This window comes from Xanthomonas sp. GW, assembly GCF_014236815.1.
GTDB lineage: Bacteria > Pseudomonadota > Gammaproteobacteria > Xanthomonadales > Xanthomonadaceae > Xanthomonas_A.
On record NZ_CP051189.1, the window covers coordinates 5,057,597 to 5,115,267 of the forward strand.

At 67.9% G+C, this 57,671-nt stretch carries 31 protein-coding genes (2 of these 31 running past the window's edge); 9 read left to right on the plus strand and 22 right to left on the minus strand.

Going from position 1 to position 57,671, the window contains the following annotated elements; all coding sequences use genetic code 11:
- The 3 genes from HEP73_RS21805 to HEP73_RS21815 form a co-directional block, all read right to left on the minus strand.
- Window positions 1-826 carry the start of a tetratricopeptide repeat-containing sulfotransferase family protein gene (locus HEP73_RS21805; RefSeq protein ID WP_185821537.1) on the minus strand. 1,043 nt of this gene lie to the left of the window's left edge, so 826 of the gene's 1,869 nt are visible here — the first part of the coding sequence; its start codon is at window positions 824-826; its stop codon lies beyond the left edge, outside the window.
- A 195-nt stretch (window positions 827-1,021) separates the two neighbouring features.
- Entirely contained in the window at window positions 1,022-4,459 is a 3,438-nt protein-coding gene (locus HEP73_RS21810; protein WP_185821538.1) for a hybrid sensor histidine kinase/response regulator, read from the minus strand.
- A gap of 45 nt (window positions 4,460-4,504) precedes the next feature.
- On the minus strand, window positions 4,505-5,911 hold the full coding sequence (locus tag HEP73_RS21815; protein ID WP_185821539.1) for a sensor histidine kinase: 1,407 nt from the start codon (window positions 5,909-5,911) through the stop codon (window positions 4,505-4,507).
- 154 nt (window positions 5,912-6,065) lie between these two features.
- Here HEP73_RS21815 and HEP73_RS21820 point away from each other — a divergent pair, with 154 nt between their 5' ends.
- On the plus strand, window positions 6,066-7,967 hold the full coding sequence (locus tag HEP73_RS21820) for a diguanylate cyclase (RefSeq protein ID WP_185821540.1): 1,902 nt from the start codon (window positions 6,066-6,068) through the stop codon (window positions 7,965-7,967).
- Window positions 7,968-8,119: 152 nt separating this feature from the next.
- A complete protein-coding gene (locus HEP73_RS21825) occupies window positions 8,120-10,546 on the plus strand; it encodes an AAA family ATPase (protein WP_185821541.1) in 2,427 nt (808 codons plus the stop codon).
- Between the two features lie 113 nt (window positions 10,547-10,659).
- Here the strand turns inward: HEP73_RS21825 and HEP73_RS21830 are convergent, their stop codons facing one another.
- Complete coding sequence (locus tag HEP73_RS21830; protein ID WP_185821542.1) at window positions 10,660-13,059, minus strand: GH36-type glycosyl hydrolase domain-containing protein; 2,400 nt, start codon at window positions 13,057-13,059, stop codon at window positions 10,660-10,662.
- On the minus strand, window positions 13,056-14,435 hold the full coding sequence (locus tag HEP73_RS21835) for an MFS transporter (RefSeq protein ID WP_185821543.1): 1,380 nt from the start codon (window positions 14,433-14,435) through the stop codon (window positions 13,056-13,058). Before HEP73_RS21835 ends, HEP73_RS21830 begins: the two co-directional genes overlap by 4 nt.
- 150 nt (window positions 14,436-14,585) lie before the next feature.
- On the opposite strand from HEP73_RS21835, the gene HEP73_RS21840 reads away from it, so the two are divergent.
- A complete protein-coding gene (locus HEP73_RS21840; RefSeq protein ID WP_185821544.1) occupies window positions 14,586-15,140 on the plus strand; it encodes a gluconokinase in 555 nt (184 codons plus the stop codon).
- A 189-nt stretch (window positions 15,141-15,329) separates the two neighbouring features.
- Here the strand turns inward: HEP73_RS21840 and HEP73_RS21845 are convergent, their stop codons facing one another.
- The 7 genes from HEP73_RS21845 to HEP73_RS21875 form a co-directional block, all read right to left on the minus strand.
- On the minus strand, window positions 15,330-15,491 hold the full coding sequence (locus HEP73_RS21845; protein WP_185821545.1) for a hypothetical protein: 162 nt from the start codon (window positions 15,489-15,491) through the stop codon (window positions 15,330-15,332).
- Entirely contained in the window at window positions 15,466-15,699 is a 234-nt protein-coding gene (locus HEP73_RS21850; protein ID WP_185821546.1) for a DUF378 domain-containing protein, read from the minus strand. Before HEP73_RS21850 ends, HEP73_RS21845 begins: the two co-directional genes overlap by 26 nt.
- A 677-nt stretch (window positions 15,700-16,376) precedes the next feature.
- Complete coding sequence (locus HEP73_RS21855; protein WP_185821547.1) at window positions 16,377-16,997, minus strand: DNA-3-methyladenine glycosylase; 621 nt, start codon at window positions 16,995-16,997, stop codon at window positions 16,377-16,379.
- Between the two features lie 236 nt (window positions 16,998-17,233).
- A complete protein-coding gene (locus HEP73_RS21860) occupies window positions 17,234-19,381 on the minus strand; it encodes a S46 family peptidase (protein WP_185821548.1) in 2,148 nt (715 codons plus the stop codon).
- 133 nt (window positions 19,382-19,514) lie between these two features.
- Window positions 19,515-23,516 (minus strand): hypothetical protein, encoded by a 4,002-nt coding sequence (locus HEP73_RS21865; protein WP_185821549.1) that lies wholly within the window; start codon window positions 23,514-23,516, stop codon window positions 19,515-19,517.
- Window positions 23,517-23,746: 230 nt separating this feature from the next.
- Window positions 23,747-27,586: a translocation/assembly module TamB domain-containing protein gene (locus tag HEP73_RS21870; RefSeq protein WP_185821550.1), complete on the minus strand. Its 3,840-nt coding sequence runs from the start codon at window positions 27,584-27,586 to the stop codon at window positions 23,747-23,749.
- Window positions 27,583-29,364: an autotransporter assembly complex protein TamA gene (locus HEP73_RS21875; protein ID WP_185821551.1), complete on the minus strand. Its 1,782-nt coding sequence runs from the start codon at window positions 29,362-29,364 to the stop codon at window positions 27,583-27,585. Before HEP73_RS21875 ends, HEP73_RS21870 begins: the two co-directional genes overlap by 4 nt.
- Window positions 29,365-29,776: 412 nt before the next feature.
- Between HEP73_RS21875 and HEP73_RS21880 the strand changes: the two genes are divergently transcribed.
- The 3 genes from HEP73_RS21880 to HEP73_RS21890 are packed head-to-tail and all read left to right on the plus strand — an operon-like array spanning window position 29,777 to window position 31,023.
- Entirely contained in the window at window positions 29,777-30,319 is a 543-nt protein-coding gene (locus HEP73_RS21880) for a GNAT family N-acetyltransferase (RefSeq protein WP_185821552.1), read from the plus strand.
- Window positions 30,320-30,322: 3 nt separating this feature from the next.
- The gene (locus tag HEP73_RS21885; RefSeq protein ID WP_185821553.1) at window positions 30,323-30,865 is read left to right on the plus strand and encodes a DinB family protein; all 543 of its coding nucleotides are present in this window, start codon (window positions 30,323-30,325) and stop codon (window positions 30,863-30,865) included.
- Window positions 30,862-31,023: a hypothetical protein gene (locus tag HEP73_RS21890; RefSeq protein ID WP_185821554.1), complete on the plus strand. Its 162-nt coding sequence runs from the start codon at window positions 30,862-30,864 to the stop codon at window positions 31,021-31,023. Before HEP73_RS21885 ends, HEP73_RS21890 begins: the two co-directional genes overlap by 4 nt.
- A gap of 49 nt (window positions 31,024-31,072) precedes the next feature.
- Here HEP73_RS21890 and HEP73_RS21895 read toward each other — a convergent pair whose 3' ends face one another.
- Window positions 31,073-31,726: a YceH family protein gene (locus HEP73_RS21895; protein WP_185821555.1), complete on the minus strand. Its 654-nt coding sequence runs from the start codon at window positions 31,724-31,726 to the stop codon at window positions 31,073-31,075.
- A 245-nt stretch (window positions 31,727-31,971) separates the two neighbouring features.
- On the opposite strand from HEP73_RS21895, the gene HEP73_RS21900 reads away from it, so the two are divergent.
- Window positions 31,972-33,060 carry an alginate lyase family protein gene (locus HEP73_RS21900; RefSeq protein WP_255423602.1) on the plus strand — a complete coding sequence of 363 codons (1,089 nt, stop codon included), beginning with the start codon at window positions 31,972-31,974 and terminating at the stop codon, window positions 33,058-33,060.
- Between the two features lie 122 nt (window positions 33,061-33,182).
- On the opposite strand, the gene HEP73_RS21905 is transcribed toward HEP73_RS21900, so the two are convergent.
- The 5 genes from HEP73_RS21905 to HEP73_RS21925 all read right to left on the minus strand — a co-directional run bounded on the left by HEP73_RS21905 (window position 33,183) and on the right by HEP73_RS21925 (window position 49,584).
- A complete protein-coding gene (locus HEP73_RS21905; protein WP_185821556.1) occupies window positions 33,183-33,773 on the minus strand; it encodes a hypothetical protein in 591 nt (196 codons plus the stop codon).
- Complete coding sequence (locus tag HEP73_RS21910; protein ID WP_255423603.1) at window positions 33,743-34,564, minus strand: transposase; 822 nt, start codon at window positions 34,562-34,564, stop codon at window positions 33,743-33,745. The genes HEP73_RS21905 and HEP73_RS21910 overlap by 31 nt, the downstream gene beginning before the upstream one ends.
- 302 nt (window positions 34,565-34,866) lie before the next feature.
- On the minus strand, window positions 34,867-35,271 hold the full coding sequence (locus tag HEP73_RS21915; RefSeq protein ID WP_185821557.1) for a hypothetical protein: 405 nt from the start codon (window positions 35,269-35,271) through the stop codon (window positions 34,867-34,869).
- Complete coding sequence (locus HEP73_RS21920; RefSeq protein WP_255423604.1) at window positions 35,268-47,831, minus strand: hemagglutinin repeat-containing protein; 12,564 nt, start codon at window positions 47,829-47,831, stop codon at window positions 35,268-35,270. Before HEP73_RS21920 ends, HEP73_RS21915 begins: the two co-directional genes overlap by 4 nt.
- A 73-nt stretch (window positions 47,832-47,904) precedes the next feature.
- On the minus strand, window positions 47,905-49,584 hold the full coding sequence (locus tag HEP73_RS21925; RefSeq protein WP_185821558.1) for a ShlB/FhaC/HecB family hemolysin secretion/activation protein: 1,680 nt from the start codon (window positions 49,582-49,584) through the stop codon (window positions 47,905-47,907).
- Window positions 49,585-49,990: 406 nt separating this feature from the next.
- Here HEP73_RS21925 and HEP73_RS21930 point away from each other — a divergent pair, with 406 nt between their 5' ends.
- The gene (locus tag HEP73_RS21930; protein WP_185821559.1) at window positions 49,991-50,887 is read left to right on the plus strand and encodes a 5'-nucleotidase, lipoprotein e(P4) family; all 897 of its coding nucleotides are present in this window, start codon (window positions 49,991-49,993) and stop codon (window positions 50,885-50,887) included.
- Window positions 50,884-51,618, plus strand: a complete 735-nt coding sequence (pyrF, locus tag HEP73_RS21935) for an orotidine-5'-phosphate decarboxylase (protein WP_185821560.1) — start codon at window positions 50,884-50,886, stop codon at window positions 51,616-51,618. The genes HEP73_RS21930 and pyrF overlap by 4 nt, the downstream gene beginning before the upstream one ends.
- 202 nt (window positions 51,619-51,820) lie before the next feature.
- Here the strand turns inward: pyrF and HEP73_RS21940 are convergent, their stop codons facing one another.
- From HEP73_RS21940 to HEP73_RS21955, 4 genes are all read right to left on the minus strand, one after another.
- On the minus strand, window positions 51,821-53,338 hold the full coding sequence (locus tag HEP73_RS21940; RefSeq protein WP_185821561.1) for a tryptophan halogenase family protein: 1,518 nt from the start codon (window positions 53,336-53,338) through the stop codon (window positions 51,821-51,823).
- 119 nt (window positions 53,339-53,457) lie between these two features.
- The gene (locus tag HEP73_RS21945; protein ID WP_185821562.1) at window positions 53,458-56,484 is read right to left on the minus strand and encodes a TonB-dependent receptor; all 3,027 of its coding nucleotides are present in this window, start codon (window positions 56,482-56,484) and stop codon (window positions 53,458-53,460) included.
- Window positions 56,485-56,576: 92 nt separating this feature from the next.
- A complete protein-coding gene (locus HEP73_RS21950) occupies window positions 56,577-57,641 on the minus strand; it encodes a LacI family DNA-binding transcriptional regulator (protein ID WP_185821563.1) in 1,065 nt (354 codons plus the stop codon).
- On the minus strand, window positions 57,638-57,671 hold the end of the coding sequence (locus HEP73_RS21955) for a galactose-binding domain-containing protein (protein WP_185821564.1). 3,032 nt of this gene lie beyond the right edge of the window; the window shows 34 of its 3,066 coding nt (coding positions 3,033-3,066); the start codon falls outside the window, past its right edge — the gene reads right to left on this strand; its stop codon occupies window positions 57,638-57,640. Before HEP73_RS21955 ends, HEP73_RS21950 begins: the two co-directional genes overlap by 4 nt.

Consider the following 57,671-nt stretch of genomic DNA (forward strand, 5'->3'; position numbering starts at 1 on the left):
GCAGCAGCCGGTACGCGGCGTCCCATTGCCCGTCGCGCATCGCCAGCACTGCCAGCGCATTGATCGCATCGTGGCGCGCGTCCATATTCTCGATCCGCTCCGGCGCCGGCAACTGTGCGGCCGCCTGCCGCGCCTCCTCGAGCTGGTTGACGCGCTCGAGCACCAGCACCAGGCGCGACCAGGCGCGTTCCGGTTGCGGCATCGGTCCGGAGGCGCAGGCGCGCAGCATCTCGCAGGCCGCGTCGGTCTGGCCGGCCTGCGACAGCAGCCAGGCCAGTTCCAGCGTGGTCTCCGGATCCAGTGCGGGCCACTGCGGCCAGTGCGCGATCAACGCCTCCACGCGTTGGAAGTCGCCGCATTCGTGGCAGGCCATCGCGGCGTGGACGCTCAGTGGCGCCGATTCCGGCGCCAACGCATGCGCGTCCAGCAGATGCTCGCGGGCGGCGCCGTAGTCGCCGCCGTCCATCGCCAGCAGGCCCAGATTGTGATGCAGCATCGGATCGTCCGGCGTCAGCGCGAGCGCCCGCGCATACGCCTGCCGCGCCTCGGCGAAATCGCGCGCCTCGCGCAAGGCGGTGCCCAGGTTGTTCCAGTGCGCCACATCCTGCGGCTGGCGCTCGGCCAGGGCGCGATACAACGCAGCCGCCTGCGCCGGATGGCCCTGCATCTGCAGGCTCATCGCCAGCAGGCTGCTGGCCAGCGCATCGCCGGGCGCATGTTGCAGGTAGCGGCGCGCGCCTTGCTCCAGCGCCTGCGCCTGTCCGGCTTCCAATGCCGCCAGCAAGGCGGGCAGCGACGGGATCGCGGAATCGTCCGGTGGGGTCATGCGCTGGCGGTCCACGCAGGGCAGGCGGAAAGGGCTGCCACCATAGCCGGGCCGGATCGCGGGTCGCAACGCACGCCGTGCCGGTCGCGGACAAACGATGCACACACTGCGGATACGCGGATGCGCCGCACGGTCAGCGCAGCGCCGGACCCGGCACAGGCATGCGCAGCACTCGCGCGATCGCGCCAACCGGCGCTAATCGCTCTTGATCGGATCGTGATACGCGGTGAGGAAGGCGCGCAGCGAGGCCGGTTTGACCGGCTTGGTCAGCAGCCGGTAGCCACGTTCGCGCGCCTGCAGTTTCAGTTCGTCGCGTCCGTCGGCGGTGAGCAGCGCGCCGGCGACCGGGCCGACCATCGCCTCGCGCAGCGCGTCCAGCGTGTCCAGCCCGTCCAGGCGGTCGTGCAGGTGGTAGTCCACCAGCATCACGTTGGGCGCGCGCGCCGCCAGCAGCAGCGCTTCGTCCACGGTGCTGGCGCAGATCACCTCCACCTGCCAGCGGCCGAGCAGCGCGCGCATGCCGTCGAGGATTTCCTGATCGTTGTCCACGCACAGCACGCGCAGCCCAGCCAGCGAGTCGCTGCTGGCGGCGCTGCGCTGGCGTTGCTGCTTCTGCGGCACCGGCGCCACCCGCGGCACGGCGATCGAGAACATGCTGCCGTGGCCGACCGCGCTGCGCGCATCCAGGTCGTGGCCGAGCAGGCGCGAGATGCGCTGGCAGATCGACAGGCCCAGACCCAATCCCTGCTCGCCCCAGTCGAACGGCTGCTGGTAGCGCTGGAACTCCTCGAAGATCTGCTGCATGTGGTGCTTGGGAATGCCCGGGCCGGTGTCCCACACCTGCAGCTCCAGCGCCGCGCCGCGGCCGCGCATGCCCAGCACGATGCGGCCCTGGCGGGTGTAGCGCAGCGCATTGGCGAGGAAGTTCTGCAGCACGCGGCGCAGCAGGCGGCGGTCGCTGCGCACCCAGATCGGCCGCGCGTACACCTGCATGCGCAGGCCGCGGCCGGCGGCGACCGGGGTGTACTGCGCGGCCAGTTCGCGCAGCAGCACGCTGGCGTCGAAATCCTCGAGCGTCGGACGCATGCCGCCGGCGTCCAGCCGCGACACGTCGAGCAGGCCGTCGAGCAACTCCTCGGCCGCGCGCAGCGAGGCGTCCACGCGCTCGGCCAGGTGCCGCTGCTCCTCGTTCTGGTGCGCTTCGCGTAGCGCGGAGGCGAACAGCCGCGCCGCGTTGAGCGGCTGCAGCACGTCGTGGCTGATCGCGGCCAGGAAGCGGGTCTTGGACTGCTGCGCCAATTCGGCCTCGCGCGAGCGCTCGGCCACGCGCTGCTCCAGCGTCTCGTTGGCTTCCAGCAGCGCCTGCTCGGCGCGCTTGTAGTCGGTGATGTCGTTGTAGCTGGTCACGTAGCCGCCGCCGGGCAGCGGCTGGCCGCGCATCTCGATCACCTTGCCGTCGCTGCGGGTGCGCTCGAACACGTGCGAGGTGCCGGCGCGCAGATGCGCGATGCGGCGGCCGATCTGGTCCTCGATGCGGCCCTCGCCCAGTTCGCCGCGCTCGGCGTTGTAGCGGATCAGGTCGGCGACCGGGCGGCCGACATAGAGCATGCCGTCGGGATAGCCGAACATCTGCTGGTAGCGCCGGTTCCACGCGGTCAGGCGCATCGCCGGATCGACCACGCTGACCCCGGCGCTGATGTTCTCCAGCGTGGTGGACAGGATCTCGCGGTTGAAGCGCAGTTCCTGTCCGGCCTCGTCGAGCACCGCCACCACTTCGCCCAGGTCCATGCCCGAACCGCGCAGCAGGCTGGTCAGCACCAACCGCGCCGAGGCCGCGCCGATCGAGGCGGCGAGCAGGCGTTCGGTGAACTGCACCCAGACGCGGTCGGCCACCGCGTTGGGCTGCGGCTCGCGGCCGAGTAGTTGCGCCTGTTCGGCGAAGGCGCGGCGGGCGTGACGCTCGCCGACCATGCGTTCGGCCAGCGCCTGCAGGTCGACCACCTGCACCTGCCCGAGCCAGACGCCGGCCACCGCCGGCCGCTGCGAATACGGCTCCAGGAACGGCGCCGCACGCAGCCGCTCGTCCAGGCCTGGGCGCCAGCGCGCCGACACCAGCATCATCGTGCCGACGTTGAGCAGCAGCGACCAGAACGTGCCGTGCGCCAGCGGATCCCAGCCGCTCATGCCGAACAGCTGCTGCGGGCGCAGCCAGGAAATACCGAACGGCCCATCGTGCAGCCATCCCGGCGCCAGCCAGCCGGCCTGGGTCATCGCCGGCAACAACAAGGTGTAGATCCAGGTACCGAAGCCCAGCAGCATGCCGGTTTCCACGCCCCTGCGGCTAGCGCCGCGCCAGTACAGCCCGCCGATCACGCCCGGCGCGAACTGCGCCACCGCGGCGAAGGCCATCAGCCCGTACGAGGCCAGCGAGCTGTCGTTGCTGCTGCTGCGGTAGTAGCCGTAGGCGATCAGCGCCAGCAGCAGGATCGCCAGGCGGCGGATCCACAACACCCGCGAGGCGACGTCGGCGCCGGCCGCCTGGTGCCCGCGCCGGCGCAGCAGCACCGGCATCACCAGGTCGTTGCTGATCATCGTCGCCAGCGCGATGCTGGAGACGATGACCATGCCGGTGGCGGCGGAGAACCCGCCCACGTAGGCGACCAGCGCCAGCGCGGTGCGGCCCTCGGCCAGCGGCAGCGCCAGCACGATGCTGTCGTGCGCCACCTCGCCGGAGTGGCCGAACAGGGCGATGCCGGCCGCGGCGATCGGCACCACCATCGCCGAGATCACCACCAGGTACAGCCCGAACAGCCAGCGCGCCTTGCGGATGTCGCCGATGTCGCTGCACTCCACCACCGCCACGTGGAACTGGCGCGGCAGGCACACGACGGCCAGGAAGCTGAGCAGGGTCTGCGAGATGAAGCCGACCGGCGGGGTGTTCTGGAACAGGGTCTGCGCCGACTGCAGCACGCGGCCGTCGCGGCCGCTCAGCCACACGTAGGCGAACACGCCGACCGCGACCATCGCCAGCAGCTTGACCACCGATTCCAGCGCGATCGCCAGCATCATGCCGTGGTGGTGTTCGGTAGCATCCACCTGGCGGGTGCCGAACAGGGTCGCGAACAGCGCCATCAGCAGCGCCACGTACAACGCCGGATCGGCATAGAACGGCGCCCCGGCGCTGGACTGGCCGCTGAGCACCTGCAGGCTCATCGCCACCGCCTTGTACTGCAGCGCCAGGTACGGCACCACGCCGATCAGCGCGATCACCGCCACCAATGCCGCCAGCCGCCGCGAGCGGCCGTAGCGCGAGGAAATGAAGTCGGCGATGGACACCGTGTTCTCGCTGCGCGCGATCAGCGCCAGCCGTTCGATGATGCGCCAGCCGAACAGCAGCAGCAGCAACGGCCCCAGGTAGATCGGCAGGTAGCCGGCGCCGTTGCGCACCGCGCTGCCGACCGCGCCGTAGAACGTCCACGACGAGCAGTACACCGCCAGCGCCAGGCTGTACACCGCCGGGCGCAGCCACGGCCGCTCCGGGTACAGCGGCCGCCGGTCGCCCCACCACGCCACCGTGAACAGCAGCGCCGCGTAGCCGACCGACACCAGCAGCAGGATCCAGCTAGAAACCAAGGGCGAGGTCCCCGGTGCGTTCGCCGCAGTCTAGCGCGGCGCCGCTCACGAGGCCGCCGCCGCGCCGGCGTGCAGCGGCAGCCGCAGGCGGAACACGCTGCCCTGCCCGGGCGCGCTCTCGACCAGCAACGCGCCGCCGGCCGCGGCGATCAGGTTGGCGCTGACCGCCAGCCCCAGGCCGGTGCCTTGGCCGCTGGGCTTGGTGGTGAAGAACGGCTCCAGGCAGCGCGCACGCACGTCCTCGCTCATGCCGTGGCCGCTGTCGCGCACCGCGATCTCCAGCGTGGCATCGGGCCGCGGCGCCAGGGTCAGCTCGAACTGCCCGCCCTCGGGCATCGCCTGCTGCGCGTTGGCGGCGAGATTGAGCAGGATCAGTTCCAGCTGCGCGCGGTCGAAGCGCACCGGGCACGGCGCCTCGTGCAGCTGCAGATGTACCTGCACGCCCAGGCCGAACAACTGGTCGAACATCGGGCGCATGCCGGCGATCGTCTCGGCCGGTTCGAACACTTCCAGCCGCGTCGCTTCGTGGCGGCTGAAATCCAGCAGCTTGCGGGTCACCGCCGCCGCGCGCCGCGCCGCCGCATCGGCGCCCTGCAGGGCGGCCTTGAGCTGCTGCGGATCGTCGCTGCGCCGCGCGCGCGCGGCATAGCCCATGATCAGGCTGAGCAGATGATTGAAATCGTGCGCCACGCCGCTGGCCAGGCGGCCGACGCTCTCCATCTTCTGCGCATGCACCAGCTGGTCGCGCGAACGCTCCTTTTCCTGCATCTCCAACTGCAGCCGGTCGCGCGAGCGGGCCAGATCGTTGCCGCGCTTGCGCGCCAGGTCCAGGCTCTCGCGCAGCGCCGCCACCGACTGGTCCAGCACCACCGCGGCGATGACGAAGCCGGCGATGCCGAGCATCGCGCTCTCCACTAGCCGCGGCATCAGCGTGGGCATGAAGAACGAGCGGGTCGCGTCGCGCCAGGCACCCAGCGCCACCACCAGCACCAGCCACGCCACCGCGCCCCACAGTGCGCGCCGGCTCAACAGCAGCCCGCCGATCAGCACCGGCAGCAGTTGGCTCAACTGCCCGCGCAGCTGCGCTTCCAGCCCCCATCGCACATAGCCCACGCTCAGCAGCGCCAGGCTCACCACCACGAACATCCGCGCCGCCCACAGGAACGCGCCGCGCCGCAGCAGCACGAAGCAGGCCCACATCGCCAGCGTGTTGGCCGCCGCCAGCCACAACGCGACCGGGTCCATGGCCGCGCCGATCCGCCCCCAGGCGAGCAGCATCGCCATCGGCTGGTACAGGCCGACGAACGCCAGCACCAACTGCAGCATCGCCGCGTTGCGCCGATCGACCTGATCGGTGACCGGAACGTCGCGCCACCAATGGCGCAGGCGCGCCAGGACGCCAGCGGCGCGCGGCGTGGGCGAGAGGGAAGCGGAGGCGGGACGGAGCGTCATGTACGGACCGGCAGGAAGCGCACCGACGGGCGGATGCGGACTGCGGCTATATTAGCGACCTCCGTTCCCCCGCTGGCTGCTGACGCAGCGCCGAAAACCATGGCGCGGCGTGCATGGCGGGCCGATCCATCGTTCGACCGCTGGATACCTTTCGATGATGTCGTGTCGCTTCAAGCGCTTTGGCCGATTGCTGCTCCTGACCGCCGCGAGCTTGCCGGTCGTGCCGGTGCTGGCGCAGACCATCCCCGGTGGCGATCCCTACGAGGGACCGCTGCAGCGCTGCCGCGCGGACCTGGGGCAGCAGCCGCAGGCGTCGCTGCGCGTGGCCAGCGACCTGCTGGCCAAGCCGGAGCTACCGCTGCCGGTGCGGGTGATGGCCACGGGCTGCCTGGCGACCGCGCAACAGTTGGTGGGCGACAGCGCGAAGGCGACCGCGTCCACCGAACGCCTGCTGGCCCTGCTGCAGACCCCGGGGCTGCCGCCGATCGTGCACAACAACGAGCGCCTGCAGGCGGCGATGCTGCTGCAGCAGTTGGGTCAGTTGCCGCGTGCGATCGCGCTGATGGAGCAGATCCAGGCCGACGCGGTGGCCGCCGGCGATCTCGCCATGCAGATCAACGCGCTGATATCGATCGCGCTGATGCGCGGCGCTCTGGACGACCCCGAGGGCGCACTGACCTACTTCCAGCAGGCGAACGCGCTGTCGGAGCGGCTGCAGCGGCCGCCGGCGACGGGCGATATGGTGCTGCACTACAACTATGCCTATACGCTGCTGGTGCTCAAGCGCTACGACGAGGCCGATCGCGCGTTCGAGCGTGCCACGCAGACGGGCACCCAGCTGGGCAATCAGGACGTGTTGCTGAACCGCATCGTCAGCCATCGTGGCGAGATCCAGCGCGCCAGCGGCCACCTCGAACGCGCCGAGCCGCTGGTGCAGCAGGCACTGCAATGGCAGCAGACGCATGGCGATCGACAGGGTGCCGTGGTCAGCCTGCATCGCCTGGCGCGGCTGCGCCTGGAGCAACGGCGCAATGCCGACGCGCTGGCCTACGCCGAACAGGCGCAGGCATTGGCCGTGCGCGGCAACTACATGGTCGAAATTCGCGACGGCCTGGATGTGCTGGGCGAGGTCCATGCCACGCTGGGCGATAGCGCCGCGGCCGCGCGCGACGCGCAGCAGGCGCATGCGATGGACCGCGCCAAGGCGCGCGGCGAAACCTACGCTGCGCTGGCCAATCTGCAGGCCGCCGCAGCGCAGACGCCACGCAGCGTCGATGCGCGCGTGGCGCGCGCCGACAACACCGGCACCGTCGCGATCGGCCTGGCCCTGGCAGTGACCCTCGGTGCGGTGCTGGTGGTCCTGTACCGGCGCCGCCAGCGCCATGCGCTCGACCTCGGCCAGCGCGACCCGCTGACCGGGCTGTTGAACCGGCCGGAGGCCGAGCGCCGCATGCAGGCGCTGTTCGCCGTTGCGCCGGAGCAGGCCGGCGACGCCGACAACCGCTGCGCGCTGCTGCTGGTCGACGTGGACGGGTTCAAGGCCTTGAACGCGCGCTACGGCCACGCCGCCGGCGACCGCGCGCTGCTGGCGCTGGCCACCTGCCTGCGCGAAAGCTGCGACGCCGACGACCTGGTCGCGCGCTGGGGCAGCGAGGAATTCCTGGTGGTACGCGCGGACACGTCGTCGGCCGCGGCCTTCGCGCTGGCCGCGCATCTGCGCGGCACGGCGGAACGCCTGCGCGTGGACGCCGGCCAGGGCGAGCTGCTGCCGTTGACGGTGTCGGTCGGCGTGGCGCCGTTCCCGCTGTTCCATCGCCCCGATGCGCGCTTGCAGGACAGCGTGGCGCTGGCCGAACGCGCGGTGCAGGCGGCCGGGCATGCCGGAGGCAACGCCTGGGCCGGGTTGTGGGGCGTGCAGGGCGATGCGGCGACCACGCCGCAGCAGGTCCTGCAGGATCCGCTGCAGGCGCGTGCGCAAGGCTGGGTCCTGCTGGACGGCAGCGATCCGTTGCTGTGGACGCGCGCGTTCGATGCGCCGGCACCGCGGCGCGCGTGAGCGCGTGCGGATGCGGCGCGGTGCCGTGGGTTTGCGGCCGCCGTACCCTCACCCCAACCCCTCTCCCGAGGGGAGAGGGGCTATGTTCCGGCAGTGCCGCGCGTGCGGCAGGCTAAGATTCGCGCAGTGAACGCCCGCGCCCGCCCAGACCGATGACGTCCATCCCAACCGAGTCGCGGGCGGGCTATCTGCAGCAGCAACGGCTGCGGCTGCAGACGCAGTTGCAGCAGGCACAGGTGCGGCAGGCCGCTGCCGAGGCCGAGGTGGCGCGGCATCTGCCGGCGGTGGAACAGGCCGTGGCCACGATCCGCCGCGACTTCGTCGCGCAGGCCGCGCAGGCCGCGAGCGCGGTGCTGCGCCGCGAACGCCGCCGCGCGTGGTGGCCGGCGCTGCTGTTGCGCCCGCTGCTGCCGGACTGGCGCTGGCGGCTGGCGCTGCTCGTCTTCCTGCTGCTGGCGCTGCCGTGGATGAGCGCGCACTGGCTTGGCGACGCGCGCGGCTATCTGGACTGGTGGCGCCAGCTGGGCCTGCAGCGCGACACGCTGGACCTGCTGCAGCGCGTGCTGCCGTCGCTGCTGACGTATGCGCTGCTGGTGATCGGCGGTGCGCAACTGCTGGCCCGGCACGTCAGCCATAACGAACGCGCGCTGCTGAGCGGTTTCGCGCAACGGCCGCTGGCGCTGCTGCAGTTCGCCAGCGACAGCCGCCACGACGCCGCCTTTCCGTACCGCGTCACCCGCGCGCCATGGCCGCTGCGCGAGCTGCAGGGCCGCTGGCAGATCGCCGCGGCGCACGGCGACCTGTTCGGCGCGCGCATGCTGGCGCTGCACGATGGCGCCGAGCCGGAACCGCAGGTGCAGGCACTGCTGGTGCTGCCGGACGCGTCCCACCCCGCGGCGCTGATCCCGATCGCCGACGCACTGGACGCCGAGGCGCAGGCGCAGTTGCACGACCTGGCGCTGGCCGTGGCGACCAGCGCGGCGGCCGAGTCGCAGCCGATCGCCGAACTGCACCGGCACGTGGACGCGTGGATGGAAGCGCGCAGCCAGCAGCGCATGCTGCAACAGCGGCTGCAGAGCATGGACGCCATCCACCGCCATTGGGCCGACGTGGCGCTGCCCGACAACACCCTGGACCAGATCCTGAAGCTGGTGGACCTGTTCGTGTCCGGGCGCACGCCGGCACCGAAGGGCATGCTGCTGCACGGCCCGCCGGGCACCGGCAAGACCCTGATCGCGCGCAAGCTGGCGCGCCATGCCGGTTGCCATTTCGAAGCGCTGGGCGTGGCCGACCTGAAGGCCGCGCACGTCGGCCATACAGGCCCCAAGGTGCAGGCGATCTGGCAGCGCTGCCGCGCCAAGGCGCCGGCGATCCTGTTCATCGACGAATGCGAGAGCGTGTTCGCGCGCCGCGGCGGCGTGGACAGCGACAGCTTCGGCGCCGAGCTGGTGCAGACCTTCCTCGCCGAATGGGACGGCTTCCACGAAGCGCGCGGCCAGGTGCTGGTGATCGGCGCGACCAACCGCCCGGAACTGCTCGACGATGCGGTGATGTCGCGCTTCACCGCCAGCATCGGCATCGGCCTGCCCGATGCCGCCGCGCGCGCGCGCATCCTCGGCGGCGAACTGGAACGCGCCGGTTTCGCGCTGGCGCTGGACCCGCGCGTGGTCGCCGACAGCAGCGGCCTGTCCGGCCGCGACCTGCACACGCTGGTGGCGCGGGTCGCCGCCGAGTGCATGGACGGCGAACTCGACGGCGAGGCGCTGCTGGCGCAATTGCGCTTGCTGCGCGGCAAGGGTTCCACGCGGGTGACGCCGCTGGACTGGAACGACATCGTGCTGCCGGCGCCGGTGATCGAGGAATTCGTCGGCCTGGGCAAGGAACTGCGCAATGCCGAGACGCTGGCCACGCTCGGCGTGCCGGTGCCGCGCGGGATCCTGATGTACGGCCCGCCCGGCACCGGCAAGACCCAGCTCGCGCGAATCCTGGCCAGCCAGTCGGGCCTGGCCTTCATCGCCCTGACCGGCGCCGACCTCAAGGCCGCCTACCTGGGCCAGTCGGGCCAGCGCGTGCAGGCCGCGTTCGAGCGCGCGCGCGCGCAGGCGCCGTGCATCGTGTTCGTCGACGAGATCGACATCGTCGCCCCGGCGCGCGGGGCCGACGGCGACGATGCGCTGACCCGCGAGATCGTCGGCCAGCTGCTGCAGGAACTGGACGGCGTCGCCAGCCAGGCCGGGCAGGTATTCCTGCTGGCCGCCAGCAACCATGCCGCGGCGATCGACCCGGCGCTGCTGTCGCGGCTGGACCGGCAGATCGAGATCGGCCTGCCCGACCGCGCCGCACGCGGCGCGATCGTCGCGCGCCTGCTGCACGGCAAGCCGCTGGCGTTCGACGCGGCAGAAGCGGGTGAATGGTTGGCCGAACGCAGCGAAGGCCGCTCCGGCCGCGACCTGCAGACCTGGATCAGCCGCGCCATGCGCCGCGCCGCGCGCCGCGCGCTGCTGGAAAGCGACAATGCGGCGAACACCCGGCTGCAATGGGACGATCTGATCGAAACGGCGGATGCGGTGCGCGCATAGAGGCTGCTGGTCGCGGCTGAAGCCGCTCCTACAGGAGCGGCCATGCAGCCGGCCAGGTGCACTGTAGGAGCGGCTTCAGCCGCGACCAGACACCATCCGCAGCCCGATCGCCCTCACCCCTCCGGCAACATCACCTCGACCCGATAACGGCGGCCGCGCTCGATGCCCTCGATCCGCGCCACGTCCAACACCTGCCCGTCCACGCTGACCTGCGGCGCAACACAGCCCGCATCGCGCTGCATGCGCACTTCGAACACCGCCCCGCGAAACTGGCGCTGCACCGTTGCCTGCTTCCAGTGCGACGGCAACTGCGGGCGCACGCACAGCGCCTCGCCCTCGCCTTTCAGCCCGAACAAACCCTCGATCAAACAGCGGTACAGCCACGCCGCGGTGCCGGTGTTGAACAGCTGACTGGAACGGCCAGCGGTGCGCGGCAGCTCGCGCCAGGCGCCACGGTAATAGTTCGGCACGAACACCGGCAGCTGGCCGCGCTGCAGGTAGTCGGCCATGTCCGGCCCCGGGATCATCGCGCGCAGCACCCGCCAGGCGCGGTCGGGCTCGCCGATCGCGTACAGCGCATGCAGGTAGAACGCGGCGGCGTGGTTGTAGACCGACCCGTTCTCCGCCGAACCCGGATGCTTCTGCGTCAGCCGGCCCACATCCTCGCGCATCGCGGTATACGGCGGCGCCAGCATGGTCGGCCCGTACGGCGTGTCCAGCTGCGCATCGACCGCCTGCAGCAGGCGTGCGCGCCGATCCGCATCGGCGGTGCCGGCGAGCAGCGCCCAGCTCTGCGGATTGAGATAGATACGGCCTTCCGCATCGTCCTTGATGCCGAAACGCACGCCGTCGTCGGTGATGCCGCGTGCGTACCAGTCGCCGTCCCACAATTCGCGATTGACTGCGGCGTTGACTTCCGCCGCACCGGCGCGCCATGCGGCCGCCTGCGCATGGCGGCCATGGCGTTCGCAGAGCGTCGCCCACAGCTGCAGCGCGTAGGCGGTGGCCACCGACAGCCAGCCGGACACGCCGCGGCCGCGGTAGCCGACCATGTTCATCGGGTCGCACCAATCGCCCTGCGCGATGTAGCTCAGCCCGCGCGCATCGCGGGCGCCGAGCAGCCAGCGCATCGCCGCATCCAGCCGCTCGGCGACGCTGGCGCCATGCCCGTCGGTACCGACCACGGTCTCGTCGAGCAACGCCGCATCGCCGGTCTCGTCCAGATACGCCGACAGAAACACCGGCAACCACACGCAATGGTCGGTGTGCGGCACCTGGTTGATGTATTTGAGCTCCGCGCCTTCGATCAGCAGGATGCCGTCCGGCATCGCGCCGCTGGCTTCCTGCTGCGACAGCGCATGCAGCAGCGCCGCGCGCGCGGTCTGCGGGCGCAGGAAGCTCATGCCCATGTGGTCCTGCAGGAAGTTGCGGGTCTGCGGATCGGTGGTCAGGCGATTGACGTCGCCGTGGTAGAACACCTGCCGCGGCAGCCAATGGTTGACCAGGTTGTCCAGGCACGGATCGGGCGTGGCGATGTGCAGGCAGCCGGCCGCCTCGGCCAGATAATCGCGGTACGCGTCGGCCGCTTCGGCGAAGCCGGCCGCGGACAGATAGCGCTGCCGCAACGCCGCGATCTCGGCATCGTCGCGTGCCGGGCCGAACAGGAAGCGCAGCGTGTGCTCCTGCTGCGGCTGCAGCGTCAGGCAGTATTGCAAGGCCGCGGTCGGCGTTTCGTAGCGCGCATCGTTGCCGCCCAGCCGCGGCTGCAGCACCGCGCTCGGCGCGTGCAGGCCGCCCTCGCCCTCGAACGCCGATTGCCGCGCATCCCAGGCATCGGGCAGCTGCTCGTGCAGCAGGAAGGTGCAGTCCTTGAAGTCGCGGTTGCGGAAATAGTCCTCGACCTTCTGATACGGGGTGACGCTGCGGCACACGATGCCGCCCAGGTCGGCACGATACTCGCCACTCTGGTGCATCCACGACATGTAGCCGACCGGGAAATACGCATACAGCGCGATCCGCCGCGCGCGCCCATCCAGATTACGCACCTGGCACTGCCACAGCTCGACCGTGTCCTCGACCGGCAACTGCAGGCGTACCTCCACCTCGATCTCGGCGTAACGCACGCACCAGACGATGTCGCGCTTGCCGACCGAGAAGCGGAACGCCTGCGGCGTCGCCCGCACCGGCTCGTACGGCACCGAATAGACCGCGCCGCTGTCCTCGTCCTTCAGATAGAAGAAGCGCCCCGGATGATGCGCGTAGTACGGCTGCTCCGGCTGCATGAAGGTCCTGGCCTCCAGGTTCGGCGCATGCGCGTACTTGGCCGGCTCCGGCTGCATGAATTGCGCGGTGGCGTAGCCGCGGCAGGTGGCCTGGATCATCATCCGCCGGTTCCACAGGAAACCGCCGGCATTGGGCAGGGCCGTCGGGCTATGCAGCTCGTAGCGTTCGCCGTCGGCGCTGGGCGCCAGCACATCGGTTACCTCGCGGGTTGCGTCATTGCCAACGCTCATGCGCTTGCTTCCTCCGCGGCGCGCTTGCGTGCGGCCAGTTCCTGTTGAATGCGTAACAGCGCCGCATCGTCGAGCGGGTAGAACCGCATCGTCCACGCCGCCAGGAACGCGACCGCACCGGGGATCACCGTCAGCAGCAGCACGATGCCCAGCTGCGAGGCATCGCTCTGCGCCTGGTTGGCCACATAGCCCATGCCCGCCAGCATCCACGCGATGCAGGCCGAGGCCAGCGCGCCGCCGAGCTTCTGCGAGAACGTCGCCGCCGAGAACGTCATCGCGGTGGCGCGGCGCCCGGTCTTCCATTCGGTGTAGTCGGCCGTGTCGGCGTACATCGAGAACGCCAGCGGCGATTTCGGCCCTAGCGCCAGGCCGATCAGCAGGTTGATCGCGAACAGCGCCCAGATCGCATCGCGCGGGATGAAGAACATCGCGCAGCTGAGCACGCCGACCACGGCCATCAGCAACATCATCAGCCGGCGCTTGTCGAACAGCCGGGTCAGCAGCGGCGTGGCTGCCGCGCCGACCGCCAGCGCTATCGAATAGCTGCCCAGGAACCAGCCTGTCAGGTCGGGGCGGCCGACGTAGTACTTGAAGTAGTACACGCCGGCGCCGGCGCGCATGACAATGGTGATCATGATGATCAGGGCCAGCGCGAACAGCACCCGCCATGGCGGATTGCGCAGCAGATCGGCGATGTCCTGCAGCACCGGCGTGCGCGGCTGCGGTAGCGGCTGCACGCGCTCGCGCGTGGTCGCGAACACGATCGCGAACAGCGCCGCCGCGGCGATCCCATAGACCAGCATGGTGCGTTGCCAACCCTGCGCATCGTCGCCGTTGCCGAACCAGCGCACCATGTCCAGCGTGGCGTAGTTGACCAGCGTGGTGCCGGCGAAGGCGGCGATGAAGCGGAAGCTGATCAGCGTGGTGCGCTGCTGGCTGTCGGCGGTGATCACCCCCGACAGCGCCGAATACGGGATGCTGATCACCGTGTACATCAGCATCATCGCGCCGAAGGTGGCGTAGGCCCAGACCAGCCGCCCGCCCTGGCCCAGGTCCGGCGTGGTGTAGGCCAGCACCCCGCTGGCGGCCATCGGCAACGCGGCGAACAGCAGATACGGCCGGAACTTGCCCCAACGCGAGCGGGTGCGATCGGCGATCGCGCCCATCAGCGGATCGGTGACCGCATCGACCACCTTGGTCAGCAGGATCATCGTGCCCACCGCCGCCGCCGGCAGGCCCATGGTGTCGGTGTAGAAGATCAGCAGGAACGCCGAGATGTTGGCCCAGTAGAAATTGAAGCCCATGTCGCCGACGCCATAGCCGACCTTCTCGGTCCAGCGCAGCGGGGCATCGGCGCGTTGCGGCGGTGTGGGCATCGGCGATCCTGTCGGGTGGTCATGCGATGATGGAACGGCGCAAGGCGCGCTGCGCCGATCGTGGCGTGCCGACGCTACACCACGCTGCGCGCGTCGCCAACGCCGGCGCACGCATCATGCCAAACCCCCAGCAAGGTATAACCGCTCGTGATGGACGCGACATCCCAGAATTCCTTGCCGCAGCGCAGCGAAGCCATCGTCGTGATGGGCATTTCCGGCAGCGGCAAGACCAGCGTCGCGCAGGCGCTGGCCACGCACTACGGCCTCGCGTTCCTGGACGCGGACGATTTCCATAGCGCCGAGGCCAAGGCGCAGATGGCGCGCGGCGTGCCGCTCACCGATACGCAGCGTGCACCTTGGGTTGCGGCACTGGCGCTGCGCCTGCGCGAGTCGATCGACGCCGGCCGCAGCGTGGTGCTGGCCTTCTCCGGGCTGCGCCGCGCGCACCGACAGCAGCTGCGCGACAGCGGCGTGCCGATGCGTTTCGTGTTTCTGCATGCGGCCGCGCACGTGATCGCCGAGCGCCTGGCGCGGCGCAGCGGCCACTTCATGCCGCCCGGTCTGTTGCAGAGCCAGATCGACGCGCTGGAACTGCCGCTGGAGGAGCCGGACGTGCTCTCGGTGGACGTGGACGCGCCGTTCGATGCGGTGGTGGCGGATGCCATCGCACAGCTGGATGCCGCGCCCGACGTTGCGCTTGGGTAGCTGTCTAGTGGACATGGCTCATGGACAGGATCCAAGCGTGTGGGGTGACGCCAGATTCCGACACCTCCGCCCTCCCGATGTCCTAGGAATGGCTGCGGCGGCGATGACGGCACTCCACAAGTGCATTCTTCCTGGAACACCTGTCGCCACAAGCTTTCTTCGCGAAGCGATTGTCTGGAGTTGCCACCTTCAACGTTTTTCGCCAGTGGCACGGTGATGACGCAGGATCGGCCGGATCAGACGCTGCCACCAGCTGAACGCGTTAGGTCGTGACGCCTTCGCGGCGGCGCCGGTGCGGTCTTCGGCATCGGCGTCGCGCCGCTCGTCAGTGGTGGCGGGCGTGTTCGCCATGGCGGACCGGCGTGTGCTGGTTGGTGAACAACGGCACGAGCTGCCACAGGGCCGACAGACCGACCAGCGTGTACACGATCCGCGACAGCGTCGCGTCCTGCCCGCCGAACAGCGCAGCGACCAGATCGAACTGGAACAGCCCGACCAGGCCCCAGTTCAGGCCGCCGACGATCAGCAGCACGAGGGTAACGACATTGAGCACTTTCATGGTGGCATCTCGCGACGTGGGAGGAGCCTGCATCGTGCGATGCGCTGCATGGCGTGCGCGCGAATGCGATGTATACAGCGCCTGAAATCGATGCTCATGCTCAGTGCACTTTGCTGACTGCACACACGCAGCACCGCCGTGTCAGCCGGATCTGTTTAGGCGTGAGATGGCCGATCGCGTACGTTTTCCGGTGATCCTGCAACGCAGCCATGGACGCTCCCAACCCAGGCGCGCTTGCATCGATCCACATAGAGCTTTGCAGGAGAGCTTCAACCCGACGCCTGCGAATACGGCGCCTACCCTGCTCCCGTTTGTCGCGGCCGAAGCCGCGCCGTCTTGCGTACAACGTGCCGGGTGCACTGTGGGAGCGACTTCAGTCCCGACACCTTGCGGTTACGGCAACATCATCGCTGGCGTTCGTCACAGCCGTATCTCCTCCTGCAAGTGCTTGCAGGCAACTCGCTGGGTGCACTGTGGGAGCGACTTCAGTCCCGACGCCTTGCGGTTACGGCAACATCATCGCTGGCGTTCGTCACGGCCGAATCTCCTCCTGCAAGGGCTTACAGGCAATTCGCTGGGTGCACTGTGGGAGGGACTTCAGTCCCGACGCCTTGGGGTTAGGGCAGCATTATCACTGCGTTCGTCGCGGCCGCTCCTATCAGGAAACAGCAATCGCCTCATCGGCCCCGCGCATGGCCCCTGCGCTTCGCTCCCGGCAGCGCAGGCCCCGACACGTTCGGATCGCCAGGCACGTACCAGCGCCACAACGCCTCCGTGGCCTTGCTGATGCCGATGCGCGGCGTGGCCACCGGATCGGCCGGCGGCGGCGTGCCATCCTCGCCCAGCCACAGGCGCGAGCTGGACTGGGTCAGATCCAGGCCATTGTCCGCACCCGAAGCACCCAGCGCCTTGGCCAGCCGGCCGGGGCCACGGGTGAGATCGGCAATGCGTCCCACCCCGCGTGCCAGCTGCATCGCCTCGATTCCTGCGACCGGCGCCAGCGCACGGATCAGCACTGCATGGCCGGGCGCGCCGCCGCACACCGCGTTGAGCGCCCAGTGCATGCCGTAGATGAAGTAGACATACAGATGGCCGGGCGGCCCGAACATCACCTGCGTGCGCGGGGTCATGCCGCGGAACGAATGCGCCGCCGGATCCTCGGCGCCGCAATAGGCCTCGACCTCGACGATACGGCCGCAGCGGCCGTCGTCGGTGACCAGCAACTTGTTCAACAACTCTGGCGCCACCAGGCGCGAGTCGCGGGCGTAGAACGTGCGCGGTAGCGGTGTTGGCAACATCGCCACAGCCTAGTGGGACGCCCGCGAAGAACCCTGCGACGCGTGCAGATCAGCATGCGTGCCGAAACACGCGGATCGTAATGCGCGCACCACGGAACCGTCTGGTCGGCGACGGACCACCGCGCATGGCGCCGCACCCGAGTGCATGCCGCTCCATCCGAATGCCACGCGCCGCACTCCGCCCGTCGGCATCGATGCGGAGCACCAAGCCCGATACCTTACGGGCACGGCATTGCTCATTCCGCAGGCAACCGCAGTTCCTGCAGCAGCTGCGGCGCCGGATACACCTTGGCCAGCAGCCAGCGCAGATAGCGCATGTCCACATGGATCGCCCGCTTGTAGCGCGGGTCGTACCACCAACTGGCGCTGACCGCCTCCCAGTTGCTGTCGAAGTTCAACCCGATCAGCTCGCCGCGCGCGTTGAGCACCGGCGATCCGGAATTGCCGCCGGTCGTATCCAGGTTGGTCAGGAAATTCACCGGCTGCGTCTTCAGCTGCGCATCGGCGGTGCTGCCGAAGTCGCCCTTGGCGATCGCAGCCAACAGCGGCTTGGGCGCGTCGAACGGTTCCTGCCCGGTATTCTTCTCGACGATGCCGGCCACCGTGGTCACCGGCGCGAAACTCACCGCATCGCGCGGCGCCAGCGGCTCGACCCGGCCATAGCTGATCCGCAGCGTGCTGTTGGCATCCGGATACACCGCCCGCCCCTGCTGCTTGCGCCAGGCGAACAGCGCACGCATGTAGGCCGGACGCAGGCGCAACTGCTCGCCCTCGCGCGTCTTGCGCTCGTCTTCCAGGCGCAGCTGCGCCGGCACCAGTGCCGCGGCCAACGTCGTCAGCGGATCGGCCGCCACCGGCTTGGCGGCGCGCGCGGCGGCGAAGCGCGACAGGCGCTCGGCTTCCTCGCCCAGCCTGGTCCCGGCATAGAGCTTGTCCAAGGCCCGCTGCAACTGCGCCGGCGTGCGCCCGAACGCCGCATCGAATTCCGCTACGCGCTGCGCATCCGGCAACTGCTGGTAGCGGGTCAGCAGCGCGCCCAACAGCGCCTTTTCCACCGCAGGCGAGTAGCGCCGCTGCACCTGTTTCAGTGTGCCCTCGATCAGCGCCTGGTCGCGCTGTTGATAGCCGGTTTCGCGCTGATCGTCGGATTTGGCCCACTCCAACCGCAGCCGCTCCAGCGTCAACGCCGAACGCAACAGCTGGGTCTGGGTACCGATCAAGGTCAGCAGCAGATCGCGCTCGCGCAGCGTCGACGCCTCGGCCAGCAGCGACTGCAGCGCGGCGATGTCGCGCGCATCGTCGCCATGCGTGGCAGCGAGCATGCCGCGTTCGTCCTCGCCGCGCAGCCGTACCGCATCGCTGCGCTGCATCCCTTCCAACTCACCGGCCGCACGCTTGCGATTGTTTTTCAGCGACTGCAGCTGCGCCGCATAGCGTGTGCGTGCCTCCGCATCGGATCTGCCCGCCGCCTCGATCACCGCGATCATCTGGTCGAACACCGCCACCCGCTGCGGCAACGCCCCGTTCACCTGCTCGTCGAACTCCGCCGCGGTGCGATGCCGGTAGGTGATACCCGGATACCCGGCCAGCATCGCGTAGTCCCCGGCCTTCGGTCCCTGCGTGGCGATCTGCAGGTGCGCCGGCGGCTGGTACGGCACGTTGTCGGCGCTGTAGTCGGCCGGCTTGCCGTCCTTGCCGACGTAGGCGCGCAGCAAGGTGAAATCGCCGCTGTGCCGCGGCCACATGAAATTGTCGATCTCGTCGCCGTAGTTGCCGATCGCCCGCGGCGGCGCATACACCAGGCGCACATCGCGCAACTCAAGCTGGCGGATCCGGTAAAAGTCGGTGCCGTAGTACATGTTGGCGATGCTGCAGCGCACCCCGCCTTCGCGCTCGCAATCGGCGACGATGCGCTTGCTCGCCGCGTCCACGGCATCGAAATACGCGCGCCCGGTCTTGCCCTTGGCCGGTCCCAGCACGGCGTCGGTGACCTTGTCGAAACCCACCGTCACCAGCACCCGGAAATCCGGATTGGCCGCGCGCTCGTCGCCACGATCCTTGGCGATGAAGCCATGCTCGATCAGGTTCTCCTTGGCCGAGGTGTTGTACTGGATCACCCCATAGGCCACATGGTGGTTGGTCAGCAACAAGCCCTCGTCGGACACGAACGCCCCGGTCCCGCCCCCGACCTTCACCACCGCACTCAACGGCGGCTGCGTCACTGCCGCCAGATCGCGCGGGTCCCCACGAAAGCCAGCGTCGCGCAACGGCTTGGCCAGCTCCGGCAACTGCGACGGCATCCACATGCCTTCGTCGGCATGGGCGGTCGCGGTGAGGGCGAGGCCCAGGGTGAGCGAGGCGGCGAGAGTGCTGGGTGCTGGCATGCAGTTGATTCGCTACAAGTCGAGTCCCAACCTTAGCCGGCCACTGCGCGTGTAGCAATCTGCGCACACCCTTGCCGCGCCAGCACCGGACCTGAAGCAGAGCCCGGTCCGGAACTGTCGACCCCGCACAAGGTCAGCTCGCCGACTCGGGCACCTGGCCGGCCGATTCCGCGGTGGCGCGAGCCTTGGCCCATGCCGCCTCGGCTGCGGCAAGCGTGTCGAAATGCTTGAACGACACATCGCCCTTGTAGCTTCGCGGACCCTTGCGAATCGCCAGGATGGCGGCATCGCGGTCCAGGCGCAGGGTGGTCAGGTTGCGTGCGTTGCCGAGCTGCAGGCGCTCGATCCGCGCGTCGCCACGTTGCCCATGCCAGAGCAGGGCGGCGTCGGCGATATCGCGCGCGAGGGCATCCAGCAGGGTGTCCACCAGCGCTTGACGCAGCGCATCGCCTGCCGAGATGTCGTCCAGGTCTTCGCCTTCATCGATGTCGGCCGGCACTATCTGCCGGGACACCTCATCGGTATCGCCCAACAACCACTGCGGCGCGCCCTGCGCGTCGACCACAAGCGGCTGCCGTGAGGCCACCGGCGTGGCGGCCAGCACTTCGGCCGGTGACAGCAACCGCATGCCCTGCTCGGAATAGCGCCAGCCGATCGAGGCATGCTGTTGCCACAGCGCCACCAGCGCATCGGGCAGGGGATGCGCGCGGGCTTGCGCCAGAGCCGCGATGTCCGCCTGCGCAGCAGGGCCATCGCAACGCGACTCCAGCGCGGCGCCGGCCGGCTGCAGCGCATGGGCGGCCAGATAACCGGCCAGGCCTTCCAGCGTCTGCGCCACGGCCTGGGCAAGCGTGTCGGCTTGCTGGTGGCGCAGGTACTCCAATCCATCCAGCAACGACAGGTCCTGCGGTCGCTTGTCGACGTCCAGGTATTCGATGCTGCAGGTGTAACCGCCGGCGCGGCGCGCGTCCACTTCCAGCGCGTCCATCGCCGCAATGGCGTGCGCGCCCACCAGGCAAGTGTCGCTGGGGTCGTCCCATGCGTTGTAGCGCAGGCGCAGCGAGTGGAGATTTTTCCGGCGCGGATCGGCCAGGGAGCGAGCGATTGCGCCATGGCCCGGCCGATACCAGGGGTCGCTGGCCACGAACCCCTGCGGCGGGTGGGCAGCGATGCTGTCCAGCAGGCCCGCCGCATCGTCCGCCGTAGCGCAGCGGATGGCGATGCGCACCTGGCCGAGGCCCACCTTGCCGTGTACCGCACTGATCGCCGCGCCGAGGCGGGTCCAGTCGTACAGCGCCTCGCCGCGCCACAAGGTCAGTCGCGCGGAAACATCCACGGCGTCGTGGAAGACGTCCGACCCGATGGCCTGCTCCGCGTGCGCCTCGAACGGCGGCGTGGCCAGGCCGTAGCCATCGAAGTAGTGCACGCCCCCGCGCACGTCCTGGAACAGCGTGGCGCCGGTGTCGGGATGGCTGAACCACAGGAAGGCCGCGTCGGCCCCGGCCAGCTCGCCCAGTGCCTTCAGGGCAAGCCCGGTGACGGGTACGCCTTTGCCGCGTGCTTTCTGCAGCCGTGACAGCAACGCAGTCTGTTGTTGCTCTCCCTTGCCATCCAGCGCATTGCGCAACTTGGCCTGCAAATCGCTGTCGGCGAACGGATCGAACACGGTAGTGGTGTGCGCTCCCACCTGATAGGCGGTGGCGTCGATCGCACTCGCGGCCGGATAGAGGGTGCGCACCTGCGCGTATTTCTTCAGCGACAGGGCCGCAACGCAGCCCTTCAGCAGCACATATTTGTGCAGTCCGCGCTCGGCCGCGTCCTCCGGCAGCGGCCAGGCCAGCACCAGCTCGGCGACGTCCAGCGTTTCGCTGTGGCGGCTTTCCCAGCCATGACTTGCGCAGTAGAGGGCCGCCGCGGCGCTGGACGGCTGCTCGCGCAGGCGCTGCAGGATCTGGGCATGCAATGTCGGCGTCCAGCACTTGTGCACTGCAAAACACAGGCCACGCGGGAAGCCCTTCTCGTCCCACAGGCGCGAGAACAGGTAGGCGGTGTTGCCTGGTGCCTGTGGGCCCATGTAGCCCAGACTCCCGTACAGCGTATCGAGCACTTCCTTGTGCGCATGTTCGCCACGCTGCATCGCGGCGGACGCGTCTTCCAGCGCGATGCGGATCGTGTCGGCCATGTCCGCCGACGTCATTGCTTCCAGCACGCGCTTCGCCGGGTAGTCGTCGCTGCCATCCGGCGCGAGCGCCGCCGCGCGGGCCTGCACGCGGGCCAAGGCCCAGTGGAACAGACGCTGGCGCTGGACCGTGTCCAGCACCTCCCGCAGGCGCTTGATGGCCTCGCCGACCCGATCGGTCAGCACGTTTTTCACCGGTGCGTCCTGCAACAGCGTCATCAGCGGCTCGAACAGGCGCGCGTCGCCCCAGAACCACTGCAGGCCCGCAAGGATGGCGTCGACCCGTTCATCGGCGTCCAATTCGGCGAGATAGTCGCCGGCCGGCGGCTCGCCGATCATCGCTACCAGCATGGGGACCAGCGCGTCGCCGGCATCGGTGACGCTGCGGCACAGTTCCGGCAACAGGGACGTCTGCAGTGCGCCGCTCAGCTGCGGCAGGGCGCGCTGCACCAGCGCGAGCCGCGTCGGCAGCGTGCTGTCGAGCAGATGGCGGATCGCCCATCGCCGCTCATCATCGTCGTCCGCCAGGTCCGGACGGCGCGCCAGCCGCATCGCCATCGCATCGCGCGTGGCCGGTGCGGCCTGGGCGACGCCCTCGGCGAAGCTGGGAGCATCCCAGATGGTGAGCAGGTCCTCGGCCAGGCGACGGTTCTGGGCCAGCGCCTCGGCACTGAGCGACGGTTCCTCGTCGCCAAGCAACCGTTGCGCGTGCTCGGCCAGGTCCAGCACGCGCAGCATCAGGTCGTCCCATGCCAGCAGCGGCTGTACGACGGCCAGCAGGGCATGACCGTCGCCGATGGCCTGGTGAATCGGGTTCAGGAGGATGGTGATGACCTGCCAATCCACGGTCGTTGACGCGGCGAGCAACCGCGTGGCGGTGTCCGCAGCCGCGCCCGCATCCTGGCCCAGGCGCAGTTGCATGCGCGCACGCAGGGCCCATGTCGCCGGCGCATCGATGTCGCTGATGCGATCCAGCGCCTGCAGGGTGGTGGCCGGGTCCAGCGCGTCGGGATCGTGTTCCAGCGCGCTGTCGATATGATCCAGAACCATCACGCCGACGGACTTGGGCGATACCGCAAGCGCCCGCAGCCGCTGCGCAACCGGCGCCTTGGTGTCGATCTGCGCCCAGACCAGCATGCGTGCGCGGCGGTGGCGGAAATCCGGAACGACCGGCAGGTCCGCGTCGTCGGCCATCGCCCCGAAGGTGTCCACGAACGCGCGCAGCAATGGCGTCTCCACCCCGGCGACCTGCTCCAGCACCTGCGCAAGCCGTGCATCCTGGCCGAGCAGGCGCGTGTGCAGCAGCCAGTAGATGGCCAGATGCACATCCCCGCGCATCGCAGGCAGCGCCGTGTCGAATTCGCGCTGTTCGTCTTCCTTGGTGGGGAAGGTGCTCAGATAGTGGTTGAACGCCTCGGCACCCAGCGCATCCGGGCCCTGCAAGGGATGGCCCTGCTCGTCGCAGGCTGGCTGCGAGAGCGCCTGCATCAGCCATTGGTAGCGCGTAAGCAGATTGGCGCTGACGAAGTCCTGTGGGGAGGGCGTCCATGCGTACTCATGCAACAACTCCGCCTCCGCATCCTCCCTGTCGTCGCCCACCTCCCAATCGTCGAGCTCGTCCAACTCCAGTTCTTTTTCCCACATCCGCGCACGGAAGGCCCGGTAATCGGCCAGGCTGGCGAAACGCGGCTCCACCTGCCGGGTCTCGTGGTCCTGCCACCACACCTGGCCGCCTCCCCGCAGGTCCAGCAGGGTGTAGTTGTCGCCCGCGTCGTCCAGCACGACGAAGCCGGAAAGCGTCTTGTCGATGCCGCCGAAGTACCGCGGATTGTTGCCCAGATGCGCCCGGACCAGATCGGGGACATCCAGCGCGGCGAAATCGGAGGTGATCGCCGCAACGATCTGCTCGGTAAGCGGGAGCGCATAGAAGCGCGAATAGGAAGAAATCAAGTCCACGGTGTCATCCATGTCTACGTAGGAAAGGTGCAGCAAGGCCCGGCACTTCCATCCAGGCCTGCAGATCGAGTGTCGTGCCCAAGGCCCGCTACCGGCCGGCGAGTTTACAAGATGTCATCGTGGTAGCGCGCTGGAGAACTTTGTGTCCGCAGGCAGCAGCTGGCGCAACGATCTGCTTCGGCGACATCGTCGCGTGAGCAAGAAGGCTTTCAGAGATGAAAGACGAAAGCCTACTTCTCCTTCCGCCAATTGAGCGACCCACGATTCTCCACCGTGCTCGATTCCACCTCCGCGTCGAAACCACGGCCGAGCAGGTATTTCAAGGTCAAGACCGAACCGCTGCCAACCAACGACACGCCGTAGCTGACATAGAGCTTCGGCGACAGATATTTGCCGAAGCCGACCACCGAGCCGCCGAGGGTGCGCGATTGGCTGACGCCGGCGTCGTCGAAACCGAGCTTGGCGCCGAGTTGCGAGGCGAGGATGCCGCTACCCGCCGACAACGCGCTGGCCGCGGCGGTTACCTGGTCGGCTTCGTCGCTGCTGGCGTTGCTGAGGCTGCGGCCGAGTACCAGGTACGACATCGCTTCGGATTGCGACATCGACGGGTCCGACCACACGTCGGCGCGCGGGGCGGTGGCGCGGCCGGTGACGTCGATGCCGGCGATGACGTCGCCGACCTTGCGTTGCGCGCGCATGTTGATGCGCGGGTCGGAGACGATGTTGTTGCTCCAGGTCAACTGGCCACGGGTGATGGTCAGGTCCTGGCCGTAGGCCTTGTACTGGCCGCTGACGTCCAGGCCGCCGGTGGCGGTCATCTCGCGGCCCTGGCGCGAGCGTACCTGCATGGCGCCGGTCAGTGCGCCCTTCAGGCCGAAGCCGGCCATCTTGACCTGGTCGCCGAGCACCACGCGCAGGTCCATTTCCAGCGGCGAACTCGGCGCTTCTTCCGGGTCGGCCGGGTCCAGCACCACTACGTCTTCGGACACCGAGGTGCCGCGGTCCAGCCGCTCAAGGTCGATGTCCGCCGACGGCACGGTGACTTGGCCGTTCAATTTCATGGTCTTGTTGGCGATGCCGAACTGCATGTCCGGATTGGCCACCGCGCGCAGTTCGGCGGTATTGGACACCAGCACATTGGTGCCGCGGATATTCAACTGCAACGGCGTGGTGTCGCCGTACCAGGACAGGCCGCCGTCGACGTTGAGCGTGCCTTCGCCGGATTTGACCGAAGCGACGATGCGCGCCGAGCCGTCCGGCTGCGCGTCGAAGCGGCCCTTGCCTTCGCTCAGGGTCAGGCCCAGCGCCGGCAGTTCGCCGGTGAAGTCGCTGAGCGTGGCGTTGCCGCCCATCGACGGCTGCGAGCGCGTGCCGCGCAGGCTGACGTGGCCTTCGACCAGGCCCTTGGGCCGGACCAGGTCGGGCGAAAACAGCTCCATCCAGTACAGCCGCGACATGTTCATGTAGATCTCGCCGGTGAGCGGCGCGTACGCATCCCAGCCGGTATCGACGGTGGCGTCGATGAAGCCGTCGCCCTTGAAGCCGACGCCGAGCTTGGAGTGGATGTGCTGGGCGGTGAAGTCGGTGACGAAACTGAACTGGTCGTAGCGCACCAGTTCGCCGCGTGCGTTGTCGCCCAGGCGCAAGCCGCCTTCCGGCGAGGCCAGCCGCAGCGATCCCTGCCAGGCGTTGCCGGCCGGCTTGAAACTGCCGTCGAGGGTGAGTTCGCCGCGCAGGTACATCTTGCGGCCGCTGTTGGGCGGCAGCCACGGTTGCACCAGCGACAGCGGCAGCGCGTCGCCGCGCACGGTCAGGCCCTGCTTGGGCCAGTTCGCGGCCAAGCACAACGCGCCGCCGCCGCTCGCGCCGAGGCAGGTATCGGAAAGCGTAAAGGCGCTGCCGGCGATGGCGAACGTGGCCGGTTGCCGCAGTTGCCACGGCTCGCCCTTGGCCGGTGCCACCCGCAGCGTGTTCAAGCCGCCCTGCCAGCGCGCGCCGTCGCGGCGCAACTGGCCGGCGAAAGCAAGTGCGCCCATATCGTTGTGGGTGTCGGCATCGAGCTGCAGGTTCTCCACCGCGCCGCGCGCATCCACGCGCAATGTCTCCAGCACCACGCCGGCGCTGATCGCGCTGCCGCGCAGCGCCAGTTCGCCGCCGCTGCCACGCCACGGCAGGCGCCCGCGCAGGCTGACGCTGTCGGCGCCGTAGCTGTCCCACTTCAGGCCGTTGCCGGTGAGGTCGGCGGTGAGGTCGGGCGCGTCGCGGCGGCCCTTGACCTGCACGCTGCCGCGCAGGCTGCCGGTGGCACCGGGCAGCAGGTCGGCCAGTTGCAGCGGCTGCAGTTGCGCATCGATGTCCAGCTGGTCGCCGACCTTGCCCTGCGCCTGCACGCGGCTGTCGCCCAGCGCCAGTTGCAGCTTGCCTTCGCCCTGCTCGCCCTGCAGCGCGAACTTGCCGTTGGCGTCGAGCGGGCGGCTGCGCAGCTTGCCGTTCAAGTGCGGCACGTCGAGGCTGGCCTGGTAGCCGGCGGCGCTGCCATCGGCATGCGCCGGCAATTGCTTGCCCTTGGACGCGAACTGGCCGGACAGGTTGCCGTCCCAGCCCGGTGCGAAATAGCCGGGATCGAAGCCGGCGAGCTGGCCGCTCAGGTCCCAGCTCAGTTCCGGCGCCCACGCCACCGCGCCGCCGAGATCGAGCGTGCCTGTCGGCATCGCCGCCTGCAGCTGCACGATCTGCGCCTGCCGGTCGTCGCCGCGCACATCCAGCTGCAGCCCCGCGCTGTCCTTGCCGCGCGCGATGGTGGCTTCGCCGTAGGTGGCCCACTGCTTCAGCGTGCCGGCCAGGCCAAAGTTCGCTTCGACCACTTGGATCGGCACCGCCGGTGCGTCCGGCGTGGACGGGTCCGGCGTGGTGGCGAACTTCAGCCCACTGGCGTTGACCGAGAAACGGAAGGTCGCGTTGTCCGGATCGCGGAAATCGGCGGTGCCGCGCAGCCGCGCCTGGCCGTCGAAGGCGCGCAGTTGCAGCGGCGCGACGGTGAGCACCTGGTTGTCCAGGCGCACGTTGGACGGGTCCAGCGTCAGCTTCTGCGCGCCGTAGGCGAGTTGGCCTTGCAGCTTGGCGTCGCCGCCCTTGCCCGACGCACTCAGGTCGAACGCGATCGGTTCGCTGGCGGGGGCCGCGGCGTCGCCGGGCGGCACGAACAGCGACGGGTCCAGCGCCTTGCTGCTGGCGGCGAACTGCCAGGTGGGATCGGTGCGGCCGATGAACACCAGCGTGGTACGCAGCGGCGCCGGCGCATTGCCGGCGATCGCCACTTCCATCTTGTCCAGATTGCCGCGCGCGACCAGGCCCAGCCGCGCCGGGGTGCGCCCGCGCGCGGCCGGCAACACCGCGCTGGCGGTGAGGTTGGCCTTGTAGTCCTGCGCCGGCACGTAATCGCCATCGACGCGGAAATCGCCGCGGTCGCTGCTCACCACCAGCTGCCTGGCGCGGAATTCGCCATTGGCCACTTCGATGCCGCCACGCAGCGTGTGGATGTCGATCATCGGCTGCTGCGCCTGGGTGATGCGCAGTCCGTCGATCAGGATGCGATCGGCCTGCAGCGCCAGCGGCACTTCGATCTGCGGCAGCGACTGCGGCCAGCTCGGCAGTTCGAACGGTTCGTCGCTCTTGGCAAGGTTGAGCGTGGCGTTCTTCAGCTGCAGCGTGTCGAGCTGCAGCTTACGCCCGAGCAACGGGCGGATGTCCGGATCCAGGTAGGCGCGCTCGGCGGTGAAGTGGATCTGGTCGTAGCGAAAATCCAGGTTGTACAGGGTCAACGGGCCGGCCAACGGACCCTCGGCGCGCTCCCAGGTCAGCGAGGAACCGGCCGGCAGCCGCGCCACGATCTGCGCCAGCAGCACGTCGCGTCCGGCCACCGTTTGCAGTAACCAGTAAAGCGCCAGCAAGGCCAGCAGGCCGAGCCCGGCGATGGTCAGCGCCGAGCCCCACCAGAAGCGCTTGCGCCGGTAGAAGCGCGGGCGACGCGGCGGCGGCGGTGCAGGCGTGGCGGGGCCGGTCGCGCTCACAGGTTGGCTCCGATGTTGAGATAGAGCTGGAACTGCGAGTCGGGATCGTTCAGGCCATGCGCGATGTCCACCCGCACCGGCCCCACCGGCGAGCGCCAGCGCACGCCGAAGCCGACGCCGGTGTGCCAGTCGGGGGTATCGTCGAAGGCGCTGCCGCTGTCGACGAACACCGCGCCGCCCCACGGCCCGCCCTTGAAGTAATGCTCGTATTCGGCGCTGCCGGTGAGCACGTGCTTGGCGCCGAGCGCGAAGCGGTCAGGCTTGGCGGTACGCGGGCCGACCTCGCGGAATGCGTAGCCGCGAATGCTGTTGTCGCCGCCGGCGAAGAAACGCAGGCTCGGCGGCATCGCCACCAGCGCGTTGGTCCAGGTACTGCCGGCTTCGCCGCGCAGGAGCAGGCGGCTGTTGTCGCCCAGTCCCTGGAACCAGCTCAGGCGCATGTGCGCCTGGGTGAAGCTGGCGTCCGAGCCCAGCCCTTCGGCGCCGGCGCGCAGGCTGAGGTTGCCGCTGAAGCCCTTGCGCGGGAATGCCTTGTCGTCCACGCCCACGTAGTCGGCTTCGATCTGCGGATAGACCAGCGTGGAGTACTGATACAGCGCGTTGTCGAACACCTCGTCGGTGGCGTAGCGCCAGCGCTCGCGCAGCGCATTGAGCGAGGCGATCGCGGTCCAGTGCTCGTTGATCTCGCCGCTGCGGCTGCCGGTGAGCTTGAGGTTGCGCAGGTCGATGTAGTCGGTCTGCTCGTCGTAGGCGCGCATCGAGGCGGTGTACCAGCCGTCGAGCCAGCGGAACGCCGGCACCCGGTAGCTGGTGATCAGGCTCTTGCGCTTCTGCGCATAGTCCAACTGGGTGCTGAGCTTGTGCCCGCGCGCGTTGACGTAGCGGCGGTCCACGCCCAGGCGCACGCCGGCGCCGCTCTCGCTGCCGTAGCTGATGCCGCTGGTGTAGATGCTGCGCTTGGCGCGGGTCAGGTTCACGTCGACCGGCACATTGCCGTCGGCGTCGGCCTCTTCGGGCTTGGGCTGGATGTCGACGGTGCTGAAATAGTCGAGCTTGACCAGCGACTCGCGCAGCCGGTCCAGCTTGCCTTCGTGGTAGTAACTGCCTTCGTCCCAGTACACCAGCGGATCGAACAGGTCCTGATTGAAATAGTCCTGGTGGAAGCGGATCGCGCCCATGTTGTAGCGGCGGCCGCTGTCCCAGCTCAGGTCGATGTCGGCGGCATGGTCGGCGCGGGTCACCTCGACCCGGCGCTGGGTGAAGTCGGCATCGAAGTAGCCGCGCTCGGCCAGGCGCCGGGTGATGGCGACCTTGCTGGTCTCGTAGGTGGTGTGGTCGAAGACCTCGTCGGCCTTGGGATGGAACTTCTGCAGGTCCTCGCCCAGGTAGCTGTCGTCCTCGGCCGGCCCGGTGATGCCCACATGGAAGTTGCGCACCCGCACCGGCTCGCCCTTGTCCACGTGCAGGGTGACGATCAGCTTGTCGTCGTTGCGCGGCGCATCGACGGTGATGGTCGGGGTGTAGTAGCCGAACGGCTCCAGCGCCTGCCGGGTCTGCCGCTCGGCCTGGCTCAGCAGGTATTCCAGGCGCGATTCGCCCTGGACCTTGCCGATGGTCTGGTACAGCGACAGCGAGACTTCGATGTTCTCGATCATCGCCGCGTCGTCGTCCTTGTCCAGGCCTTGTATCTGGACTTTTTCAATCGTGCCGCGCGCCTGGACGAGGCCGGCCAGCGACAGCAAGGACAAGAGCAGGGCGAGGCGGGGGATGGATCGCATGGGCGCCAGAATACCGACACACCGTGTGAAGCTGTTAACTAGGCGTTTGCTTGCATCTGCCGGCAAGGTCGCGTAAGCGGCTGGCGGGGCGTTGTTGCCGTGGTCTTGTGTGGCGTCGGCAACCACGTGGGTGGTGCGTTCCGCGCCACTGCAGTGTGGTCTGGGACACGCGCCTGGGCCGCGTGCGCTGCCGGATGCCATTCCTGCCCGGCGCTGGTAGGGCCGCACTTGCCGCTGCCTACGCATCGGCGGCGCTTGGCAGTGCGCCATGGGGCCGACGGGCAGCAGACGACGTCTTCCTTCGCGCGGCGAAGCCGTACAAGCGCCGCGTGTCCCGCGCCCCTCCGCAGCTTGCCAATCCGCACACGCCGCGCCACGCTGGCGCGATCCGCCATCCGTGCAAGGACGTGCAGTGTCCACCGTGATCGAAACCGCGCGCCTTCGCCTGCGCTTGCTGGAGCCGGACCGCGACGCCGCCGCGATGCTGGCGTTGCTCAACGACCCCGGCTTCCTGGCCCATATCGGCGACCGCGGCGTGCGCGACGAAGCCCAAGCGCGCCGCTACCTCGCCGACGGCGCGGTGCTCAGCTACGCCCAGAACGGCTTTGGCCTGTATGCCGCGGAACGCCGCGACGACGGCGCCTGGCTCGGCGTGGCCGGCCTGGTGTTGCGCCCCACCCTACCCTGCCCGGACCTGGGCTATGCCCTGTTGCGGTCTTACGAAGGCCATGGCTACGCCAGCGAAGCCGCTCGCGCTGTGCTGGCGTACGCGCAACACACCCTGGCGCTGCCGCGCCTGTGCGCAATCGTGGCACCGGACAACGCGCGCTCGACGCGGCTGCTGGAGGCGCTGGGCTTCGCCTCGCAGGGCCGCATGCGGATCGCCGCGGATGCGCACGAGGTCGAGCTGTACGCACGCGACCTGTCTGCCTCGAACGAACGACCGGAGGCTTGAACCGTGGATACCCTGGAATCGCTGCAGTTGCTGGCGCGCTACAACCAATGGATGAACGAGCGCCTGTATGCGGCCGCAGCGACCCTGCCGGAACAGGCCATCGCACAGCCGCGTGGTGCTTTCTTCGGCTCGCTGCTGGGCACGCTCAACCACCTGGTGGTGGCCGATACGATCTGGCTGCAGCGTTTCGCCAAGCATCCGGCGCAGTACCCGGCACTGACCGCGATCGCCGCCGCTCCGATTCCCGTGGCGCTGGACGCAGTACAGGCAACGACCCTGGCTGCGCTATCGACCCAGCGCCAGGTGCTGGACGCCACCATCGCCACCTGGATGGCGCAGGTAAGCGCCGCGGACCTGGACATCACGCTGCACTACCGCAACACCCGCGGCGACGCCCATCGCCGGCGCTTCGGCGATGTGTTGCTGCACTTCTTCAATCACCAGACCCACCATCGCGGCCAGACCACCACCTTGCTCAGCCAGGCCGGCGCGGAGGTGGGCGTGACCGATCTGCTGATGTTGATTCCGCAGATGGAGATCGAATGAGGATCGATGCAGCCGGTGGCGTGACAGCCGTACGCGTCAGCGGCAGTGGAGACTGCAAGATCCGAGCGTCCGGCGTCACCGAACGAATGGAAGAAACCACTCGCGGCATCGCCTTCGGCGAGTCGCTGAACGCGACCATGATGCCGAAGACACGCTAGCGACGCGCGCGAGCGCATTGCCGCGACAGCCTCCTGCGTGAAAACGTCGCTATGCCGTACCGCTCTGCGCCTGCAATGCGGCGACGATCTCGCGCAGCTCCGCCACCTCGGCCTCCAATGCCTGCATCCGCGTCTCCAGTTCGTCGTTGCCGGACGCCGCGGGGCGCGCCTTGAAAGTCGCCGCCAACGCTTCGGCATCGATAGGCCCACCGAGCAGATGCATGTAGCGATCCTCGCGCTGGCCGCTGGCGCGCGGCAGCTGCACCGCCAACTGGCGCTGCGCCAGGCGCTCCAGCTGGTGCCGCACGTCCTCGGCATCGGCGAACCGCGCCATGCGCTCGGCCCGTGCCAGCAGCTCGTTCGCCGTCTGCGGGCCGCGCAGCAACAGCAGCCCGATCAGGATCACCTGCTGCTGGGTAAGATCCAACGCCGCCGCCAGCCGATGCTCGTAGCGCACCGCGCGCGAAGAGAACTGCTGCCGCGCAATTCCCCGCCCTTCCAACTGGCGCAGCGCATGCTGCACATCGCCCGGACTCAGCGACATCACCGGCTCGCGCGAGGTCTTCTGGTTGGCGGCCACCACCGTCGCATTGACCGTGAGCGGATACGCATCCGGCGTGGTGGCTTCTTTTTCGATCAGGCAGCCCAGCGCGCGGGCTTCGACGGCGGAGAGAACAAGGGGTTGTGACGCATCGGTCGTCATCGTGGAAAGCCAGCAGCAGGGGTGGCTAGGATAGCCCGGCATGTGGCATCAGCTGGGATTTCCCTCTCACCCTGCCATGCAGGCAGCGCATGCAACACCATCTTGTCGCCAGGTTGCGGCGCATTGCCTGGTAGATGCAGCGATGGTCGCTGCCTCCCACCCTCTTGCCTGAAGCCACGCCCGGTTCATGCCGCGCGGCATAGATTCGTCCACCTCGTGAATCGCCGCGCCCGCACGGAGTGCCCATGTCTTTCGCCAGGCTTCGAGCAAACCTCGCCATCGCCGTCCTTGCCCTGTCCACATGCGCTCCAGCTTCTGCCATGCAGCGACTTTGGCCGACCGAGCAGCAATGGCGCCAGTTCGGAACCGGCAGCGACGCGGCTACCGCGCAACTGCGCCTGGCTGACGCGGCGCTGCACGACACCGCGCACCCTATCGCCGTGCTGAGCACCGCCGGCCGACTGAAAGGCGACCCCGTCAAGGCAAGCACCGAAGCGAGCCTGGGCGACATGCGCAAGATCCAGGCGCTGGCCGTGGCCTATGCCCTGACCGGCGAGGAGCGCTATGCGACGAAAGTCGGCGACTATCTCGGCCGATGGGCCGCAGTGAACCAGCCGACCGGTCAACCCATCGACGAGACCGGCCTTGAGCCGGCGATCTTTGCCTACCGCATCGTCAGGAAGTCACTGCCGACCGGCAACCGCCATGACGTCGACGACTGGCTGCGGCGCATTGCGCGCGCCGAGATCGCGTCGCGCGATATCAAGCGCAAGACCGCCACCAACAACTGGCATAGCCATCGCCTGAAGACCGTCGGCCTGATCGGCATCGCGCTGGACGACGACACATTGATCGCCTATGCCAGGGATGGATTCAAGCAACAGATCGGCGACAACCTGCGACCGGACGGCCAGAGCATCGACTTCATCGAGCGCGATGCGCTGTCCTACCATGTCTATGACCTGCGCCCCCTGGTGACGCTCGCCTTGGCGTTCTCCGAGCGTGGCGACGACCTGTATCAATGGCAGGCGCGCAATGGCGCCTCGCTCGCGCACAGCGTGCAATGGCTGCTGCCCTACCTCCGCGGCGACAAAACGCATGCCGAATTCGTCGGCAGCGACGTCGCCTTCGACAAGGCCCGCTCGCGCAACGGCGAAGCGGGCCATGTGGTCGGCAGCGCCTATGCGCCTCGCGACGCACTACCGTTGCTGTCGCTGACGGCCGCCTACGATCCTGACAGCGCCCGTCTGGTCACCCAGCTCGGTAGCAGCGCGGCGGACCTGCGCCTGGCCTTGAGCTTGCTGCCGGCGCGCCCGCTGCCCAGTGCCATGTAGGGAGGCTGGTCGATCGCGGTGCTATTAGGAGTGCGGAAACGGAGGTCGGAGCCTGAGGTTTCCCGGAAACCAATGCCGGCGTTCGCGCAGGGCCAGTTGGCACACCCGGCAGCAGAGCAGCCCTATTCGTCGCTACATTCCTGCGCGTCTTTGGATTCGACCGGAGCCAGCGCTACGCCGTCGCTGGTTTCGCTGATCCTGGAGATGGTGAGATGGCAGTACTGGCGCGAGAGATCCAGGGCGACCTCGTAGTCTTGGCCTTTTTCGGGGACGAAGGACACGCCGAAATCCTTGCAGCCGAGCGAAATGCCGCTTGGCCCCGTGGTTTCATAATACGAGGCGTGGATGGCGATGGGCTCGCCTGCGGTGATGGCGTATTCGCGATAGAACGCCTTGGCCAGGATGCCGTTGCGCTGTTTGAGGTTGGTGACATTGGGGGTGACCGGCATTCCCAGGGAAATGTTCTTCTTGCTGCCGAAAGCCCCGCCGAAGCCGCTGCTGGAGGGCGTTTCGCTTTCAGCATCACCGCCATAGCACATGGTGTTGCGATAGAACTCCAGGCCAATCGCGGCCTGCCCGAAAAAGCGGATCCGCGCCTGGTTGTCAGGGTTGACCCGTGCCTGTTCGTCCTCGTCGTCGTCGGTTGTGGCCGCCGCTGGACAAGCCGCAGCGAAAAGTGCGGTCAGCAGAAAAAGCTTGGGTAGGAGTTCCATTCTTGCCTCGTCGTGACTTGAGGTAGCGATAGCGGCTGCTGGCGGAGATTCTGAAGCTGTTTGATCGTCGGCAAAAGCGGGGGGCAGAGTGCACTTCCCTCTCCTGTCAGTCTGACCTTCGGCGGCCTTCCCATTCGTGCAGCGGGTCCGGCACGATGGCCAGGCTGGTACTCAATGACAGCACGAAAGCGGTTGTTGCCCAGCGCATGTTGGCGCTGTAGATTGAGACGGATGGCAGCTGTCTCGTCAGGTTTAATTGCATCCAGAACGAAGCGGCGATAATGATCTGCCCGTTCGCCGGTTGGGGCAATTGCTAGATAGCTCCTATGTGGTTGCGCCAGCGAGTTGGCCTGGCCGAGTCCGTTGCAGGAATGGCTCGACCACGGATAGTCCGCCGGATCGGCCGCCATGCCGGCGCGCACCGGGTTGAGTTCGATGTAGCGGTAGCAGCGGAGCAAATAGACTTCATCCTGCACGGTGCACGATTTGTAGCGGCCTTTCCACAAGGTGCCGGTGCGACGGTATTGACTGTTGATATAGCGCACATAGCAGCGGCCGAGCGACTGCATCGGCGTTGGCATCGTTCCGGCTTGCTGGCTGGTGAGCAGCAAGTGCACATGGTTGGTCATCGACACATAGGCATGCACGGCAATTCTGAGCTTGAGCGAAAGTTCGTGCAGATCCTGCAGGTAGGGTGTCCGGTCGATGTCGGTAAAGAAGCATGGCTGCCGGCCATTTCCCCGCTGCACGATATGCTGGGCGACGCCGGGGAGATCCAGTGGGGGGAGCATATGCGATTCTTCGCTCTGCGGAAGGAGCAGCGTCGTTTATCCAAACGAGCCGTCCCAACGGGTAAGCGCATGAGCTTGGGCCGGGAAAGCGCGCTCTGACCCCGGTTTCGGGCAGCTTACACAACGCGAGGTGCCTCGCCCTGAGGTCACTGACCCCAGCCCCCCGCTGGCATCAGCCCCCCACCGGCTACGCGAATCCACCATGACCACCGATAAGTGAACCTGACTCCGGCACCCCCGTGAACGCGGGGGCGGCGCATCCTGCGGATGCGCAGCAGCGCAGTCACATTTCCAAAAATTACTTATGGCCTGCAAGCATCTGCATTTACATGCGATTTGCAAAAATTACTATTGATTCTCAAACCTAGATCGCGCTTAGGGATGATCGCACCAGGCTGGCAAGCTGGAATGTTTTCGTATCCTTTACAGAAGTCAAAACCTTCGTCCCCATACGTAAATCCACTGTGTTGCATGCAACGAAACATGATGGCTATCTCGTTTTCCGATGGGTATTTATCAGAACCCCTCCCACTAATTGAAGATAGATTTGGATAGCCACACTCAAGCATAGCTTTTTGTACTTCGGCCCGTGACTTGCCCGTTGCCGACCACATCTCGTCTTGATCGCGATTTGGCTGAAAAGGAACAAACCCAAAACACCCTGCAATAAGTGCAGTCATAAAAATCAGTGCATGCTTATATTTCATTTAATCCCATCTATTATTTTATTGACAGGGTAAGACGTCGGCCTATTCGTTTCATTACCATTCCAAAGTTGACTGCATCTTGAATCCGACCCAGAACCATAACAATTATGCGATGTACCTTGTCCCCCCAGCGCTCGCTTGACTTCAGAAATCCAACTGCTTCCTTCAGGAATGGTTCCACCTGTTGCTGGATTTCCGCCGATCAAGCGGCCAACAGGATCAGCTATATGATTTTGCAAAGTCAATACCATCGCTTGCGGATCAAACTGCATATCGCGATTCTGCAAACCGCTCAATACCCCATCTGCCTTTTCAGCATTATAGGCCGGACCAAAAAAGGAAATTGTGGTATTGCTCAACACGCCGGATGAACCAGTTATTTTTGCAATTGACTCCATCGCATTACCTACCGTCATTGAACCTCGGCTGTGCCCGTCAAGATGAAGGCCCGTCGTACCGTATTGCAGCATGACGCCTTCGAGTTCCCTTGTGGAATTAGTCAACCCCCAGAAGTCTCCCTCCAGATATTTTTGATAGCCCGCAATTAATAGCTCAGACAAGCTGTTGTCAGCTTGAGGAAAGTGGATGTAGTACTGCGGACCGTCAGAAATATTGTGTTGATTCGCATATTTTTCCGCCGGCACATCGTTACCGTACGTACCATTGAATATCCCATTGAGTGCAACGTGCACTTTGCCGTCGGTCCCAGGTTGCAGATTTTTTATTTCTTCCTCTGTCAACTCGCGACCGTGAACAAATTGTTCTTTTCCATCTTTATCAACCACTTTGATCAGCTTGCCATCTTCATCAGTGACAACCTCAAGAAACTTGTGCTCCTTGAGGAACATATCCTTGTAAGCTTCATCCGTGTACTTCACTGCTTGGTCGTAAGCTAGCTGTTTAGCCTGCTGCTCAAACTCAACTTGCTCTTGTAACTTATCCCTGTTTATTTCATTGACGCCATTTCCGCTGAGCACTGATGCTTTTCGTTCCAGAGCAAGAAGCGCCGAACTTTCGTTATTCCGTATTTCCACAGCACCGGCAGCGATATCACTGAGCGTGTCACTCTTGTGACTCTCGCTATCGTCTCCACTGCCTAGTGCATTGCTTGCAATACCCTTCGCGGCAGCATACTTGCTACCACTGAACATGCCCGTATCTACCGCCAAGTTCATCCCGGAAGCACTAGCTTTGGCGCTGTTCTGCAAGTTTTCAACAGTCAAGCTATCGGTTGACAGACTATTCAAACTTGCATCGGCCGTACTGGCGATGGCCCCACCGATCAGGTGCGTATTGCCGCCCACGGTGATATCGAACCCACCATCGCCGGCCTGGATCCCGCTCTGCTCCTTGACGCTGGTGTAGCTGCTGTTGACCTTCTGCTGGCTGTAGCTGCCGCCGCTGCCCGAGCCGGTGGCGAGCGTCACGCTCGCCTGCTGTTGCTTGCTCTTGTATTCGTTCTCGTCCTGTTCGCTCTGGATCAGCAGGTTACCGCCGACGTTTGCCAGGACCTTATCACCAACTGCTTGAGCGCCCTTGATCGTGGTGTCGTTGCCGCTGGCCAGGGTCAGTGTGCCGTTGGCGGTGACCACGCTCTCGGTATGCAGGTCGCTGTTGCCCTTGGCGCTGCCCTTGCCGGCCGAGACGGTCAGGTAATAGCCCGTCGTTGCACCGACGCTGACGCCGATCTCGCCGCCAGCGTTCTTGTTCTCCGACTTCGTCGTGTTGTTTTCCTGCTGGCTCAGCAGGTTGAGGTTGTTGGCCGCCGCCAGCGCGACATTCTCGCCACTGATCTTGCTGCCGATCACGTTGAGATCGCCGCCAGTGGCCGCGATGGTGACATTGCCGTCGCTGAGGATGCGGCTGCCGCCTGTGGTCTCCTCGTGCGTGGTGGTCTTGCTCGAGGAACTGCTGGCGCCGATGCCGATGCGCAGGCTTACGCCTGTGGCATTGGCTGCTCCCTGAGCACCATCTGCCGAAGCTGCACCGGTTTTCGTTGTATTTCCAGCAACTGCTTCGCCGTTGTAACCCTTTAGGCCGTTGCTGGCTGAACCGGCGGCGTCGCTGATCGAGTAACCCGCTTTGACTGCGTACAGCGCCTTGAGCCGATCATCTTCGACCTCGGAGCCGCGCTCGACCGCGCTATACGCGGTTTGTACCGCATCGACCAAACCACCGGTCAAGCCCAGCGAGATGCCCGCACTCTGCTGCTTGGAGGTCTGCACCGTGTCCACGCGGTTCTCGGCCGCGGCAATGGTCACTTCCTTGCCGACGATCGCCGTGCCGGTCTTGCTCAGCACGTCGCTGCCGGTGATCGACACCGCGTTGCCGGCCGTCATCGTCACCGATCCATCGGTGCTGCCGACCAGGCTGCCGCTGTTGGTGATTTCCGTGGCGTCGAGCGTGTCGGTCTTCTTACTGGCGCCCAGCGTCACACTGAAGCCGCCGCCGCTGTACAAGCCGGTCTTCTTGACCTTTTTGTCGTGCTCTTCGCTGTGCTCGTTCTGTGCGGTCTCCAGCGTCAGGTCGTTGCCGGCGGCAAGCACCACGTCGCCGGTACCGGCGACCTGCGCGCCTTGCGACAGCAGGTTGTTGCCGGCGGCGATCTGCACGCTGTCGCCGCTGAGCGTGGTGACCACCGCCGTGCTGTCGTGCCACTCGTCGTGCGTGGTGGTGGTCTTGCTGGACAAGAAGCCGCTTTTCTTCTTCTGCATGTCCTGTTCGGCGTCGTGCTGCTCCTGCGCGGCGAGCAGGTTGACGTCGTTGCCGGCGGCCACGGACACGCTGCCGGTGTCGGTGTAGACCTTGGCCGCGGTGAGGTTTACGTCATGGCCGGCCTGCAGGGCGATGTCGCTGCCGGCGCTGAACTCGGTGCCGTGGACGGTCTCATCGGTGGTGCTGGTGGTCTGCTTGAAGCGCTTGCGCGTCTCCAGCGTGTCGCTGCTGTCCACCGTCGTCAGCGTGGTGCTGTTGATGTCGTTGCCGGCGACCACGGCCAGGCCCTTGCCCGCGTCGAGCTTGGCCGCGACCAGGTTGACGTCGTTGCCGGCGCTGAGGATCAGGTTGCCGCCGGCGGTCAGTGCCTGCTGATCGATATCCTGGGTGGTGGTCGTGGTGGTGACCTTGGTCTTGCCTTGGCCGGTGTGGTCGGTCGTGGTGGTGCTCTGGCCCAATACCGAGGACACGTTGAGATCGTGACCGGCCGCCGCGATCAGGTCGCCGCCGGCCTTCACTTCCGCCTGACGTATGGTGATGTCGTTGCCGGCAGCCAGTTGCAGATCTCTGCCAACGCTCAGACTGGTGGCATCGCCACCGCGGGTGAGGCCAGCGTCATCGCGGAGGTCGGTGGGCTTCAGCACCAGGTTGTTACCGGCCTGCAATGCGGCGCTGTTGCCCGCCTGCGCGGTTGTACCAGTGATGATCAGATCGCGGCCGGCAAGCATCTGCAGGTTATTGTCGGCACTGATGGTCGAGGCGATTCCGCGGCCGATGGTGTCGTCGCGAGTGTTGCTGAGCAGGTCGTTGCCCGCGCTCAGCAACACGTCGTGGCCGACGATCTGGCCGCCGAGGTTGAGCAGGTCCTGCTTCGCCTGCAATGCCACCGTGCCAGTACCGGCGATGCGGCCCTGATTCAACAGGTTGCCAGCAGTGGCGCTGACGTTGGCGCCGCTGATCGAACCGCTGTTGCTCAGGCCGGCGGTGGCGTTGAGTGAGACGTCTCCGTTGTCGCTGGCGATCAAAGCACCGTCGCTGCGCAGGGTCAGCGCGGTGCTGGACGACAGGTACACCACCGGCACCAGCACCTTCTGGCCCTGGTACTCCTGTTCGACCATCCACACGATATCGTGGGTCAGCGCGGCGACCTGTTCGGCGGTCAATGCAACGCCGACATCCAGGTGCAGCGCGCCGGCCTCGGCCACGGCGCCGTCCAGCAGCGCGCGGTACTGCGCCACGCCGTCGTCGTAGTTACCCAGGTAGCGGCGGCCGGTCAGCTGGGTGATCTGGTCCAGCACCAGGCGCTGTTCGTAGAAGCCGTCGCCCAGGCGGGTCTGGGTCCATTCGGGGTCCACGCCGAGCTTGTCGAGCAGGTAATCGCTGCTGATGAAGTTGTCGTAGTTGACGAAGCGTGGATCGGTCTCGATCAGGTAGCGCCGGCCCGGGCCGGCGCTGCGATTCGCGTTGATGCCGCCCAGGCCGTTGGCGGCGCGGCCCAGCGCGTTGACGCTGGCGCCGTTGGCACCGACCAGGCGATACAGACCGCCGATGGGCAACGTGATGTTGCCGAGCGGGGCGCCGATACCACCAACCACTTGCTGCACATTGCCGGTGCCGGGGTCGATCTGTTGGCGTTGGGTGGTGCTGCCCGCGTTGGACAGACTGGCCTGCATCGTCTGCGGCTGCACGTTGGCGGCAGACGCATCGGTACTTTTAACCAGCGAGCCCTGGCCTTCATCGATGCGGATCGGGCCGATGCTGGCACTGACGATGCGGTTACTGACCGTTGCACCGCCTGCGGCCGAGCTGGTCTGTGCCTGCACGGCTTTATTGCCGACGCCGTTGGCGCTCTGCGCGTTGCGGCGGTTCAGTGCCGTGCCTTGCCTAGCGTTGAACGCGGCGCCGCCGATGCTGCGGCCGTCGCTGCCGACGGCACCGTTGCTGATCGTGGCGCCATTGATCGACACGCCCTGGCCGCCGGTCATGTTGGCGGCGAGGGCGGTGTAGCTGTTGTCTAGAATGCCGGAGTTGATTTCATTTTCTTGAATCTGATATGTGCAGCCATCTCCTCGGATTCCTCGTGCACAGTCTCCATCTTCCAATACAGCCACTGTCTCGATGTCGGTATATTTCGTTTTCTGACTCAGCGCGAGCGCGTTGTTCTTCACGATTTCCTGTTTGTTGATAAGGGAATCGCTCAGGCCATTTGTGCCATAGCTGTTGACCGCAAGCAGACCGGCGGCAGCAATCGTGGATGCATAGTTATCCACGCTTCCGGAAATCGATATATTTCCACTAGCTACTATGCGTCCTTCGGCGCTAGCGGAAATAAGTTGGTCGCGACTGATTACATCGTATGTCCTGGTTGCACCGAGCCTGACTTCTGAACCAACATTTTTTCCATTCTGCTCAGGCATCGGATCGCCGACGTACAGAACTTCGCTGGGCGTGTTCTTGTTGATTTCCTCACGTTCAGCGTCAGAGAGTGGATTGGTCCTTGCTTCGACTTTGCGACGTCGATTGTTCACGTCACTGGCCGCAATCAAAATGCTGCCATCGGCCTCGATGCTGCCGGACAGGTTGTTGACCACGCCGGTACGCGCGGTGAGCGTGCCACCGCCGTCGCGCGCGCCGCCGATGGCGATGTTGCCGAGGCTGAAGATCCTGGCGTCGCGGTTGAGCAGCTGGTCGCGGACCAGCAGGGTCATGCCGTTGGTGGCGCCGATCAGCGCCGAACCGTAGGCGGCGTTGTCGGTGGCGCCGCCCAGGTCGGCGCCGTTGACCAGGGTGCCGGTGTCCACCAGCACGTTGGCGCCGACCAGGCTGCCGGTGTTGTAGACGCTGCCGGCCTTGAGCTGCAGATTGTTGCTGGCGGAAATGTCGCCGGCGTTGTCGATGGTCCCGCCGGCATTCAACTGGGTATTGCCTGCCTGCATCGTCGCGCCGGCGACGTTGCTGATGTTGTTGGCGGTCACGCTCAGGCTGCGCCCGGCCTTCAGCGCGGAGGCGTTGGTCATGTTGCCACCAACGCTGAGGCGGAAATCGCCATTGCTGGTGATGTCGGCGCCGGCGCGGTGGGTGTAGTCGCTGCGCACGGTCAGGTCGAGCAGGTTCTGCGCGAGGATGTTGCCGCTGCCGTCGAAGCCGACGGTATCGATGACCACGTCGCCGGCCCCGCCGACGCTGCTGCCGGCGCCGATGCGCCCGCCGCTGTTGCTCAGGCTCTGCAGGCTCAGGCGCACCGCCTGCTCGGCCTTGATGGTGCCGCCGCGGTTGTCGAGCGTGGCGCCGGCGCGCTGCAGCTGGAACGTATTGCCTGCGTAGACGTTGCCGCGCTGGTTGTCGAGCGCGTTGGTGTTGGCGACAAGATTGCCGCCGGCGACCAGCTGGCCGTCGCTGTTGACCACGCTGGCGGCGTTGAGCACGACGCTGCCGCGTCCGCCCAGGCTGCCGCCGGCATTGCGCAGTTCGCCGCCGGTGGTGAGCTGGGTCAGGCCGCTGCCGTTGTTGGCGATGCTGCCCTGGCTGTTGTCGATGCGGCCGCCGGACAGGGTCATTGCGTTGCCGCTGTCGAGCTGGCCGCCGCTGTTGAGCAGCGCGCCGGTAACCGCGACGTTGAGGTCGCGGCCGCCGCCGATGCGCCCGCTTTGGTGGTTGTCGAGCTGGCCGCGCGCGGTCAGCGCCAGGTCGCGTCCGGCCTGCACGGTACCGGCGCTGTTGCTGAGGTTTTCGGCGCCGACGCTGGCGTCGTTGCTGGCGCCGAGCAGGCCGCCATCGTTGTTGAGCGTGTGCGCGATCTCGGTCCGCAGATCGCCGCCGCTGCCGCCGTTGGCGACCGCCTGCAGCGTGCCGCTGCGGTTGTCGAGGCTGTCGGCGCGTACGGTCAGGGTGCCGCCGGAGGCCTGCAGCACGCCGCTGCGGTTGTCGAGCGCGCCGCCGAGCTGGGTGTTCAAGCCGCGTGCCGACACGCTGCCGCCGACATTGCTCAGGCTGGCCGCGGTCAACGTGGCGTCGCCGGCGGCGGCGATCGCGCCGTTCTGGTTGTCGATGCCGGCATTGGCGCCGAGTTGCAGCTGGCCCTGGGTCAGGATGCGGCCGCCGGCATTGGCGACGGCGCCGCCGATGCTCAGTGTGGCGGTGCCGGTGCCGGCGTGTTCGATGCGCCCCTGGGCATTGTTCAGCGACGCGGCGCTGAGGTTGAGATCCTGGCCGTTCGTGGCCAGCTTGCCGTTGCCGTTGTCGAACGCGCCGGTGATGGCGATGCGGGTCTGCCCGCTGCCGCTCTGCACCAGGGTGCCGCCGGTGTTGCTCAATGACGCTGCGCCCAGATCCAGGCGCGCGGCCTGCAGTTGACCGCCGACGCCGTTGAGCGTGCCGTTGTCGAGGCTGCCGCCGGCGCGCACGGTCAGCAGGCCGCCGGCGAGCAGGTCGGCGCCGCGGTGATCGAGGCCGTTGCTCGCGGTCAGGCTGGCATCGCCGCCGACCCGGGTGGTGCTACCGGCCAGGCTGAGTTGGGTGGCCTGCGCGGTGAGGTTGCCGGCGGCGATCAGCTTGCCGCTGGCGCTCAGGGTGCGGTCGGCATGCAGGTCCAGCGTGCCGCTGCTGCCGAGGCTGCCGTCGCTGCGCACGCCGGCCGCGGCGACGCCGCCGATGGCGATGTCGCCGCCGCGCAGGCTCAGGTTGCCGCTGGACAGGGTCTGCCCGGCGTTGTCGATGCGTTGCGCCTGCAAGGCGACGTCGCTGCCGTTGACGGTGCCGCGCTGGAGCAGTGCGGCATCGCTGCCGAGCGTGACCTGGTTCGCCGACAGCGTGCCGGCCACGGTCAGGTCGCCGTGCGACTGCAGTTGCAGCGTGGTCGCGGCGCTGAGCGCGCCGGTCTGCGACAGCGCGCCGCCGGCTTGCGCACTGAACGCACCGGCCGCCGCCAGCGTGCCGCCCAGCGCGAGATCGCCATGGCTGACCAGCGCCACGTCGCCGCTTTCGCTACCGAGCTGGCCGCTGCTGGCGACGCTGGCCGCTTCCACGCGCAGCGCGTTGCCGGCGATCAGATCGCCGCGGTTGTCGACGGCGCCGCTAGCGGTCAGGCCCAGGCGCTGCAGGCCGTAGCTCTGCCCGGTCTGCTGCAGCGAGCCGACATCCAACTGCAGGCGCTGGCGCGCGCGCAGCGCACCGGCGTTGGTCAGCGTGCCGCTTACGGTCAGGCTCGCATCGCCCTGCGCGGCGAGCAGGCTATTGGCGGCGGTGTCGACGCTGGCCGCGGTCAGCGTCAGGTCGGTGCCGGCCACGACCTGGCCGGCGTTGCTCAGCGCGCCACCGGCATTCAAGTTCAGCGTCGTCGCCGACTGGGCGATGCCGGCGAGCGCGAGATCGCCGCTGCTGGTCAGCGCCAGTGTGGTGCCGGCGTCCAGCGTGCCCTGGCTGTCGATGCGTGCGCCGGTCAGCGTGATCGCGCCGGCGCTGTGCAGCACGGCCTGGCTGCCGGTGCTCAATGTGGCGCCCGCGCTCAGCGACGCGCCCTGACCGGCGTTGGCTTGCCCATCCACGTGCAGGTCGCGCTGCGCCTGGACCTGCAGCGACTGCGTGGCGGTGACCTGGCCAGTCATCGCGATATCGCGCCCGGCGTGCAGGTCCAGCGCCTGTGCGCTGAGGGTGCCCGACTGCAGCAGATCGCCTTGCGCTTGCGCCTTCAGCTGCGTGGCCGCGGCGACGATTCCGCCCAGACGCAAATCGCCCTGGCTGGTCAGCGCGACCTGGCCTGTCTCGCTGCCGAGCTGGCCGCTGCTGGCGATGCTGGCCGCATCCACCTGCAGATCATGTTTGGCGATCAGTTCGCCCTGGTTGTCCACCGCGCCGCTGGCGCGCAACGTCAGGCGATCGCCCGCGTAGGCCTGGCCGCTGTGTTGCAGCGTGCCGACGTCCAGGGTCATGGCCTGGCCGGCCTGCAGGCTGCCGGCGTTGCTGACCGTACCAGGCGTGGCGAGTTGCAGCGCGCCTTGCGCGGCGAGCGTGCCGCTAGCGGCGTTGTCGATGCTTTGCGCGGCGACGCTCAGGTCGCGACCCGCCACGACCTGGCCGGTATTGCTCAGCGCTGCACCGGCATCGAGCGCGATGTCGCGCTTGGCATGTGCCACGCCGGCGACTGCCAGCGCACCGTCGCTGCGCAAGGTCAGGTCGGTGGCGGCATCGAGCGTGCCGCGGCTGTCGATGGCACCGCCTTGCAGGGTCACGGCAGCCGCGCCTTGCAGCACCGCGGCCGTACCGGTGGCGATGCTGGCGCCGCTCAGGCGCAGATCGCCGCCGGCCAATGCCTGGCCATCGACGCGCAGCGCGCGCTGCGCCTGCAGCTCCAACGCGGCGGCGGTCTGTACGCCGCCGGCGACGCTCAGGTCGCGCCCGGCGGCGAGCGTGGCCGACTGCGCCTTGAGCGCGCCGTCCACCTGCAGATCGCCCAGCGCGCTGACGCTCAGCGCCTGCGCGGCGATCACGCTGCCGCCCAATTGCATGTCGCCCTGGCTGTTCAGCGTCACCTGGCCGGTCTCGCTGCCGAGCTGGCCGCTGTTGCTGAGGCTGCCGGCATCGATGCGCAGGTCGCCGCCAGCGATCAGCGTGCCGCGGTTGTCCAGCGCGCCGGCGCTGTGCAGATCCAGCGCCTGGCCCGCGTATAGCTCGCCGCTGTGCTGGAAGTCACTGGCCTGCAGCAGAAGGGACTTCTGGCCGCGCAGGCGGCCGGCGTTGTCGAGCAGGCCGGCGACGCGCAGGTCGAGCATGTCCGCCGCAGCCAACGTGCCGGTGGCACGGTTGAGCGCATTGGCAGCGCTCAGCTGCAGATCGCGACCGGCGACGACCTGGGCGCTGTTGTCCAAGCCAGCGCCGGCTTCCAGCAGCACGTCGCCACCGCCTTGGGCGATGCCGGCCAGGGTCAGCTTGCCCTTGCTGCGCAGGCTCAGATCGGTGCCGGCATCGAGTGCGCCGCGGCTGTCGATCGTGCCGGCGTCCACCTGCAGCGCCGTGGCGGTCTGCACCACGGCGTCCTGGCCGAGCGTGACGCTGGTGCCGCGCATGCCAATATCACTGCCGGCGATGGCTTGGCCGTCCACGTTCAACGCGCGCTGCGCCTGCAATTGCAGCGTCGTCGCGCTGCGCAGGGTGCCGGCCACGGTCAGGTCGCGGCCAGCCTGCAGCTGCGCCGATTGCGCCTGCACGCTGCCACGCTGGTACACGTCGCCGAGTGCGGCGGCGCGCAACGTACCGGCCGCGACCACGACGCCGTCCAGGCTCAGGTCGCCGCGGCTGTCGAGCGCGAGTTCACCGCGCTGGCTGCCGAGCTGGCCGCTGCTGGCGATGCCGCCGGCGGCGATGCGCACGTCGCCGCCGCCGATCAGGTCGCCGCGGTTGTCCACCGCGTCGCTCGCGGCGAGGTCGAGGCTTGCGCCGCCGTAGGCCTTGCCGGTCTCGGTCTGGGCGAAGCTGCCGGCGCTCAGGCGCAGCGCGCCATCGGCATGCAGGTTGCCGTCGTTGCGCAGCGCGGCGACGCTGGCGATGGTGGCATCGCCGCTCGCCGACAGTGCCGCGCCGCTGGTGTTGTCCAGGCTGCCGGCGGCCACCGCCAGGTTGCCGCCGGCGACCACCTGCGCCTGGTTCTGCAGCGTTGTGGCGCTGTCCAGCGCGACGTCGCCGCGCGCCTGTAGCGTGCCGGCCAGGCGCATCGCGTTGGCGCTGCGCAGGGACAACGTGGTGCCCGCATCGAGCACGCCGGACTGGTCGATGTCCGCGCCCTGCAGGCGCAGCGCGCCGCCGGACTGGATCTGCCCGGCCTGCAGCAGCGTGCCTTGCGCACGCAGATCGGCGTCGCCGCCCGCGGCGATCGTGGCGGCACTGCGCAGTTGCCCGACGGCACTCAGCTGCAGTGCGCCATCGGTTTTCAGCGTGCCGTCCAGCAGCGCATCGCCGCCGGCCTGCAGCTGCGCGCTGGCCGCGCTGAGCGTGCCGGACTGGTGCAGGTCGCCCGCGGCCTGCGCGGTCAGCGCACCCTTCGCCGCCACCGCGCCGTCGAGCGCCAGATCGCCACGGCTATACAGGCTGGTAGCGCCGCGTTGGCTGCCGAGTTCGCCGCTGCTGGCGAACTGCGCCGCGTCCACGCGCAACGCATCGCCGGCGACCAGGCTGCCGCGGCTGCGGGTGGCGCCGCTGCTGGCGATGTCCGCATTGCGGCCGGCATAGCTGCTGCCGTCGTTGGCGAAGGCCGCCGCATCGATCCGCAGGTCGCGCCCGGCGTACACAGTGCCGGCGTTGTCCAGCGTACCGGCGGTCGCCAGGGCGACGTCGCCGCTGGCGGACAGCACGCCGCTGGCGCTGTTGCCGATCGCCGCCGCGGCGATGTCCACGCGGCCGCCGGCGCTGAGCTGGCCGGCGTTGTCGAGGCGGCCACCGGCCTGCAACGCGGCGTCCTGCCAGGACTGGACCAACCCGGACAAGCGCATGTCGCCATCGCTGCGCAAGCCCAGGCCGGCACCGGCGTCGAGCGTGCCGGCGGCGTCGATCCGCGCCGCCTGCGCGCTCATCGCGCCGCCGCTCTGCAGTGTCCCGGCGCTCTGCAGCCAGCTGCCGCCGGCACGCAACGCCATCGTGGTGCCGGCGTAGGCCACGCCGCTGTTGCGCAGGGTGCCGCTCGCGTCCAGGCTCAACGCGCCGCTGCTGTACAGCGTGCCGCCGGCATCGAGTTCGGAGCCGAACAGGCTGATCCCGCCGGCGCTGCTGCGCCCGCTGTGGTCGAAACTACCGCTGGCGCGCGCGTCGAGCAGGCCGCTGGCGACAGTGTCGCCGCTCAGGCTCAATTGCGCGGCGCGCAGGCGCACGTTGGCCTGCTGCGAGCCGAGCGTGCCCTGCTGGGTCAACGCGCCTGCGGCGCGCAGGTCCACGTCGTCGCGGGCGACCGTGGTACCGCTCAGGCTGAGCTGGCCGGCGCTGTCGATCTGCAGGCTGCCGCTCTGCGCGGCCAGGGTGCCGCGGCTGACCACGCCGACCCCGGCTTCGGTGGCGATCAGGCGAATGCGGTCGGCGTACATGCCGCCGAGGTAGGCCACGTCGATGCCGATCGACGGCGCCGCGCCATCGCTGCCCGGCAGCAGCTCCAGCAGCATGCCGTCGTAGCCGATGCGCTGCGTGCCGGTGCTGGCGAGCAGATCCTTGGCCCACACCGAGCCGTCCACGCTGAGCTGCCGCGACAGCAGATCCAGGCGATCGACGTTGTACGCGTCCAGGCCGTTGCTGCCGACGCTGAGCACGCCGCCGGTGATGCCGAAACCGTTCAACGCACCGTCGCTGCCGAGTTGCGGCGTGCCGGTGGCCAGGGTGACCCGCGAAGCGTTGAGGAAGCCGCAGCCGTCGCAGCTGATGCCATTCGGGTTGGCGATCACCAGCTGCGCCCTGGCCCCGGCGATTTCGGTATAGCCCTGCAGGCGGCTGGCGCTGGAGGTGACTTCGTTGAGGATCAGCGTGGCCGCACCGCTGTTCTTCAGGTTGTCGTTGCCGGCGATGTAGCCGCCGAGTTCGGTCTTGGAGATGTTGGCGCTGTTGTTGAGGATCAGGCCGTTGGCGCCGACGTCGAAGCGCGAATAGCGGTTGTGCGAGACGCCGCGCGCGTTCGGGGCGACGATGTCGACCACCGGCACGCCGTTGGCCGCGGCCTGCTGGCCAGGCTGTTGCCCGCCTGGATTGGCGACCGGCACGACCTGCGCGTAGAGCGGCAGCGAGGTCCAGGTGACGGTGCAGCACAGCAGCATCGCCACGCCGCGCTTGAAGCGGTCGGCCATGGTGGTGCGCATGCCAGCGGAATCCTTGTCCATCGCCATTTCTCTCTCGTCGCGCCACCGGCGCTCAAAACCACAAAAACCCGGTCCGCCAACGGCGGCCCGGGGATCAGAACTGATAGGTCACACGCACGCCGTAGGCCGGCTGCGCGGTATCGAAATCGCGGGGCGCGTGCAGATCCCAGCCGGCGAAGCCGTCCCAGGTGAGCCCGCCGCGCGCACCACGCACGCCGACGAAGGCGCCAACCAGGCTGCGCCCGTCCTGCCCGCTGGCGCTGGGGCCGCCGATGCGGCCGGCATCCACGCCCAGGTACGGGACGATGCCCAGGCGCTGCACCGGCAGGTTGAGCGTGTTGCGCCAGTACGCGCCGCGTTCGGCACCGAGGGTGCGTTCGCCATCGAAGCCGCGCACGCTGTAGCGCCCGCCGATGCTGATGAACTCCGAGCCGAGCAGCAGCTGCGAGGCGGTCTGCGCATGCAGGCTGCTGTCCCAGCTGGCGGCCACGCTGCCGAGCTTGAACGGCAGCCCGGTGCTCACGTCCAGCGTGGTGACGCCGTAGCGGAAGCTGGGGAAACCCACTGCCGGGTCGTAACCGGTCCATTGCCCGTCGAACCAGGGCGTGCCGCGGCGGTGCGCCAGGCGCAGGTCCAGCTGCATCGGCCCCAGATAACGGCGATGGCTGAGGTAGGCCTCGGCGCTGGTGGTGTGCCGGCGCTGGATGCCGATCTCGATGCCGTCCAGGTAGCTGCGTGCCTCGCGCTTGGCCACGACCACGCCGGCAGTGGTCTTGCTGCTGCCGTTGCGGTGGATGACCCGCTGCAGGTCGAGCTGGGCACTGTTGGATTCGCCACTGGACTGAAAGCTCTGCAGGTAGCCGTCCACGCGCTGGTGGTAGCGGTAGGACGACAGCGACAGCGCGAACGTCCACCAACCCCACGGCACGCTGTAGCTGAGGCTGTTGCCGCGCGTGCCGCGCTCGGCGCCGTGATCCACCAGGTCGTGGTTGTAGCCGATCGACAGCAGGTCGTTGATGCCCAGCGGCGCGTCCAGCGCGAAGTCGATGCCGCCCTGCGCGCGGCCGGTGGCACGCACGCCGGAGTCGTCGGCGTTGAGCACGCTGCGCCAGCGCCGGCTGTGCTGCAGGGTGATCACCAGGTCCGATTCGCCGGGTTGCTCGCCCGGGGCGATGTCGATCTTGGCGTCCTGCGAGGGCACCCGCTTGAACTGCTCCACGGCCTGCTCGATCGCGCGCAGGTCGACCAGGTCGCCCGGCCGCAGCGGCAAGGCGCTGCGCCAGAAGGCACGGCCATCGGCGGATTGCACGCGGACCTGGCGCAAGCGGCCGGGCATCAGTTCGAAGCGCAAGCGGCCGCTGGACAGGTCCTGCTCGGGCACGCCGATGCGGGTGGTGACCAGGCCGCGCGCGACCAGTTGGTCGAGCGCGCGGCGGCGGATCAGATCGATACCTTCGCGGCCGATGCAGTGCCCCTGGTACTGGCGTAGGTACAGCCACAGCCAGGCGAAGCGCGCGCCGTCGGCACCGGCGCCGCCGAGCTGGATGCGCTGGATCGGGAAGCACAGGGTTTCGGTGGGCAACGCGATGCTGCGCATGTCGGCCGGCGCCACGGGCTCGCGCGGGCCGGCGAACGGCGCCTGCCGGTCCTGTTCCTGCTTGCGCTGCACCTCCTCGGCCTGGCGCAGCTGTTCCTGGCGGTCCAGCGTGGTCGGCAGTTCCTGCGCAAACGCCGGAACCGCCAGACACGCCAGCGCGCCGACAGCCACGGCCATCAGAGAGAGTCCTTTCCTCGACACACTCACACCTTTTCCCCTGTCACGCATCCGGCGTATCCCCGCTAGGCGCAGGGCGTCGATCGCATCCTTCCGAGTGCACTGCGCATCGCGCGCAGGCGAGGCAGACTGTGGTGCACACCACAGCAACCGCACAATCCGGGGCTTCCTGACGCCCTGTGGGGGAATTCCCTAGCTTTGATGCGCTTCCATGAACCCGGTCGCGCTTTCCATGGACCGTGCGCACACTTGTCACATGGCGAGGCGTCGAGCGCGTCCGCTTCGGCGCCCGCAGGAATATGCATCGCGGCCACGCCCGGGCACGGCCGCTACGGCGGTGCCGCAGCGCCAGCGCAGCCGCAACCCGCTAAAATCGGTCGATTCCCCGCCTAGGTTCCCGCGCCCGATGACCCCGATCGCCCGCACCGCACTGGCCTGCGCCGTGCTCGCCCTGTCCGCCTGCAAGCCGCAGGCGCCGGCCACCGATGCCGCGACACCGCCGGCCGCCAAGACCGCCGACGCCGCCGTGGCCGGCGACGACAACCTCAACGCGGTGTTGTGGATGCAGCGCTCGGCCGAATACCGGGCCGTCGCCGAGCAGACCTACCGCGCCGCCGCCGACCGCCTGGACGCGGCGCTGCAGGAGCCGAACTGGGACGCGCTGGTGCCGGAGGAGCGCGGCAACGCCGCGGCCGGGCTGAAGCCGGCGGTGGTGATGGACGTGGACGAGACGGTGCTGGACAACTCGCCGTACCAGGCGCGGCTGATCCGCAACGGCAAGGAGTTCGACGAGGTCAGCTGGGACCAGTGGGTGGCCGAGAAGAAGGCCAAGCCGATCCCCGGCGTGGTCGATTTCGCCAAGGCGGCCAGCGCCAAGGGCATCACCGTGCTGTACGTGTCCAACCGCGCGGTGCACCTGACCGACGCGACCCTGGCCAACCTGCGCAGCGCCGGCCTGCCGGTGGCCGACAACAGCGTGCTGCTGGGCCTGGGCACGGTGGTCAAGGGCTGCGAGCAGAACGGCTCGGAGAAGAACTGCCGGCGCAAGCTGGTCGGCCAGCAGTACCGCGTGCTGATGCAGTTCGGCGACCAGCTCGGCGATTTCGTGCAGGTCGTGGCCAACACCCCGGACGGTCGCGCGCAGCTGCTGCAGCAGTACCACGACTGGTTCGGCGAGCGCTGGTGGATGCTGCCCAATCCCAGCTACGGCTCCTGGGAGCCGGCGCTGTTCAACAACGATTTCGCGCAGCCGCGCGCCGCGCGCCACCAGGCCAAGCGCGACGCGCTGGAGCTGGCGCAGTGAGCCGCGCGCCGCTGGCGCTCGAGGCGCGCGAACGGCTGATCTTCGCCCTCGACGTGCCCGGCCGCACCGAGGCGCTGCAGTGGATCGAGCGGCTCGACGATTCGGTGGCGTTCTACAAGATCGGCATGGAACTGCTGGCCTCCGGCGAGTACTTCGACGTGCTGGAGACGCTGGCCGCGCGCGGCAAGCGCGTGTTCGTGGACCTGAAGTTCTTCGACATCCCGGCCACCGTCGGCGGGGTGATCCGGCGCCTGTCGCAGTGGCCGGTGGACTACTGCACGATCCACGGCTGGCACCCGGCGATGATGCAGGCCGCGGCCGAGGCCAACGGCGGCGAGATGCGCCTGCTGGCGGTGACCGTGCTGACCTCGATGGGCCGCGCCGACCTGGCGTCGATGGGCATCGACCGCGAGCCGCAGGACGTCGTGGTGGAACGTGCCCTGGCCGCGCAGGCCGCCGGCGTCGACGGGGTCATCGCCTCCGGCCAGGAAGCGGCGCCGATCCGCCGCGCCACCGGCGCCGGCTTCTCGATCGTGTGCCCGGGCATCCGCCCCGGCGGCCCGGTCGGCGACGACCAGCAGCGCACCGTCGGCGTGGCCCAGGCCTTCGCCGACGGCGCCGATGCGATCGTGGTCGGCCGCCCGATCCGCCAGGCCGCCGACCCGCGCGCCGCGGCCGAGGCGATCCAGAAGGAGATCGCTGCCACCCTGGCGAATGCGGCAGTGCGCTGACCGATCAATACATATCAACGACTTAGCCAATAAAACTTAAACCATTGCATTAGCTGCGTACTGCCGGTAGCATGCGCAGCGTCCGGCTTTGCCGGAGATGCGCCACAAACCGTTCTCCGGCTTCGGTCGGATTTTGAAGAGGCCCGCGCCTTGGTGCGCGAGGCCTCTTTTTTTTGCCCGGCGCGCGGCCGGGCGCACCCGCTCAGCGCGGCGCGGCGGCGCAATAGCGGTCGATGAAGGCCTGGTGCGGCGGCATCGCGTCCACGCAATGGCCGATGGTCTGCTCGATGCTGGCGACGAAGCGTTCGATGTCCGCGGCCGGCACCTGGTCCACCAGCGGGTGATAGGCGCGCGGCAGGATGCCCTGCCCGACCATCACCTGCACCCAGCTGATCTCGGCGAACATCTCGTCGCCGTTGCGGTAGAAGCGGCCGCTGTCGCCGAACAGGTCCAGCGTCGCCTGCAGCTCGGGCGTGATCGCCATGTTGCGGCACTGCCGCCAGAAGTCGCTGTCGTCGCGTTCGGTGGCGGTGTAGTGCAGCACCAGGAAATCGCGGATGCGGTCGAACTCGAAGGCGATGCGGTCGTTGTAGCGCTGTACCAGCACCGGGCTGATGCCCTCGCGCGGGAACAGCTCCAGCAGCTTGGAAATGCCGGACTGGATCAGGTGGATGCTGGTGGATTCCAGCGGCTCCATGAAGCCGCTGGCCAGGCCCAGCGCGATCACGTTGCGGTTCCACACCTGCTTGCGGCGGCCGGTGACGAAGCGCAGCGGGCGCGGATCGGCCAGTGCCGCGCCATCCAGGTTGGCCAGCAGCGTGGCCGCGGCTTCGTCGTCGCTGATGTGCGCGCTGGAATACACGTAGCCGTTGCCGGTGCGGTGCTGCAGCGGGATGCGCCACTGCCAGCCGGCCGCGCGCGCGGTGGCGCGGGTGTACGGCGTCGGCGGGCCGACCTTGGCGCAGGGCACCGCCAGCGCGCGGTCGCACGGCAGCCAGTGGGTGAAATCGTGATAGCCGGTATGCAGCGCCTGCTCGATCAGCAGGCCGCGGAAACCGGAGCAGTCGATGAACAGGTCGCCGGTAATCACCTCGCCCGAGGCCAGCCGCACCGAGAGCACATCGCCCGATTCCGGATGCAGCTGCACCTCCTCGACGATGCCTTCGCGCCGGGTCACCCCGCGCTGCTCGGAGTAGCGGCGCAGGAACGCCGCGTACAGCGAGGCGTCGAAATGATAGGCGTAGGCGATGTTGGCCAGCGGCGAGTTGGGCGGCGCATCGCTGGCCGAGGTCATGAACTTGCCGCGCTTGGCGGCCACGGTGTTGAGCGTATACGCGCCCAGCGGCTTGGCCTTGCCGGCCAGTGCCTGCTTGAACCAGTACTGCTGGAACGGCAGCAGCCCGAGCGTATGCCCGATCTCGGTGCCGAAGCCATGGATATAGGAGGTGCCCGGCCGGTGCCAGTCGACGAACTCGATGCCGAGCTTGAAGCTGCCCTGGGTCTGGCGCACGAACTCGGCTTCGTTGATGCCGAGCAGGTTGTTGAAGGCCTTGATGTGCGGCACGGTGGCCTCGCCGACGCCGACGATGCCGATCTGTTCCGACTCGATCAGGGTGATGCGGTAGTCCGGGCCCAGCACGCGCGCCAGCGCGGCGGCGGCCATCCAGCCGGCGGTGCCGCCGCCGACGATGACCAGGTTGCGGAGAGGGGCGGCGATCATGCGTGCGCGGTCCTGTACGGAAAGAAGGGAGTATCCGATACGCGAACGGGGCCAAGCGGCCCCGTCCGGAAAAACCCCACGCGCGCCGGTCGGGCACGCGCGTGGGCGATGGCGGTGGATCAGAACTTGGCGCCGATCTCGAAGCTCACCGTGCGCGGGAAATAATTGATATCGCCCGTCTTGTTGATGGTGATGTCCGGATCGAACTGGCCGTTGGCGCCGAAGCCGTTGTACACGTACGAGGTGTAGTTCTTGAAGTTGAAGGCGTTGAGCAGATTGATGCGCGCCGACAGCTTGTAGTCGTTGTACACGGCGAACTCCTTGGTGGCCTGGAAATCCACCGTGCGGTAGCCCCAGATCTTGCCGCCGAGCAGGAACTTGCCGCTGGCCGGCGGCACCACGCCGACCTGCTGGCAGGTACCGCCATCCGCATCGACCTTGCCGTAGCAGGCGATGGTGTTGATCGGCTCGGGCGTGGCCAGCACCAGCTTGGCGCCGAAGGTGACGCCCCACGGACCGTCGATCGAACCGGATGCGACGAAGCGGTGCGCCGCCACGGCATCGGACTTCACGAACGGATAGTCGTGGATGGTCGCCTTGTCGAACGCGTACGGCTCGTCGATGTTGCGGTTCTGGCGCGCGCTGGTGTGGGTGTAGGACAGGTTCAAGCCCCAGCCCGACTCCTTGGTGTACGGCTTCTCCGCCGACAACAGCACTTGGCTGCTGCGCTGCTCCAGGCCGTTGCTGCCGATGATGGTGTTCTGGTAGCCGGGCACCGGCTCGCCCCACGGCGCGCTGCCGTTCTGGAAGTAGGAACCGTCCGGATAGCGGTTGATCAGCGACATGGCGAAGCCGTCGTAGCTGAGGATGCGCTGGAAGGTCACGTCGGTGAGCCAGTCGCCGACCTGGTTGCTGATGCCGATGCTGTACTGATCGCTGTACGGGGTCTTGAGCTTGTTGTTGAACATGAACAGTTCGGCGCTGCCGTTGACGCCGGGGATCGAGGTCAGCTGGTCCACGCCGTTGAGGTAGCGCGGATCCCACGCGGTGCAGACGCGGTCGGAGCGATAGCACTGGCCGGTGGCCGGGTTCTGGAAATACACCGCGACCGGCGACAGCGCGGCCTTGCTGGTTTCCAGCGCCAGCTGCTCAAACAGGTTGCGGTCGTAGGAACGGCCGGCGCCGCCGTGCAGCACGGCGCTCTCGTCGCCGAAGAAATCGTAGGAGAAGCCCAGGCGCGGCGCCCAGCCATCCTTGAAGTTCTTGCGGTTCTTGCCGGTGCTGATGTAGTCGGCGACGTTGATGCCGCTGGGCAGCAGGCGGTCGGCCCACGGATGGCCCGGGTTCTCCGGATCGTCGGCGTACAGCGCGTTGACGAAGTCCTGCGAGGTGACGAAGTCGGTATAGGCCGGGCTCTTCTCGTAATCCCAGCGCACGCCGACGTTGATCATCAGCTTGTCGGTCGCGGCCCAGTCGTCCTGGATGTAGATGCCGTACTGCTTGGACGGCGACTCCACCGTGGCCTTCTGGCCCGGCGTGGTGTACGGGGCGACGAAGTCCACGCGGTACGGCGTGGAGGCGACGCCATTGGCGTCCACCGAGTAGCTGAACTGCGGATTCAGCGCGGCCGCGTCCTGCGAGGTCAGCTTGATGTCCTTGTAGCTCACGCCCATCTTGATGGTGTGCTCGCCGTGCCACTGGAAGCTGGTGAAGGTCAGGTCGTTCTGCAGGAACCAGCCCTTCTGGCTCTTGCGCTGCACGTTGGCGCCGCCGGCCGAACCGGTCTGCAGGAAGCTGTACTCGTCCACGTCGGTGGAGCCGGCGCGCGGGGACAGGTAGTTGTAGAGAATGCCGTTGCCGATGCTCATCGGCGTCGGGTTGTTCTCCGAGTTTTCGGTGCCGACGATGAACTCGTTGAACCAGTTGTCGGCGCTGTGCTGCCAGCGCAGGTTGGCGCGCTTGTCCTTGTTGATCTTGTTGGTGCCGTGGCCGGCGGCGCTCTGCCCGCCAAGGTTGGCGACCTGGGTCTCGTCGCGGTACTGCCCGCTCAGCTCGATGCGGTCGCGGTCGGTCGGCTCGAAATCGATCTTGCCGAAGTACAGGTCCTCGGTGAACGGCAGGTTGGCCGGGCCGTACAGGCTGGACAGGTTGGACGGCAGGAAACCGACGTAAGGGCCGGCTTCGGGGCTGGAAAGGACGGTCTTCGGCGATGCGTTTTCCTTGCCCTCATAGGCAACGAAGAAATGCATGCGGTCCTGGATGATCGGACCGCCAAGCGCAAAGCCGTATTCCTTGATCTGCGAGTCGGTCTTCTCGGTGTCCTTCTCGTCCGGACGCTTGTCGCGCATGTCCTGGTCGGTGTAGCGGAAGAACGCCTCGCCATGGAACTCGTTGGTGCCCGACTTGGTGGCCGCGGTGATCGCCGCGCCGCTGATCTGGCCGTACTCGGCCTTGTAGTTGGAGGTGATGACCTTGTATTCGCCGATCGCGAGCTGCGGGAACGGATTGCCCTGGGTGTCGCTCTGGCCTGCGATGCCGCCGCCGCGGACATAGCTCTTCTGGCCGACGCCATCGATGTACAGGTTGCCGGCGCTGGCGTTGGAGGCGCCGCCACGCAGCTTGGTGTTGCCGCTGCCATCGACCTGGAACACCATGCCCGGCACGGTGTCGGCGAATTCGAGGAAGTTGCGCGTGGCCTGCGGCAGCTGTTGGATCTGGCGCAGCGACACCACGTTGCCAACTTCCGAGGTCTTGACGTCCTTGAGCATCGGCGCGGTCACGGTGACCGTGTCCAGCGTGGTCGCAGCACCGCCCGGCGCGGCGGCCGCACTGGCGTCGAGATCGACCGTAGACGAGGAGGCAACCTGCAGCGTCACGCTGCGCTTGACGCCATTGGCCTCGACCGTATAGGTGCCCGGCGGCAGACCGATCACGGTGTAGTTGCCGTTGGCACCCGCCGGCGTGCGCCGCACCGACCCGGTGGCGGTGTTGGTGACCACTACTTCGGCGCCGGCCTGGGCCTGGCCGCGCAGGATCGCGGTGCTGGTCTGCGCCATCGCCGGCATCGTTGCGAACAGGCTGGTCGCCAGGGCGCAGCACAGCAGGCTGCGTGCGGGCATATTGGAAGCGGAACGCTTTCTCTTCATGACAGAAACCCCTCCCAGGGCAGTAAACGGGTTCATTCGGTGTTTTCTTCTAGTTGGATGCAAACGGTGAGGGTGGAGCGCGACGGGCGGTGTCAGTCCATGGCGGTTCCTCGCTGGGCACTGGACGCACGGACGATCAGTTGCGGAGCGATATCGGTGGCGAGCGGGGCCTCTGCGGCGGCCGCGGCGGACTGCGGTTCCAGCGCAGCGATCAGCATCTGCATCGCGCGCGCACCGAAGCCGGCAATGTCCACCCGCATTGTGGTCAGCGCCGGGTGCACGTAGCGCGCCATCGGCACGTCGTCGAACCCGGCCAGGGCGATGTCGTCGGGCACGCGCAGGCCGGCGTGGGTGAAGGCGAACAGGCAGCCCAACGCCATCATGTCGTTGGCCGCGAACACCACGTCCGGACGCTCACCCTGCAGCAGCGCCTGTCCGGCGCGGTAGCCGGAGGCTTCGTCGAAGTCGCCCGGCAGCACCCGCGGCAGCGTCTGCGGACTGCGCTCGTGCAACTCGTCGCGGTAGCCGCGCAGGCGTTCGCGCGCGTCGAAGTTGTCGTCCGGCCCGGCGATGAAGGCGATGCGGCGATGACCGCTGTCGAGCAGGTGGCGGGTCATCGCCCGCGCGCCGCCGTAGTTGTCCACGTTGAGCACCTGCGCGTCGGCGATGCGCTCGGCGCAATTCATCAGCACCGCCGGCAGCGTGCCGGGCAGCATGTCGGCGGCCTCGTCGGCGTCGGTGCTCAGATAGGGCGACATGATCAGCAGCCCGTCCACGCGCCCGGGCATGCGCCGCACCGCCAGCCGCTGCTCTTCCGGCTCGCCGTGGTAGCTGGACACCAGCAGGTGCAGGCCGCGCTCGCGCGCGACCGTGTCGATGCCGCGGATCAGCTCGGAGAAGAACTCGCCGTGCAGGTCGGGCAACACCACGCCGATGGTGTGGGTGCGGCGGCTGCTGAGGCTGCGCGCGGCGTGGTGCGGCACGTAGTGCAGGGTGCGCGCGGCTTCCAGCACGCGCGCGCGCACCGGTTCAGCCACGTGCTGGTGGCCGTTCATGGTGCGCGACACCGTCGCCACCGAGACGTTGGCCAGGCGCGCCACGTCCTTGATGGTGATGCTGGCGCGCTGTTCCGGCGCGTGGGCGATGCGCGGATTCACCAACGTGCCTCCAGAGTCCGGAACGGCTTG

What these genes read in the sequence shown, in the direction of transcription:
- HEP73_RS21930 (WP_185821559.1), top strand. Translation starts at nt 49,991, where the DNA reads ATGACCCCGATCGCCCGCACCGCACTGGCCTGCGCCGTGCTCGCCCTG.
- HEP73_RS21905 (WP_185821556.1), bottom strand. Translation starts at nt 33,773, where the DNA reads ATGGAACTCCTACCCAAGCTTTTTCTGCTGACCGCACTTTTCGCTGCG.
- HEP73_RS21940 (WP_185821561.1), bottom strand. Translation starts at nt 53,338, where the DNA reads ATGATCGCCGCCCCTCTCCGCAACCTGGTCATCGTCGGCGGCGGCACC.
- HEP73_RS21820 (WP_185821540.1), top strand. Translation starts at nt 6,066, where the DNA reads ATGATGTCGTGTCGCTTCAAGCGCTTTGGCCGATTGCTGCTCCTGACC.
- HEP73_RS21835 (WP_185821543.1), bottom strand. Translation starts at nt 14,435, where the DNA reads ATGCCCACACCGCCGCAACGCGCCGATGCCCCGCTGCGCTGGACCGAG.
- HEP73_RS21855 (WP_185821547.1), bottom strand. Translation starts at nt 16,997, where the DNA reads ATGTTGCCAACACCGCTACCGCGCACGTTCTACGCCCGCGACTCGCGC.
- HEP73_RS21815 (WP_185821539.1), bottom strand. Translation starts at nt 5,911, where the DNA reads ATGACGCTCCGTCCCGCCTCCGCTTCCCTCTCGCCCACGCCGCGCGCC.
- HEP73_RS21845 (WP_185821545.1), bottom strand. Translation starts at nt 15,491, where the DNA reads ATGGCGAACACGCCCGCCACCACTGACGAGCGGCGCGACGCCGATGCC.
- HEP73_RS21925 (WP_185821558.1), bottom strand. Translation starts at nt 49,584, where the DNA reads ATGGCCGTGGCTGTCGGCGCGCTGGCGTGTCTGGCGGTTCCGGCGTTT.
- HEP73_RS21915 (WP_185821557.1), bottom strand. Translation starts at nt 35,271, where the DNA reads ATGAAATATAAGCATGCACTGATTTTTATGACTGCACTTATTGCAGGG.
- HEP73_RS21860 (WP_185821548.1), bottom strand. Translation starts at nt 19,381, where the DNA reads ATGCCAGCACCCAGCACTCTCGCCGCCTCGCTCACCCTGGGCCTCGCC.
- HEP73_RS21840 (WP_185821544.1), top strand. Translation starts at nt 14,586, where the DNA reads ATGGACGCGACATCCCAGAATTCCTTGCCGCAGCGCAGCGAAGCCATC.
- HEP73_RS21825 (WP_185821541.1), top strand. Translation starts at nt 8,120, where the DNA reads ATGACGTCCATCCCAACCGAGTCGCGGGCGGGCTATCTGCAGCAGCAA.
- HEP73_RS21910 (WP_255423603.1), bottom strand. Translation starts at nt 34,564, where the DNA reads ATGCTCCCCCCACTGGATCTCCCCGGCGTCGCCCAGCATATCGTGCAG.
- HEP73_RS21890 (WP_185821554.1), top strand. Translation starts at nt 30,862, where the DNA reads ATGAGGATCGATGCAGCCGGTGGCGTGACAGCCGTACGCGTCAGCGGC.
- HEP73_RS21900 (WP_255423602.1), top strand. Translation starts at nt 31,972, where the DNA reads ATGTCTTTCGCCAGGCTTCGAGCAAACCTCGCCATCGCCGTCCTTGCC.
- HEP73_RS21830 (WP_185821542.1), bottom strand. Translation starts at nt 13,059, where the DNA reads ATGAGCGTTGGCAATGACGCAACCCGCGAGGTAACCGATGTGCTGGCG.
- HEP73_RS21920 (WP_255423604.1), bottom strand. Translation starts at nt 47,831, where the DNA reads ATGGACAAGGATTCCGCTGGCATGCGCACCACCATGGCCGACCGCTTC.
- HEP73_RS21945 (WP_185821562.1), bottom strand. Translation starts at nt 56,484, where the DNA reads ATGAAGAGAAAGCGTTCCGCTTCCAATATGCCCGCACGCAGCCTGCTG.
- HEP73_RS21895 (WP_185821555.1), bottom strand. Translation starts at nt 31,726, where the DNA reads ATGACGACCGATGCGTCACAACCCCTTGTTCTCTCCGCCGTCGAAGCC.
- HEP73_RS21875 (WP_185821551.1), bottom strand. Translation starts at nt 29,364, where the DNA reads ATGCGATCCATCCCCCGCCTCGCCCTGCTCTTGTCCTTGCTGTCGCTG.
- HEP73_RS21850 (WP_185821546.1), bottom strand. Translation starts at nt 15,699, where the DNA reads ATGAAAGTGCTCAATGTCGTTACCCTCGTGCTGCTGATCGTCGGCGGC.